Origin of the sequence: Pseudomonas sp. C11 (assembly GCF_034683865.1) — a bacterium.
Taxonomy (GTDB): Bacteria; Pseudomonadota; Gammaproteobacteria; order Pseudomonadales; family Pseudomonadaceae; genus Aquipseudomonas.
Map to the genome: position 1 here is coordinate 292,719 of NZ_JAWIIP010000004.1, position 42,145 is coordinate 334,863.

General features: G+C 62.9%; 43 protein-coding genes and 1 pseudogene (1 of these 44 running past the window's edge). 19 read left to right on the forward strand and 25 right to left on the reverse strand.

Annotated elements, in window-relative coordinates:
* The 5 genes from VC352_RS09315 to VC352_RS09335 form a co-directional block, all read left to right on the forward strand.
* A protein-coding gene (locus VC352_RS09315; RefSeq protein ID WP_322979290.1) for a tetratricopeptide repeat protein crosses the window boundary here: on the forward strand, window positions 1–300 show its 3' portion. Its footprint begins 453 nt before the window's first position; the window shows 300 of its 753 coding nt (coding positions 454–753); its start codon lies off the left edge, out of view; the stop codon is at window positions 298–300.
* 145 nt (window positions 301–445) lie between these two features.
* Window positions 446–1,840, forward strand: coding sequence for a hypothetical protein (locus VC352_RS09320; RefSeq protein WP_322979291.1), 1,395 nt, complete (start codon window positions 446–448; stop codon window positions 1,838–1,840).
* 2 nt (window positions 1,841–1,842) lie between these two features.
* Complete coding sequence (locus tag VC352_RS09325; protein WP_322979292.1) at window positions 1,843–2,319, forward strand: DUF2247 family protein; 477 nt, start codon at window positions 1,843–1,845, stop codon at window positions 2,317–2,319.
* Between the two features lie 56 nt (window positions 2,320–2,375).
* Window positions 2,376–2,828: a hypothetical protein gene (locus VC352_RS09330; RefSeq protein ID WP_322979293.1), complete on the forward strand. Its 453-nt coding sequence runs from the start codon at window positions 2,376–2,378 to the stop codon at window positions 2,826–2,828.
* 13 nt (window positions 2,829–2,841) lie between these two features.
* Window positions 2,842–3,246 (forward strand): hypothetical protein, encoded by a 405-nt coding sequence (locus VC352_RS09335; RefSeq protein WP_322979294.1) that lies wholly within the window; start codon window positions 2,842–2,844, stop codon window positions 3,244–3,246.
* Between the two features lie 7 nt (window positions 3,247–3,253).
* On the opposite strand, the gene VC352_RS09340 is transcribed toward VC352_RS09335, so the two are convergent.
* Together VC352_RS09340 and VC352_RS09345 are read right to left on the reverse strand one after the other, a co-directional pair.
* On the reverse strand, window positions 3,254–4,546 hold the full coding sequence (locus VC352_RS09340; protein WP_322979295.1) for an NAD(P)/FAD-dependent oxidoreductase: 1,293 nt from the start codon (window positions 4,544–4,546) through the stop codon (window positions 3,254–3,256).
* Between the two features lie 62 nt (window positions 4,547–4,608).
* Window positions 4,609–5,043, reverse strand: coding sequence for a 3-isopropylmalate dehydratase (locus VC352_RS09345; protein WP_322979296.1), 435 nt, complete (start codon window positions 5,041–5,043; stop codon window positions 4,609–4,611).
* Window positions 5,044–5,234: 191 nt separating this feature from the next.
* Between VC352_RS09345 and VC352_RS09350 the strand changes: the two genes are divergently transcribed.
* On the forward strand, window positions 5,235–5,501 hold the full coding sequence (locus VC352_RS09350; RefSeq protein WP_322979297.1) for a DUF2790 domain-containing protein: 267 nt from the start codon (window positions 5,235–5,237) through the stop codon (window positions 5,499–5,501).
* A 38-nt stretch (window positions 5,502–5,539) separates the two neighbouring features.
* On the opposite strand, the gene VC352_RS09355 is transcribed toward VC352_RS09350, so the two are convergent.
* The gene (locus VC352_RS09355) at window positions 5,540–5,977 is read right to left on the reverse strand and encodes an HIT family protein (RefSeq protein ID WP_322979298.1); all 438 of its coding nucleotides are present in this window, start codon (window positions 5,975–5,977) and stop codon (window positions 5,540–5,542) included.
* A gap of 116 nt (window positions 5,978–6,093) precedes the next feature.
* On the opposite strand from VC352_RS09355, the gene VC352_RS09360 reads away from it, so the two are divergent.
* From VC352_RS09360 to VC352_RS09375, 4 genes are all read left to right on the forward strand, one after another.
* Complete coding sequence (locus VC352_RS09360; RefSeq protein ID WP_322979299.1) at window positions 6,094–6,795, forward strand: glutathione S-transferase N-terminal domain-containing protein; 702 nt, start codon at window positions 6,094–6,096, stop codon at window positions 6,793–6,795.
* 90 nt (window positions 6,796–6,885) lie between these two features.
* Entirely contained in the window at window positions 6,886–8,085 is a 1,200-nt protein-coding gene (locus VC352_RS09365) for an MFS transporter (protein ID WP_322979300.1), read from the forward strand.
* A gap of 65 nt (window positions 8,086–8,150) precedes the next feature.
* A complete protein-coding gene (locus tag VC352_RS09370) occupies window positions 8,151–8,708 on the forward strand; it encodes a hypothetical protein (RefSeq protein ID WP_322979301.1) in 558 nt (185 codons plus the stop codon).
* Window positions 8,709–8,932: 224 nt separating this feature from the next.
* Entirely contained in the window at window positions 8,933–9,391 is a 459-nt protein-coding gene (locus VC352_RS09375) for a DUF2846 domain-containing protein (RefSeq protein WP_322979302.1), read from the forward strand.
* Window positions 9,392–9,443: 52 nt separating this feature from the next.
* On the opposite strand, the gene VC352_RS09380 is transcribed toward VC352_RS09375, so the two are convergent.
* Together VC352_RS09380 and VC352_RS09385 are read right to left on the reverse strand one after the other, a co-directional pair.
* Window positions 9,444–10,745 (reverse strand): SLC13 family permease, encoded by a 1,302-nt coding sequence (locus VC352_RS09380; protein ID WP_322979303.1) that lies wholly within the window; start codon window positions 10,743–10,745, stop codon window positions 9,444–9,446.
* Window positions 10,746–10,791: 46 nt separating this feature from the next.
* Window positions 10,792–11,616 (reverse strand): amidohydrolase family protein, encoded by an 825-nt coding sequence (locus VC352_RS09385; RefSeq protein ID WP_322979304.1) that lies wholly within the window; start codon window positions 11,614–11,616, stop codon window positions 10,792–10,794.
* Window positions 11,617–11,787: 171 nt separating this feature from the next.
* Between VC352_RS09385 and VC352_RS09390 the strand changes: the two genes are divergently transcribed.
* Window positions 11,788–12,525: a GntR family transcriptional regulator gene (locus tag VC352_RS09390; RefSeq protein ID WP_322979305.1), complete on the forward strand. Its 738-nt coding sequence runs from the start codon at window positions 11,788–11,790 to the stop codon at window positions 12,523–12,525.
* A 207-nt stretch (window positions 12,526–12,732) separates the two neighbouring features.
* Here VC352_RS09390 and VC352_RS09395 read toward each other — a convergent pair whose 3' ends face one another.
* The 9 genes from VC352_RS09395 to VC352_RS09435 form a co-directional block, all read right to left on the reverse strand.
* Window positions 12,733–14,043, reverse strand: a complete 1,311-nt coding sequence (locus tag VC352_RS09395; RefSeq protein ID WP_322979306.1) for a citrate:proton symporter — start codon at window positions 14,041–14,043, stop codon at window positions 12,733–12,735.
* A 141-nt stretch (window positions 14,044–14,184) separates the two neighbouring features.
* The gene (locus VC352_RS09400; protein ID WP_322979307.1) at window positions 14,185–15,060 is read right to left on the reverse strand and encodes an AEC family transporter; all 876 of its coding nucleotides are present in this window, start codon (window positions 15,058–15,060) and stop codon (window positions 14,185–14,187) included.
* 28 nt (window positions 15,061–15,088) lie between these two features.
* Window positions 15,089–15,976, reverse strand: a complete 888-nt coding sequence (locus VC352_RS09405; protein ID WP_322979308.1) for an NAD(P)-dependent oxidoreductase — start codon at window positions 15,974–15,976, stop codon at window positions 15,089–15,091.
* A gap of 52 nt (window positions 15,977–16,028) precedes the next feature.
* Complete coding sequence (locus VC352_RS09410) at window positions 16,029–17,288, reverse strand: TRAP transporter large permease (RefSeq protein WP_322979309.1); 1,260 nt, start codon at window positions 17,286–17,288, stop codon at window positions 16,029–16,031.
* On the reverse strand, window positions 17,285–17,845 hold the full coding sequence (locus VC352_RS09415; RefSeq protein ID WP_322979310.1) for a TRAP transporter small permease: 561 nt from the start codon (window positions 17,843–17,845) through the stop codon (window positions 17,285–17,287). The genes VC352_RS09410 and VC352_RS09415 overlap by 4 nt, the downstream gene beginning before the upstream one ends.
* A 2-nt stretch (window positions 17,846–17,847) precedes the next feature.
* Window positions 17,848–18,822 (reverse strand): TRAP transporter substrate-binding protein, encoded by a 975-nt coding sequence (locus tag VC352_RS09420; protein ID WP_322979311.1) that lies wholly within the window; start codon window positions 18,820–18,822, stop codon window positions 17,848–17,850.
* 127 nt (window positions 18,823–18,949) lie between these two features.
* Window positions 18,950–19,714 carry an SDR family NAD(P)-dependent oxidoreductase gene (locus VC352_RS09425; RefSeq protein ID WP_322979312.1) on the reverse strand — a complete coding sequence of 255 codons (765 nt, stop codon included), beginning with the start codon at window positions 19,712–19,714 and terminating at the stop codon, window positions 18,950–18,952.
* Between the two features lie 65 nt (window positions 19,715–19,779).
* Window positions 19,780–20,778, reverse strand: coding sequence for a transketolase family protein (locus tag VC352_RS09430; protein WP_322979313.1), 999 nt, complete (start codon window positions 20,776–20,778; stop codon window positions 19,780–19,782).
* The gene (locus VC352_RS09435; protein ID WP_322979314.1) at window positions 20,775–21,626 is read right to left on the reverse strand and encodes a transketolase; all 852 of its coding nucleotides are present in this window, start codon (window positions 21,624–21,626) and stop codon (window positions 20,775–20,777) included. Before VC352_RS09435 ends, VC352_RS09430 begins: the two co-directional genes overlap by 4 nt.
* 196 nt (window positions 21,627–21,822) lie before the next feature.
* On the opposite strand from VC352_RS09435, the gene gcvA reads away from it, so the two are divergent.
* Complete coding sequence (gene gcvA, locus VC352_RS09440; protein WP_322979315.1) at window positions 21,823–22,746, forward strand: transcriptional regulator GcvA; 924 nt, start codon at window positions 21,823–21,825, stop codon at window positions 22,744–22,746.
* Between the two features lie 29 nt (window positions 22,747–22,775).
* Here the strand turns inward: gcvA and VC352_RS09445 are convergent, their stop codons facing one another.
* Window positions 22,776–23,306 carry a DUF3087 domain-containing protein gene (locus VC352_RS09445; RefSeq protein WP_322979316.1) on the reverse strand — a complete coding sequence of 177 codons (531 nt, stop codon included), beginning with the start codon at window positions 23,304–23,306 and terminating at the stop codon, window positions 22,776–22,778.
* Between the two features lie 109 nt (window positions 23,307–23,415).
* Window positions 23,416–24,243: an AraC family transcriptional regulator gene (locus VC352_RS09450; RefSeq protein WP_322979317.1), complete on the reverse strand. Its 828-nt coding sequence runs from the start codon at window positions 24,241–24,243 to the stop codon at window positions 23,416–23,418.
* A gap of 122 nt (window positions 24,244–24,365) precedes the next feature.
* Here VC352_RS09450 and VC352_RS09455 point away from each other — a divergent pair, with 122 nt between their 5' ends.
* The 4 genes and pseudogenes from VC352_RS09455 to VC352_RS25400 all read left to right on the forward strand — a co-directional run bounded on the left by VC352_RS09455 (window position 24,366) and on the right by VC352_RS25400 (window position 27,063).
* The gene (locus VC352_RS09455) at window positions 24,366–24,884 is read left to right on the forward strand and encodes a carboxymuconolactone decarboxylase family protein (RefSeq protein WP_322979318.1); all 519 of its coding nucleotides are present in this window, start codon (window positions 24,366–24,368) and stop codon (window positions 24,882–24,884) included.
* An 18-nt stretch (window positions 24,885–24,902) separates the two neighbouring features.
* The gene (gene grxC, locus VC352_RS09460; RefSeq protein ID WP_322979319.1) at window positions 24,903–25,157 is read left to right on the forward strand and encodes a glutaredoxin 3; all 255 of its coding nucleotides are present in this window, start codon (window positions 24,903–24,905) and stop codon (window positions 25,155–25,157) included.
* 259 nt (window positions 25,158–25,416) lie between these two features.
* Window positions 25,417–26,205, forward strand: a pseudogene (locus tag VC352_RS25395) (MCP four helix bundle domain-containing protein); the annotation flags it as partial.
* A gap of 57 nt (window positions 26,206–26,262) precedes the next feature.
* Complete coding sequence (locus tag VC352_RS25400; RefSeq protein ID WP_416340131.1) at window positions 26,263–27,063, forward strand: methyl-accepting chemotaxis protein; 801 nt, start codon at window positions 26,263–26,265, stop codon at window positions 27,061–27,063.
* A 3-nt stretch (window positions 27,064–27,066) separates the two neighbouring features.
* On the opposite strand, the gene VC352_RS09470 is transcribed toward VC352_RS25400, so the two are convergent.
* Window positions 27,067–28,515 (reverse strand): alpha/beta hydrolase, encoded by a 1,449-nt coding sequence (locus VC352_RS09470; RefSeq protein WP_322979321.1) that lies wholly within the window; start codon window positions 28,513–28,515, stop codon window positions 27,067–27,069.
* Between the two features lie 297 nt (window positions 28,516–28,812).
* On the opposite strand from VC352_RS09470, the gene VC352_RS09475 reads away from it, so the two are divergent.
* From VC352_RS09475 to VC352_RS09485, 3 genes are read left to right on the forward strand one after another with little or no spacing between them, the layout of a single operon-like run.
* On the forward strand, window positions 28,813–29,169 hold the full coding sequence (locus VC352_RS09475; protein WP_322979322.1) for a metalloregulator ArsR/SmtB family transcription factor: 357 nt from the start codon (window positions 28,813–28,815) through the stop codon (window positions 29,167–29,169).
* Window positions 29,170–29,178: 9 nt separating this feature from the next.
* Entirely contained in the window at window positions 29,179–30,462 is a 1,284-nt protein-coding gene (locus VC352_RS09480) for an arsenic transporter (RefSeq protein ID WP_322979323.1), read from the forward strand.
* Between the two features lie 15 nt (window positions 30,463–30,477).
* Complete coding sequence (locus tag VC352_RS09485; RefSeq protein ID WP_322979324.1) at window positions 30,478–30,948, forward strand: arsenate reductase ArsC; 471 nt, start codon at window positions 30,478–30,480, stop codon at window positions 30,946–30,948.
* A 277-nt stretch (window positions 30,949–31,225) separates the two neighbouring features.
* Here the strand turns inward: VC352_RS09485 and cyoE are convergent, their stop codons facing one another.
* From cyoE to hrpA, 8 genes are all read right to left on the reverse strand, one after another.
* A complete protein-coding gene (cyoE, locus tag VC352_RS09490) occupies window positions 31,226–32,182 on the reverse strand; it encodes a heme o synthase (RefSeq protein ID WP_322979325.1) in 957 nt (318 codons plus the stop codon).
* A complete protein-coding gene (gene cyoD / locus VC352_RS09495; protein WP_143510363.1) occupies window positions 32,182–32,517 on the reverse strand; it encodes a cytochrome o ubiquinol oxidase subunit IV in 336 nt (111 codons plus the stop codon). Before cyoD ends, cyoE begins: the two co-directional genes overlap by 1 nt.
* Window positions 32,518–33,147 carry a cytochrome o ubiquinol oxidase subunit III gene (cyoC, locus tag VC352_RS09500; protein WP_322979326.1) on the reverse strand — a complete coding sequence of 210 codons (630 nt, stop codon included), beginning with the start codon at window positions 33,145–33,147 and terminating at the stop codon, window positions 32,518–32,520.
* A 2-nt stretch (window positions 33,148–33,149) separates the two neighbouring features.
* Window positions 33,150–35,138 carry a cytochrome o ubiquinol oxidase subunit I gene (gene cyoB, locus VC352_RS09505; protein WP_322979335.1) on the reverse strand — a complete coding sequence of 663 codons (1,989 nt, stop codon included), beginning with the start codon at window positions 35,136–35,138 and terminating at the stop codon, window positions 33,150–33,152.
* 2 nt (window positions 35,139–35,140) lie between these two features.
* Window positions 35,141–36,058 carry a ubiquinol oxidase subunit II gene (gene cyoA, locus VC352_RS09510; RefSeq protein ID WP_322979327.1) on the reverse strand — a complete coding sequence of 306 codons (918 nt, stop codon included), beginning with the start codon at window positions 36,056–36,058 and terminating at the stop codon, window positions 35,141–35,143.
* A gap of 899 nt (window positions 36,059–36,957) precedes the next feature.
* A complete protein-coding gene (locus VC352_RS09515) occupies window positions 36,958–37,533 on the reverse strand; it encodes a DUF6436 domain-containing protein (protein WP_322979328.1) in 576 nt (191 codons plus the stop codon).
* The gene (locus VC352_RS09520; RefSeq protein WP_061243263.1) at window positions 37,530–37,799 is read right to left on the reverse strand and encodes a hypothetical protein; all 270 of its coding nucleotides are present in this window, start codon (window positions 37,797–37,799) and stop codon (window positions 37,530–37,532) included. Before VC352_RS09520 ends, VC352_RS09515 begins: the two co-directional genes overlap by 4 nt.
* Before the next feature lie 99 nt (window positions 37,800–37,898).
* Window positions 37,899–41,957 (reverse strand): ATP-dependent RNA helicase HrpA, encoded by a 4,059-nt coding sequence (gene hrpA / locus VC352_RS09525; RefSeq protein WP_322979329.1) that lies wholly within the window; start codon window positions 41,955–41,957, stop codon window positions 37,899–37,901.
* Window positions 41,958–42,145: the final 188 nt, after the last annotated feature.

Below are 42,145 nucleotides of genomic sequence, written 5' to 3' on the forward strand. Positions count from 1 at the left end.
AGGAATCCGGACTTTCGCTCGGCCGAAGGTCACCTGCTCTATGCCCGCGCCCTCGAAGCCGAGGGCAACGACCTCAAGGCCGAAGAGGAATACCAGGCGCTCAGCCGCTACTACGCTGGGCCAGAAGCGAACTACCGCTACGCCCTGCTGCTCAAGCGCTTGGGCCGCCAGCGCGAGGCTGTCGAACTGCTGCAGCAGATCCAGGCCTATGCCCGCCGCTCGGCGCGCCACTACCGCACGCTGCACAAGGAGTGGCTGGATCTGAGCCAGAAAGCACTGCTCGAATTGCAGCGCGGCTGAATGGGCGCCCGTTTTTTGCCATCGTTCACAAAACGGAAAAGCCAAGCCTCGGTGCGCAAGACTTTGCACATAGGTCATTGGTTAGCATCGGACGCTATCGGAGAACCATGCTGGCATTCGCCGGCTGCAGCAGGGATGCAACAAAATGAGCGGCTACGTTCCCAATAACCGCAACGAACGCCCGGCTCCCAAGCCCGAACCCTACAACGGCGAGTTCCACCGCCAGGCCCCGCGCCCGCTCGAAGGTGTGAGCGTGCAAAGATCCAATTGCCTGGTCGGGCTGCGTTTCGTCTGGGACAACGGTGAATGTCTCGGTGCCAACCTGCCCTACAGCCTTATGCCTGCCATCGGCAATGCCTTGCGCGGCAACCTGGATACCCGCGGCAGCCTGACCCAGACCATCCCCAGTGGTGACTACGAGGCGCAATTGCTCCTCGACACGAATGTCGACGCCGATGTGTCCAGTGCTCGCACTGAACTCCAGGGCGTGTTGGATGAAATCCTTGCGGCAGAACGCGCTGAAGCAGCGAGGCTGCAAGCCATTCAGGATCAACGCAGCGCCGCCTCCAACTACCTGCATCGCCAGCTGGCCATGGGCAAGGGCTTCTTTCTCGGCGCCTGGGGGCTACTGAAGACGGCCAAGGAATACAGCGATCTGGTCAACCCGTTCACCGTGTTCAGCAATACCCTGCGGAGTGCCTGGAAGGCTCAAGTCAGCAATGGGGAAAGCTGGCTGCTCACCTTCAGCCGCCAGTTCAACGCCGAGCAACACCGCGAACTGGTCGAAGCGCTGGGTTTCGACCCTAGCAGCATCACCCGTGAACAATTGGCCGAAGCCTACGAGCTGGCCTGCTTCATCTACGAAGACGGCCCCAGCAAGGCCATGCTCGGCCACTTCGCCGTCGACTACGCCAAGGCACAGAACGCCGAGGAAATCGCCGAGTTCAGCGGTGGTGCCCTGTTCGAAATCGTACTTGCAGCCCTGCTGATCGCCTTCACTGGCGGTATCGGCCTGGCCGCACGCGGTGCTGCGTCGGTAAGCTACACCAGCAAGCTGGCCCGCCTGGGGAACGCACTGAAGCGCCTGAGCGCAGCGCTGAAGCGCGCAAGAATCAGGCGTGGTGGCAGAGCGAAAGGGAGCGGGACTGGGGCACGGACGGTAGAGGTGGAACGACCGAAGGACGCCCCTATCTCGACCTTGACTCCACCTGCTGTAGCTTCACGAAAGCCCATTGTGATAGAGAACGACATACTGGGTAAGCAACGAACGGGAAGTGCTAAAAAAACGGATCCCATGCATAGCTTCAACGATTTAATCGATAACTATGCTGGCGACGCCCAAACATTTGAGATACCAACCAAAGGCCCTGGCGGCATCACTATCAGAACTTCTAGGCTTTACCAAATTGAAGGCAGCCTGAATGGCAAAGATGGCATATTCGAATGGATAGTTGATCAAGATCGCGTTACTCATAGACGCTTCATTCCCGGAGGGAAAATAACAGGTTTTCCCAACCAACCTCCAAGACCTAATAGCTAGTTATGAACAATCTATTTTCCGAACTCATTAAGCGCGACCTGCTTGACTGGCCAGCATTGATAATTGGCTTGGATAAGGGCTGGGTAACCAAGAGCGAAATATCCGATTATGCATTCAAGCTTCTATCCGAAGGCCAAGAAGATACGGATATATCCTTGTTGGCTGGCAGCGAATCGCTGACTGACGATGAGGTAAACGTTCTATTGGTAACCCTCTGCAAGAAAGAGGGTGCCGACATCGCAATGAAGCAGACGGATACTCTTGAAAAATGGCGCTTAGCAAGCCTTGCAGCACTACAGCACTCATCGCTACCTGTGCAAGACAAGCTTGAACGCTTGCAAGAACTCTATGCAGAGTTCGGTTATCCAAACGACATGGCTTCGTGCAGTATTTATGCGCAAGACAATATTGACCCTCTTGAAGCATTGCAGGGTGTCGTTAGCAGTCTGGAGCAGCGCTTCGCTAAAGGGAGCCATTGATTCTTCCTCCCGAAAGCCGAAAATTATCAAGACAACCCAAGGTAAGAACAAAACACGTGAGTAGTGACCAGCCGTTCAGCTTTATTGATTTCAAAAAAGACAATAAAGATCCAGCTATTTCTGGCATCGATTACGTGCACGCGGTATACGCTACCACACCACTACACTTCGATTTTCTCGTTCATTACGCACAACTCTTTTCACCCGACATGACGGTGGTGGACGGGCGGGTATTCATCCGTGAGCTGTATGATGAGAACCGTCATCACGCGCTCTTAGAAAGTACAGAGGATGCGGACCATGCCCAATATTGGATGAACCTGCTGGAAATCACAGGTCTGTTTGATGACTTGACGACAGAGCAGGCTATCGCCCTGGCTCGGATAATGTCGCAATCCTGGAACAATAAGCTACTCACGGAATATGGCAGCTCATATGGAGAAGCCCGCTACATTTACGACGCCGATAGCGATGAGGTCTTCGTCACCATTGCCAGACAACCCTTGTAGAAGCGGAAGTGCGATGAATGGATCGATCATCTTTTTCATCGAGAAACGAATCCCAGAAGCGGATCTTCTCGCTCTGTTCAACGAGGAGCTGTTGGCGGGGGTAGAGTCTCTGGAATATCCCAATGAAACGGCTGCCGTTTTCCTTCAGCATCTCGATTACGACGTCGACTTCCAACAGAGCGCAATGCTTAGCTGGGCAGCCCAAGGGGTGGCCATCGATGACATTGGTCTTGCCCAGAGCCTTGCTGCCAGATTCTCCACGAAGATTATTCTTGAGCCCCAGAATATGAGTCTACCCGATGGTTATGACTGGTGCCTGGTGACGGAAGAACGCCAGCTTTATGCCGTTGCTGTGGCCGAGCTGGATGATGGACTCGCTCTGCGCCCAGACGCACCGAGCGTTCCGCTCAACAGCTAACGGTGCACTAGACCCGCGACACCTCTTCCCACGCCACCCGCTCCCCGGTCCACACATGGAGCTCGCGCCTCTGCGCTCCCGACCATAGCCAACCGTTACGCGCACCGACCAAGGTGCTGACCGCGTGTTGGCGGCCGAAACGGTTGTGCCGGGCGAGCAGCAGAGCAATATCGCGCATGACCGCCAATAGGTTGCTGTTGGACTGGAACAATGGCGTCAGCAAGCGGCTGGCCTGACGGTAGTAACGCAGGTGATCACGGCGCATATCGCCGTAATGAGCGAAGCGCGCATCCCAATCGAGAGACTGCGGCTCGGCGGCATCGCCGAGGGCATCGGCCAGCGCTGCCGCATCGACCAGCGCCATATTGGCGCCCTGCCCCAGCTGCGGACTCATGGCGTGGGCGCAGTCGCCGATGGCCAGGACGCGGCCCTCGTGCCAACGCTGCATGCGTACATCGGCATAGGCGGCCAGAGTCAGTTGCGCCGGGTCGTGCAGTTGCTGCAGATAAGGCTCGGCAGCCTCACCGGCGAGCGCTCTTACGCGCGCCTTCCAGGCCTCGAGTCCCGCTTCGCGGCAAGCGTCATGCTCACTCAGCGGCAGACTCCAGAACAGGCTGGTCAGGGCAGTATCACGGGCCTGGTGGGTGCTGCCGGTGGGCATCAGGCCGAACATTTCACGGCAGCCGCGATACCACTGGCGCAAATCGCGAGACTCAGCGCCAGGCGGGGTCGGCAACATGCTCCACAGCGCACCCCAGGGATAAGGCCGCGCCCATTGCCTGACCTGCATCTGCGCGCGCAGGGTCGAACGTGTGCCGTCGGCCAGAATCAGCGCGGCGAAATCCCCGACAGGCTGTTCATCGCCGCTCGGGTCTTCGCGCCACAGGCGGATATGCGTGGCGCCCTGTTCGAAGCGCTTCACCGTCACGCCGGTTTCTACCCGCACCCCAGCTCGTTGCGCCGCCTGCAACAGGGCAGTCATGAGTACGCCACGGTGAATGCCCAGACCAAAGCTGCCTGGCTGCCAATGGTGATAACGGGTGTCGAGGATGACGCGGCCCTGGCAACTGGTGCCGTACAGACGGCTGACCGGTGCCCCCAAGGCCGTGCATTCGGCCAGCAGGCCAAGACGCTGCAGCACTGCCAGGCCGGATGGCTGCAGAAGAATCCCGGCGCCGACGGGCTGCAACTGCTCGACGCGTTCCAGCACACGAACGTTGTAGCCCTGGCGGGAGAGTAAAATGGCGCTGGCCAGCCCTGCAGTCCCTGCGCCCACGATTGCTATCGGTAATCCCTGCATCGTCCTACTCCTTTTCGATGCCGGGGATTCTATGCGAGGCGCGGGGCAGCATGCAGTAGGTGTCAACGCTTGCCGGATTCATCCAGCAGGATATCGAAGCCACCCTTGTTCTGGCTGACGATGCGCAGTTGCTGGGTCTCCCCGGCCTTGATCGGCACGGCGACCTCGCGCAGCAGGCGCCCCATGCCACACAGGGTGTCATCCATGCGATCCGGGGTGATACCGACGATGCGCGTCCCGGGTGGCACCTCGAAGCGTGCCTCCTCGCCCACGCCAATACGTGCAGCGACCTTGCGATCCACCTCGATAGCCACATAGCAGCCACCGCCCATCAAGCCGAAATCTCGGGTGACCACGATGTGCGCGCCCCCTGTCTCGGCAGTCTGGAAGGCCAGCAAGCGATCCTCCGGCACCGGACGCACGTGCTCGGGATCGGCGCGAAACGAGGAACAACCCGCCAGCAACAACAGCGGTACAGCGAGAAGGAACGAACGCATGCAGCCCTCCGTGGGCATATCGGGTGTGCCCTGAGTATTAGCGCGAGTAATGCGTTGAGCAAGCGCCATCGATAGCAATGATGCCAACTAGCAGGCGCTTCGATTTCTGCCAGGCGCCAGGCGGTGGTTTCATCACTCCTGTCCCCCGCCGCACCACCTCAACCGCGGCTCAACCGATTGGAGCAACACAGATGAAAATCGCAACCCTGGTTTCCGCCGTCATTTCCAGCCTGGCACCCATGGCCTTCGCCGATGACACCGGCAAGGTCGGCCACGGCATCCCCGTGGAGAACTACCACTACGGCATGCAGCTGGATGTCGCCAGCGTGCTCGAACGCACCGACAACTCCGGCAAGAGTGGCGTGGTACCGAGCATCATGGTGTACCGCGACAGCCAGGGTGAGCTGCACAAAGTGCGTTTCCTCGAATGGGGCGGCAAGGCCAGCCAGAACGGCTGAGCCGAATGCAGCGGGCGCCCTGAGGGCGCCCGCTACGTTCAACCTTGAAGTCGCTTGCTCAGGCGCGCCTGAAGCTTCTCCAGCTCCGCCGGATCGGCCTTGTTGGCGGCGTGAATGCCGAGCCCCTCACCTTCGAAACGCGGAATCACGTGCATGTGGATGTGGAACACCGTCTGCCCGGCCGGCGCGCCGTTGAACTGCGCCACCTGCACACCCGCTGGTTGCAGCTCGTCGACCAACGCCTGGGCGACCTTCTGTACCGTCGCCATGACCTTGGCCAGGTTGTCCGTATCGATCTCGAGAATATTGCGCGCAGCCGCGCGCTTGGGGATCACCAAGCTGTGACCGTAGGACTGCGGAAACAGGTCGAGGAACGCCAGAACGTCTTCGTCCTCATAGATCTTGAAGCAGGGCAGTTCGCCACGAATGATCTTGGCGAAGATGTTGTCGGAATCGTATTGGCCGATCAGGCTCATGAAGGCGCTACCTCTGCGTGGTTCGAGGCAGGCAACATACCCTGGCCCAGCCCTTCATGGAAACCGGCACGACAGCTCGTTTCGTTCGCTCACCGAAAGACCACCGAGGAAATTCAATGACCGATCTCACCCGCTACCCCATCACCCACAAATGGCCGGCAACCGATCCCGAGCGCCTGCAGCTCTATTCACTGCCAACACCCAATGGGGTCAAGGTTTCGATCATGCTCGAGGAAACCGGCCTGGCCTACGAGCCGCATCTGGTCAGCTTCGAGCGCAACGAGCAGTTCAGCCCGGAATTTCTCTCGCTGACGCCGAACAACAAGATTCCCGCCATCCTTGACCCGAACGGGCCAGGCGGCCAGCCGCTGGCACTGTTCGAGTCCGGCGCCATCCTCGTCTACCTGGCGGAAAAGACTGGCCAGTTGCTCGCCCAAGATCCGGCGCAGCGCTACGAAACCCTGCAGTGGCTGATGTGGCAGATGGGCGGGGTCGGGCCGATGTTCGGCCAGCTCGGTTTCTTCCACAAGTTCGCCGGCGCCGAATACGAGGACAAGCGCCCGCGTGACCGCTACGTCGCCGAATCGGCGCGCCTGCTCGGCGTGCTCGATCAGCGCCTGCAAGGCCGCGACTGGATCATGGGCGACTACAGCATCGCCGACATCGCCGTGCTGCCCTGGGTGCGTTGCCTGGTGGACTTCTACAAGGCGGACGAATTGGTGCAGTTCGAGCGTTTCGGTAACGTGCGCCGTGTACTCAACGCCTTCCTCGCTCGCCCGGCGGTGCAGCGCGGCCTGAACATTCCGGCTCGCGACTGAAGCCCCCGAGATAGAGCCTCTGCCAATCCCCCAGCGAGGCGCTAGGAGAATATAATCCGGCGCCCCGCTCGCCCCAATCCAAGGTTATTCATGAGTCATCCCGCTTCCAGCGCCGCGCCAAGTCTGTCGCCTGGCGCGATCCTGCTTATTCAACTCGCCCTGGCCCTCGGCGGCTTCGCCATCGGCACCGGCGAGTTCGCCATCATGGGCCTGATGCCCAACGTCGCCGCCGACCTTGGCGTCAGCGAGCCGCAAGTCGGCCACGTGATCAGTGCCTACGCCCTCGGCGTAGTGGTCGGTGCACCGGTGCTGGCCCTGCTCGGTGCCCGCTTGCCACGGCGCATCCTGCTTCTGCTGCTGATGGGCTGCTTCGCCCTCGGCAATTTCGCCAGTGCCCTGGCGCCGAGCTACGAACCGCTGCTGATCTTCCGCTTCATCGCCGGCCTGCCGCACGGTGCATACTTCGGCATCGCCATGCTGGTGGCGGCGTCGATGGCCCCGCCGCACAAGCGCGCCAAGGCGGTGAGCCGGGTACTGGCCGGCCTGACCGTGGCCATCCTGATCGGCAACCCGCTGGCGACCTGGCTCGGCCAGTTCATGAGTTGGCGCTACGCCTTCGCCCTGGTCGGCGTGATCGCCATCACTACCATCGCCATGGTGGCGATCTTCCTGCCAGCCGACCCCAACGAGGAGCGCAGCAGCCCCTCGGGCGAGCTGCGCGCCTTCAACCGCGCACCGATCTGGCTGGCCCTGGGCATCGGCTCGATTGGTTTTGCCGGGATGTTCTGCGTGTTCAGCTATATGGCGCCGACCCTGCTGCACGTCACCCAGGTCGGCCCCGGCTGGATCCCGCTGGCCATGGGCGTGTTCGGCGCCGGCTGCATCGTCGGTAACAGCGCCGGCGGCTGGCTGTTCGACCGCCTGCGCCTGCGTGCGGTGGCCTGGATCCTGGCCTGGAGCACGCTGGTGCTGCTGGTCTTCCCCTTCGCCGCGCACAGCCTGTGGACGATCCTCCCGGCGATCTTCGCCCTCGGCACCATGATCGCCCTCGGCCCGGCGCTGCAGACCCATCTGATGGACGTCGCCACCGGCGCGCAAACCCTCGCGGCCGCCTCCAACCACGCTGCGTTCAACGTCGCCAACGCGCTTGGCCCCTGGCTCGGCGGCCTGGCGATCAGCGCTGGCATGGGCTGGACGGTGACCGGCTTTATCGGCGCGGCCACTGCAATCTGCGGCCTGGCGCTGTTCGCCTGGGCCTGGAGCGTACAGAAGAAAAACGGGCACATTTGAGGGATGCGAGACGGTGCGCGTGCAGGTATCTTCTGCCTCCCGAACCACCGTCATGAATCCCATCGATGATCGCCCGACTGCTGCGCTGCGCCCTGCTCGCTACTGCCCTGCTCACCTCCATCGACGTCCTGGCCAAGGTGGAGGTCGAAGCCCACGATGGCCTGCTGGCGGCGAAGGTGTCCGAGGAAATCGTGCCGGGCGATTACGAGGCACTGCTCAAGGCGCTGCGAGCCCACCCAGGCAAGTTCACGCGCAAGATCATGCTGCTCGACAGCATCGGCGGCAGTGTTCCCGAAGCCATGCGCATGGGCCGTCTGCTGCGTGAAACCGGCTTCGAGGCACTGGTGCCGTCCAACGGCCTGTGCCAGGGCAGCTGCATCTATCTGCTGGCAGCCGGCAGCACGCGCACGGTGAAAGGCGCCGTGGCGCTGCGTCGCCCGCCCTTCGCCAATGGCGACTCGGCATTGGCTCAGGCAGCCAGCACCCGCCTCGCGCTCAGCCCGGCCAACTACTTTCGCGAAATGGGGGTCGACGTCAGCCTGGCCGAGGCTATCTACCGCGTGCCGGAAGGCCGCCTGCAGTTGCTGAGTCAGGACGATCTGGCGCGTTATCACTTGAAGTGAGGCGGCACTCTTGCCCGGCACCAGACAACGCGATATTGTCCGCCCCCAGCATGGCAATGAGCCATCAGTGAAACGGAATTCGAGCATACGCAGCGACGCGTAAAGGCAACCGCCTGACCTTCATGCAACGTCTCCTCCGTGACCTGATCACTCGCTACGGCTGGCAATCCAGACCAGTCTTTGCGCCGTGCCTGTTCACCACCCCCTCGATACTCGGAGTCATCATGCTGAAGAAACTGGCCCTGGCCGCCTTTGCCTCGTCGCTGCTCGTCGGCTGCGCCTCGGTTCCCATGGAAGACAAGGAAGCCTCCACCGAAGCCAAGCGCTTTGCATCCCCCGCAGCGGGCAATGCAGGCCTGTACATCTACCGCAACATGGGCGCCGGCAGTGCCCTGAAGAAAGACATCTGGGTCGACGATAAATGCATCGGCGAATCCGCACCGAAGATCTTCTTCTACGAGCAGGTCAAAGGCGACATGGAGCACAAGATCTCCACCGAATCCGAGTTCTCGCCCAACGATCTGCTGGTCAAGACCGAAAGCGGCAAGAACTACTTCATCAAGCAGTACATCAAGATGGGCGTATTCGTCGGAGGCGCCAACCTGGAGCTGGTCGACGAGAAGGAAGGCAAAGAAGACATTGCGAAGCTGGAACTGGCGCGCAAAGGCACTTGCTCCAAATAAGCCGGAGCGGCCAGGCTGAGCCCCGACATCGAAAGATGCCGGGGCTTTTTCATTAGAAGAGGAAAGTCAGCGCCAGGTTGAACAGCATGGCGGCGACGAAGCCGATAGGCGCGGCGCGCAGCAGCAGTTGCGAGAACAGCGAGGCACGGGCCTTATCTTCCGTGCAGGAGCCCAGCAGCAGGCTGCCACCGGAGGAGAACGGCGAAATCGAGGTGGCTTGAGCACCCACCACGATGGCGACGAAGATGATCATCGGGTCGATCGACATCGAACTCGCCAGCGGCAACACCATCGGGAACAGCGCCGGCGTCACCACACCCAGGGTACTGGCGAAGATCGACATCAGTGCCGCGACCACACCGAAGGCCACCGGGATCATCACGGGCGGGATGTTGCCGCTGATCCAGGACGCCAGGGCATCGATGGTGCCGGCCTTGATCGCGACGGTAATCAGCATGCCGACCCCGCAGATCATGATCAGCGTGGCCCAGGGCACGGAGGCAATGGCCTTACGCTCGTCACCCAGCTTGAGCAGCAGCGCGATCACCGAGAACACACTGGCGATCAGCCCGATATCCACCTTGGCGTTGATGAACCTGACCGTGGCGTTGTCCGGGAAGGCCAGCAGCGCCAGCGGCGCGGCCAGTACCAGCAGCATCATCAGCACGGTCAGCAGCAGGGTGAGCTTCTGTTCGCGGTTGAAGGCTTCCGGCAGGTCGGCGTTGAGCACCGCATTCTTCAGATTGCGACCATGGCCGCCGAGGAAGACGAACGCGGAAATCACCAGTACCGGGATGATCGCGGTACTGGCGAAGATTGCCAGCGCATTGACGAAGGCTTCGCTCTCGGGCATGCCGGCGCTGGTCATCAGGCCACGGAAGATGATGCCGCTCTGGCTGGAGACGAAGTTGGCTCCGGCCAGCGCGCCGTAGTTCACCGCCATGCCACCGAGGATCAGGCTCATGCCGGTGCGCTGGCACAGCAGCAAGGTCAGCGGCGCCATGAAGGCCAGCACGGTGTAGTAACCGGCGCCCATGCCGGCGATCACACTGGCAGTGAAGAAGATCGCGTAGGGCAGCAGATGCGGCACGCCCCGGCAGCGATACAGCAGATGGCCGGCGAGTTTCTCCAGGGTGCCGTTGACGGTGGCGAAGCTGTAGAACAGGCAGACCGAGAAGATCACGAAGAAGATCTTCAACGGCCACATGCCGATGATGTCACCCGGGCTCAGACCCATGCCGAAACAGCCCAGCAGGTAGGCGAAGGCGATGGCGAACAGACCGATGTTGATCTTGGTGGTGTAGCCCAAGGCAACCGCAAGAACGATCGCGCTGACGACGAGCAAGCTCATCATGATGGTTTGACTCCTTTTGTTGTTCTGATGTGAGCGACGGCCTCGCTTACGCGAAACCGAACAGGGTTGCGGGGTTGTCCACCAGAACGCGGCGGCGCTCCTCGGGGTTGGGCAGCAGGGCCTCGAGCAGCGCGAACTGCTGATCGTAGCGGGTCTGCGACTCGAACTGGGTATTGGGCCAATCGCTGCCCCAAACGAACCGCCCGACTCCACCGCAGGCTTCGCGCAGGCGCGCTTCGATGGCTTGGGCGCGAGCCAGGTCGGATTGGCTGCGGTAGGCGGCGGACAGCTTGATCCACACCGGCGCCTGGCCGAGCAGATCGAAGAAGGCCGCATGCTGTGGGTCGTCCAGCTGCATGCTGGCAGCCGGCAGACCGAAGTGATCGATCACCACGCTGACACCGGACTCGAGAATCGTCGGCACGATCAGCGCCAGGTCGTCGAAGCCACGCTGGATCTCCACCTGCCAGCCACGTCGGGCCAGGCGCCGAAACAGGCTGTTCCAGGCGGGGCTGGCGTAATCCTCCAGCGCCTTGCCGATCAGGTTCAGGCGCACGCCCACCACACCGGCAGCCGCCAACTCGTCCAGTTCGCCGTCGCTCACCTGCGCATCGACCACCGCCACGCCGCGCAGGCGCTGCGGGAAGCGACGCAGCGCCTCGATCATGTAGTGGTTGTCGGTGCCGAGAAAGCTCGGCTGGATCAGCACGCCGTGAGATAGGCCGCAACCGTCCAGATGAGCCAGGTACTGCTCCACCGTGGCGTCGTAGTCAGGGCTATAGCGGCGACCAGGCGCCATCGGCAAGTCCTGCCGGAAGATGTGCGCATGGGTGTCGATGCCGGTGATAGCGGCATAAGGCAGGGACGTCACGAAGCGGTACCTCTGTCGATTATTGTTCGAACCAGCCTGGAAAGCTGATCGACTCGCCAGGACATATAGTCATATATATGAATAGATGATATCTAACGACAGACACCGACTGCTGTCAACGCACGGCTCGGTGGTAAAGTGACGGCCGGTCGAAATCGGGATTGATGCGCTATGAGCCCCACACCTCTGGGACAGGACGAGCGCCTGCCGCTGTATCAGCGGCTGCGCGATGAAATGCTGGCGAAAATTGCGGCAGGCGAATGGCTGCCAGGCGAGGCCATTCCCACCGAAGCGGAGCTGACGCGCCAGTACGGCGTTGCCGTCGGCACCGTACGCAAGGCGGTGGAGACCCTGGTCGCGGAAGGCCTTCTGCTGCGTGCCCAGGGCCGTGGCACCTTCGTGCGCCGGCCCAATTTCGATGGCTCGCTGTTTCGCTTCTTTCGTCAGGTCAGCGCCAGCGGCCAGTCGCAGATTCCACAGAGCCGTATTCTGGTCAGCCGTCTCGAACCTGCGGAGGAAGCCGCACGCGTAGCCCTGCAACTGCAGCCCGGCGAGCACTGCCTGTATCTGGAGCGGCTGCGGCTGATCGAAGGACGACCGATGTTTCACGAGCGCATCTGGTTGCCGGCCTCGCGCTTCAGCGCCCTGCAGAGCATTGCGCCCGGTGACTTCCCGCCGCTGCTCTATCCCTTCTACGAACAGCAATGCGGCCAGCGCATCGCCTCGGCGCAGGAAACCCTGACTGTCGCCAGCGCCGATGAAACCCTGGCTGCGACCCTTGGCGTGGCCCTCGGCAGCCCGGTGGTGGTGATCGCCCGCACCGCGCTGGGCTACGACCGCACGCCACTGGAATACCGGATGTCGCGCGCCGCTGCGGAGAACTTCCGCTACCAGGTGGAAATCAGCTAGCCAACGCATCGCCCAGACGCAAAACGCCCGGGCAAGCCCGGGCGTTCTGTGCTGCGAGATGTGGCTAGGGTTTGTACGAAAAGTCGTCGAGCGAAGGTCAGGCGAGGCAAAAACGGGTGAGGAAGCGGAGTTTACGAGCTGTAAATGAGCATTCCGAACCCGTTTTTAACGAAGCATCACCGAGCGCAGGCACTTTTCTTACAGAGCCTAGAACAGCCCCAGCCCCCAGGCCGCACCAAACAACACCAGCGAGAAGCCCCACATCCACCACAGCGAGTAGCGGATATGGCGGCCCAGATCCAGCCCGGCCAGGCCCAGCGCCAGCCACAGCGCAGGCGAGAACGGGCTGATGAAGGTGCCGATGATGTTGCCGATGGTCAGCGCATAGACCACGCTGGCCGGCTCCACACCCTGGCCGCTGACCACTTCCAGCGTCACTGGCAGCAGGCCGAAGTAATAGGCATCGGTGCTCAGCATCAGCTCCATCGGCAGGCCGAACAGGCCGAGCACGATATGCATCTGCCCCACCAGCGATGCCGGCAGCACGCCGGCCAGATCCTTGGCGATGGAAGTGAGCATGCCAGTGCCGGTAAAGATGCCGAGCATCGAACCCGCAGCCAGGATGATCATGCCCATGCTCAGCGCCGCCGGCGCATGCGCCGAGATACGCTGCATCTGCACCTTGCCGCCCGGATAGTTGAGCAGCAGCACCAGGCACAGGCCGATCATGAAGATGTAGCCCGCCGGCAATACGCCCGAGAACAACGACACCAGCACCGCCAGGAACAGCGCAGCGTTGGCCCACAACAGGCGCGGACGCGCCAGCTCACGTTCCTCTGCGCTCAGCTCATGCAGGTCGCTGCTGGTTTCCACCAGCACACCCTCATCACCCGTCCTGCCCGCAGCGATGCGACGCTGCTCCCGCCAGCCCAGCAGCGCGGCCAGGGCGATCAGCAGCACCACACCGATGCCTTGAATGGTGATCAGCGGTCGCCACAGTTCGGTGACCTCGATACCGGTCACCGCCGACGCCCGGCCCAGCGGCCCGGCCCAGGGCAGCATGTTGAAGATACCGGCGCCGAGGGCCAGCAACAGCAGCATCAGATAGGGGCTCATGCGCAGCTGCTTGTACAGCGGCAACAGCGCGGGAACGGTGAGCAGGAAGGTGGTGGCGCCGGCACCGTCGAGGTGCGCAAGCATGCCAATTATGGCGGTCGCCACGGTCACCGCGATCACGTTGCCGCGCGTCAGCCGTACCATGCCGCCGATCAGCGGGCGGAACAGCCCGGTGTCCTGCAGAACGCCGAAAAAGGTGATGGCGAACACGAACATGGTGGCAATCGCCGTCACCCGGCCAATGCCATCGGTGAAGAAACCGGAAATCGCCTCCGGGCCAAAGCCCGCGGCCAAAGCGCCCAAGAGCGGCACCACGATCAACGGCAGAACAGGCGACATGCGCCCGACGAGCAACAGCACAACCAGGCAGCAGATGGTCAACAGACCGATCAGGGTCAACAAACCGCTTTCTCCTCTTTTTCTTGTGGGGCGCAACGAGCGCGTCCGGAAGCTAAGAGGCGAACCTTTCAAAAACCTTTAAGCGGCGGATATCAGCCATGGCAAATGTCAGGGGATATGTCACACGCAGCAACTGCAAAACCTTCAGGCCAGTCGCAGCGCCAAGGCTAGGGAAATCGAGAACAGGGCCACCAGATTGCCGAGGATGACGATGGAAGCCACCTTCTCCGGCTCCTGGGCATAACGCTCGGCAAACATGAAGTTGAGCACCGCAGGCGGCAAGGCACCGAAGATCAGCAGGATGTCGGTCTCGCGCGACGACAGGCCGAAAGCCAGACAAAACAGGTAAGCGAGCAGCATCCCGCTCAGTGGCGTCGCCACCGCGCCCACCAGGCCGATGCGCCATTGCGCGAAAGGTGCCGTATTCAGCCGCACGCCGAGCGAGAACAGCATCAGCCCCGTGGAAACATCGGCAATGAGCTTGATCGCTGACAGGAATGGCGGCCAGAGCGCTATACCCGAGAGGCTGACCAGCACGCCGGCGACGCCGGCGATGATCACCGGCTCACGCAGCAGCCCCCAGAGTTTCACATTACGCCCGAGCCACCAGGTGGCGATGGCGAAGTGCAGGACATTTTCCACCAGAAACAGCACCACCGCTGCCGGCAGCACCTGCTCGCCAAAGGCGAACAGCAGCAGCGGCAAGCCCATGTTGCCAGCATTGGTGAACATCATCGGCGGCAGCAGCGTCTTCGCCTCATAGCCCAGCCAGCGCGCGAGCGGCCAACCGATCAGGCCTGAACCGAGCACGATGACCAAACCACCGAGCGCGATCATCTGCACATCGGCCAGCGCCACCGACTTGCTCGCCAGCGCGGAAAAGATCAGCGCCGGCACGAAGATGCCCATGTTCACCTGGTTGGTGGCGATCATGTCCGGGCGGTGCCGACGACCATACAGGTAGCCGATCGCGATCACCGTGAACACGGGGAATACGATGCTCACGATCTGCACGAGCATGGAGGATCCTTTATGCGTTAAGCAGTTCTCAGCCCTGCTGTGGTTTGCCGTTCAGAGCGTAGTAACTGCGGATGACCTGGCTGTCGTCGGCCCGTCCTTCGCCACGCCCGGAGGTGGCGAGAAACATCTGGTGCGCCACCGCCGCAATCGGCAAGGCGGCCTGGGCATCACGTCCGGCCTCGAGCACGATACCCAGATCCTTGACGAAGATGTCGACCGCACTGCTGACCTCCGGCTCCTCCTGCAACATGCGCGGGCCACGATCCTTGAGCATCCAGCTCGCTGCGGCCGAGCCGCTCATGATCTCCAGCAGCACGTCGAGGTCGACGCCGGTCTTGGCGGCCAGCGCGAAGGCCTCGGCGACCACGGCAATATGCACACCGCACAGCAACTGGTTGACGGTCTTGACCGTGGCGCCCTGACCGGCACGCTCTCCGACATGGAAAATGCGCTGCCCAAGCCCCTCGAACACTGGCCTGACCGCCTCGAAGGTCGAGCGCTCGCAGGCCGCCATGACGGTCAGCGAGGCAGCGCTGGCACCGGCAGTACCGCCGGAAACCGGCGCATCGACGAAACGTCGCCCGGTGGCCATGACCCGAGTGGCAATGCGCTCGACCGCAGCCGGTGGACAGGTGGCCATCAGGCAGACGATGCCATCGTCCGGCATGGCTGCCAGCGCCCCACTGTCAAACAGCACCTGCTCGGCCTGGGCCGCGTTGACCACCATCAGAATCATGACGTCGGCGCCCTGAGCGGCGGCGACAGCGTCACTCGACGCCTCGCCTCCTGCGCTGGCGAGCGCTGTCAGCGCCACGGGGTTGAGATCGAAGCCGCGCACGCGGTGGCCGGCGACAAGTAGATTTTTCGCCATCGGCAGGCCCATGGCGCCCAGCCCGGCAAATGCAATCGTATGCATGGGATGTCCTCTTCGCGATGACGCCCCCGCCGCGCGCAGGGGCGTCGTCGACTCAATAGATGGTGAAGTCCGGCACGAAGGAGACCAGGGCCAGAACGGTGATTGCCACCAGATAGAAGGGCCACAACTCGCGCACCACCGCCCCCACCTTCTCGTGGGAAATCGCCGAGGCAATGAACAGCGTGGTGCCAACCGGCGGGGTGAACAGGCCGATGCTGAGATTGATCGCCATCATGATGCCGAGCTGCGTCAGATCCAGACCGATGGCATTGCCGATGGCGACGAAGGTGGGGCCGAGCAGCAGGATCGCGGCCGGCAGGTCGAGGAACATCCCCACCATCACCATGATCAGGTTCAGCATCAGAATGACCATCCACGGCGAATGCAGGGTCTGCGCCGTCCACTCGGCGACGGCAGTGGGGATGGCTTCGACGGTCAGCACGTAGCCGACCAGGTTCGAGGCGGCGATCACCAGCATGACCACGCCGGTGGTCACCGCGGTATGCACCAGTGCGTCGTAGAGCCGGCGCCAGGTCAGATCGCGGTACACCAGCAAGCTCACCATCAGGCCGTAGAACACCGCCAGCACGCTGACCTCGGTTGGCGTGGCGATGCCAGCCCGCAGCAGCACCACGATGAAGGCGGGCATCGCCAGCGCCGGGGCAGCCGCAACGGTGGCCTTGAGTACCCCCTTGAGGGTGATCTCGTCAGTCAGCCGTTTGAAGCCGCGCAGGCGCCCGGACAGGTAGCACGTCAGCATGAAGCCGGCGCACAGCAGCAACCCCGGCAATACCCCGGCGAGAAACAGCGAGGCAATCGACTGGTTGGACACGGCGGCATAGAGAATCAGCGGGATCGACGGCGGGATCAGCCCCGCGATGGTCGCCGAGGACGCCGTGGCCGCCGCAGCGAAGGCGCCCGGATAGCCTTCGCGCTTCTGCCAGGGAATCAGCATCGAGCCCAATGCCGAGGCCTCCGCCACTGCCGAACCGGAGACGCCGCCGAACACCGTGGAGCCGACCACGGTGACCTGGCCCAGGCCGCCATGAAAGCGGCCCACGAGCATGGTGGCGAAGTGAATCAGCCGCTTGCCCAGGGTGCCGCCCATCATCAGGCTGCCCGAGAGCATGAAGAACGGGATCGCCAGCAAGGGAAAGCTCTGCGTCGGCTGGAAGATCTTCACGATCGCCGCCACGCTGGGCACGCCGCCGACGGTCACGGCAGCCACTCCCGAGCTGATCAGCAGCGCATAACCGACCGGCAACGCCAGCGCCAGCAGAGCGGCGAAGATGAGAATCATGACGAGGGTCATACGTCCTCCTCGATGTGATGGGCGCGAACGGCAAGCGGATCGTCAGCCTGAATAAGACAGGCCAGGGTGGTCAGCGCAGTCAGACCGAGACCGATGAAGCCGACGATCATGGCCAGGTAAGCCCACTTGGCCGAGAGTCCGGTGACGGGATAGACCTCGCTGCCGGTGATCTCGACGACGTCGAGACCGACCCAGGCCAGATAGAAGAAGGTGAAGGCGATCAGCAGGCTATGTAGCACCAGCAACAGCTTGTTCCCAGTGCGACCGAGCACCGCCTGCAGGGCGGTGACAGCGATGTGCTGGCCGCGCTGGGCAGCGAGCACGATGCCGCCCATCACCAGCCAGGGGAACAGGATGTTGGGCATTTCGGTCGGCCAGCCCATGCCCTGGTTGGTGAGGTAGCGCACCACCACCTCGGCCATCAGCGATACGAACATGGCCGTCAGCGCCGTGATCACCACCACCACGCTCGCCGCCACGATGATCGTGTCCGCCCAGTGCGCCACTCTGCTCAGTGTCGCATCACGCTGCGCCGCATTGCTGGAGGTCTCGGCCATCATCATTGCTTGCCCGCTTCGGAGACGATCAGCTTGACCAGATCCGGGTACTGCGCCGCCCACTTGTCGTAGACGGACTGGGTCTTGGCAGCGAACGCCGCTTGATCGACTTCATTGATCTGCACCCCTGCCTCGGCGAGTTTGACGCGCAGATCCTTGTCGGCGGCGAGGGACATCTCACGATTGAGCTGGCCAGCTTCGACAGCGGCCTCCTTGATCGCCTGCTGGTCTTCCTTGGACAGGGTCGCCCAGATCATCTTGCTGGCCAGCAGCGGCGTGGTCTCGTACTTGTGCCCGGTCAGCGAGATGTACTTCTGCACCTCGTAGAGCTTGGACGAATAGACGTTCATCAGAGGATTTTCCTGGCCGTCGAACACACCCTGCTGCAGGGCGATGTACAGTTCGGAGAACGCCAGCGGAGCCGGGTTGGCGCCCAGGGCCTTGAAGATGTCCAGGGTCATGGCATCCGGCGGCGTGCGCACCTTGATCCCCTGCAGGTCTTCCGGTTTCACGATCGGACGCTTGTTGTTGCTGGTGTGGCGAATGCCGTTGTCCCACAACGCCAGCACCACCAGGCCCTTGGTATTGGCGGCTTCATTGAGTTTGGCGCCAACCGGGCCGTCGACCACCTTGTAGGCATGCTCGAGGTCACGGAACAGGAAAGGCAGGCCGACCACATTGAATTCCGGCACCACGCCGGCGGTACTGCCCTGGGAGTTGGTGCTGAAGGCCAGTGTGCCCAGGCGCATGTTGGTCAGCGACTCGACGTCGTCGCCGAACTGAGCGCTGCCACCGACCTCGACCTTGACGCGGCCTTGGGTCTTTTGCTCGACCAGTTCGGCAAATTTTTCCGAGGCCACTGCTTTGGGGTTGCCCGGCGCGGCGTTATGCGAGAGGCGCAGAACCTGCTGGGCCCAGCTAGTGGAGGCAGTCGCGAGGGTGAGGGTCGCGGCAACGGCGATGAGTATCTTCTTCATGAGCTTCACCTTGCTTTCTTATTGATATTTTTGCGTTTCTTATTGGTATGCATGCACATACGAAGCGTCAGTTCAATCATGCGGGCGGTATTGAGGCCGCCCGCAAATACCCGGCGAGATGCCGGGCTCATCCATGAATGAGCATGCCTCCGTTGACATCGATCACCGCACCAGTGATGTAGGCAGACAGGCTGGACGCCAGGAACAGGTAGGCACCGGCCACCTCTTCGGCATTGCCCAGGCGATTGAGCGGGATGCTGGCGGCAATCTCGGCCTTCTGCTCGTCACTGAGCTTGCCGGAGCTGATATCGGTCTGGATCAGGCCGGGCGTCACGCAGTTGACGCGAATGTTGCTCGGCCCGAACTCACGCGCCATGGCCTTGGCCAGCCCCAGAACGCCGGCCTTGGCGGCCGAATAATGCGGGCCACCGAGAATGCCGCCACCGCGCTGAGCCGATACCGACGACATGCAGGCAATCGAGCCGCCGCCCTGCTCTTTCATGTGCGGAATCACGGCCTGGGACAGATAGAGCACGCCACGCAGGTTCACATCCAGGATGCGATCCCAACTGGCCGGATCGATCTCCAGGGTCTTCACCGGCTGGGTGATACCGGCGTTGTTGATCAGCACGTCGATGCGGCCGAAATCGGCGATGGCACGTTCGGCAGCATTGAGGCAGGCGTCCTTGTCCGCCACGTTGCAGGCATAGCCACGGTGTTCGGAGCCGATGGCAGCGGCAGCCTCGGCGGCGGCAGCCTCATCGAGATCGAGGATCACCACCTTGGCGCCATGGCTGGCGAACAGCCGGGCAGTGGCCAGGCCAATGCCGCGCGCCGAGGCCGCGCCGGAAATCATGGCGACCTTGCCGTCGAGAAGAAGAGCGTTGTTCATGCAGAAATTCCTTGCAGGTGCGCCTGTGAGCGGCGCGTGAATGAGTGCGGCGACACGCGGCCGCCTTAACCGAGCCAGCCCTTGATGGTCGCGGACATCGCCTCGGTGGAAATCCCATAGCGGTCGTGCAGCGTCGGTAGCGCACCCGCGTCGAGGAAGGCATCGGGCAATGCGATCTGACGAAACTGCGGCGTCACGCCTGCCGTCAGCAGCGCGGTGGCCACGGCCTCGCCAAGGCCACCAATCGAGGTGTGGTTCTCTGCCACCACCACCAGGCGGCCCGAACGACCGGCCTCCCGCAGGATGGTCGTGACATCCAGCGGTTTGATGGTCGGCACGTGCAGCACGCCCACATCGACCTTGTCGGCCTCCAGCGCCTTGGCCACCTCGAGCGCACGCATGGTCAGAATGCCGGAGGAGATCACCAGCACGTCACGGCCGTCGCGCAGCATCTTGGCCTTGCCCAGTTCGAAGCTGTAGTCGTACTCGTCGAGCACCAGCGGCACGTTGCCGCGCAGCAGGCGCATGTACACCGGGCCATTGTGCGCAGCGATCTGCGGCACGGCCTGCTCGGTGTCGAGCGCATCGCACGGGTCGATGATGGTCATGCCGGGGATGCCACGCATCAGCGCGATATCCTCGGTGGCCTGGTGGCTGGGGCCGTAGCCGGTGGTCAGGCCAGGCAGCGCGCAACACAGCTTGACGTTGAGGTTTTCCTCGGCGATCACCTGATGCACGAAGTCGAATGCACGGCGGGTGCCGAACACCGCATAGGTGGTGGCGAACGGCACGAAGCCTTCCTTGGCCATGCCGCCGGCCGATGCCATCAGCAACTGCTCGGCCATGCCCATCTGGAAGAAACGTTCCGGGTAGGCCTGGGCGAACAGGTGCAGGTCGGTGTACTTGGCCAGGTCGGCGGTCAGGCCAACGATTTCCGGGCGATTGGCCGCCAGCTCGACCAGGGCTTTGCCGAAGGGCGCAGCCTTGACGCGCTGCCCCTCGGAGGCGATGGACGCGATCATCGCCGAGGTGGTCAGACGCGGTTTCTTGGCAGTGGTGCTCATCGGGCAGCTCCCTGAGTTTGATCGAGGATATCGAGGGCCTGCTGCCACTCGGAGGCGTCGACGCGAATGAAGTGGTTCTTCTCGCGTTGTTCGAGGAAAGGCACGCCCTTGCCCATCAGGGTGTCGAAGAGGATCACGCGCGGCTTGGCTTCGCTCAGGTTGCGCGCGGCATCGAAAGCGGCGATCACGGCCGCCTGATCGTTGCCATCGACGCGCTGCACATGCCAGCCGAAGGCCGCCCATTTGTCGGCCAGTGGCTCGAAGCCCAGCACCTTGGTCGAGGGGCCATCGGCCTGCTGGTTGTTGATGTCGACCAGGCAGATCAGGTTGCCCAGGCCATGGTGGGCCGCGCTCATGGCTGCTTCCCAGGTCGAGCCTTCGTCCAGCTCGCCATCGGACATCGAGTTGTAAACGAAGGCCGGATTGCCCTTCAGGCGCAGGCCCAGCGCCATGCCCACGGCGATCGGCAGGCCCTGACCGAGCGAGCCGCCAGACATTTCCATGCCGGGGGTGTAGGTGGCCATACCCGACATTGGCAGGCGGCTGTCGTCACTGCCGTAGGTTTCCAGCTCGTCCTCGGGAATGATCTTCGCTTCGATGAGCGCGGCGTAGAACGCAATCGCGTAATGACCGTGGGACAGCAGGAAGCGGTCGCGCCCTTCCCAGTTCGGATCCTCGGGGCGCAGGTTCATGGCATGACAGTAGGCGGTCGCCAGGACATCGGCATAGCCCAGCGCCTGGCCGACATAACCCTGGCCTTGCACTTCGCCCATCTGCAGCGCGAAGCGGCGGATGCGATAGGCGCTCTCGGCGACTCTGGCGTGGGCGGGTGAATTATTGTTCTGCACGCGGTTCTCCTTGATCTGGCCCGGCGGCTGATTGCCGCCGCAGCCTCGTTCGTCTCTCTTGGAGGGGTGAGCTCCAGGCCTGCCGGATACCCTCAAAGGCGCATCCGGCGAGTGAGAGAAAGCCTATGCCCTTGATTTTTTGAGCTCAAACGAATAATCAAGGCAGATAGATGAATTGAACTAACGTGAAAAGACCATGCAGAACCGGGTATCGCTCAAGGCCATTCAGGCATTCGAAGCCGCCGCGCGGCTGTCATCCTTCGCCCTCGCCGCCGAAGAACTGTTCGTCACGCCCTCGGCGGTGAGCCATCAGATCAAGCTTCTGGAGGAGCAATTCGGCGTGCGCCTGTTCCACCGCGTGCATCGCGCGGTGGTGCTGACCGATGCCGGGCGGGTCTATGCCGAGGAGGTGTCGGCGGCCTTCAGCAGGATCGAACTGGCGACACGCGAGCTGGGCCGCACGGCGAAGAGCGACATCCTCACGGTGCACTCGACGCCCAGTTTCGCGACCCAGTGGCTGATGCCCCGACTGGCGCGCTTCAGCGCCTTGCAGCCCGATATCGACGTGCGCCTGAACGCCTCCTACCCGGCGCCTGCCGACCTGCTGACGCAAGGCGTGGACATCGACATTCGCTATGGCATGCGGCGCCTGCAGCCGGCCGGCACCATGGTGCTGCCCTTTCCGCCGGAAACCATCGTGCCGCTCTGCGCACCCTCATTGGCCGATGGCGCGCAGGCGATCCGCGCACCGGAGGATTTACGTCATCACACCCTGATCCACAGCGAGGTGTGCCTGGTCAGTTGGCGCGACTGGATGCGCCAGCACCGCAAGGTGCCACTGGATATCTCGCGCGGACCGCGCTTCGACCGTTCGTTCATGGCGATCAGCGCCGCCGTCGACGGCCTGGGGGTTTGCCTCGAAAGCGTGCTGCTGGCACAGCGTGAACTCGACAGCGGCCGCCTGGTCGCCCCATTCGGGTTGGAGGGGCCGAAAGTACAGGGTTATACCTTCAACCTGCTGCGCTCACGCGCGGAGCTGCCGAAGATTCGCAGCTTTCAGGACTGGATGTTTGGCGAACTCGAGGGACGCTCTCCTGTCGACCGTCCGGCACGCACATAGACTCGGGCGTGTCAGACAGCTCGCCCCGATCAGGACGTCTTGAACGTCTTCACCCGCTCCAGCCAATCCGGATCCAGGCAAGTCTGCTCCACGTCCAGCCCACGCTGCTCCATCGCCTCACGGTGGGCATTGATTTCGCCCACCATCTGGCTCAGCTCGCTGGAGTTGCCGTCGAGCTGGTGCATCTGCGTCACCCCCTGGTGATAGAAGCGCAGCAGCTTCATCGCACTTTCATCGCCCTGCTCCACACCCGCCTTGACGTGATGCATGACGTTGGTGATGCGCATCAGGCTGCGCTTGAGGCGCCAGCCATAGACGGCAGGCGCCATGAACGGCCGCGACCAGAGTTGCTGGCGTACCAGGGCGATGCTCAACCCGAGGCCCGCCGCCACACCCAGCAGATTCCACTTGAAGTTGTCGCCACCGGGCGTGCCGAACAGCTGTGTGCTCAGCGTGGCGCAGAGCATGGCCAGCGCCAGGAAGATGACCGCGATCAGTGCCGTGCTGCGACGGGTTTGCTGGCGGTAATAGGCCGGATCGATGGCTTGAATCTCGAACATGGAGGCTACTCTCGGAACGGACAGCGGGGGCGCCACCATGCACCATCACGGCACGGCGGTCGAGCCCGAGCACCAGCCCGATTGCCGCAGGTCAAGCCTTCCGCCAGGTTCAACCACTCTGCTTCAGCCATTCGCTGGGGCTCGCCCCCACCTTGCGGCGAAACGCGCGCGCCAGGGCCGAGGGGCTTTCGTAGCCGACCTCATCGGCGATCAACGCCATGGGCCGGCCTTCACGCAGGCGTTTCTGCGCCAGGCTGACACGCCAGCCCACCAGATAGTCGGCCGGCGTAGCGCCCACCACCTGGTGAAAGTGCGCAGCGAAACTGGCCCGTGACATGCCGGCCAACGCCGCCAGTTCGGCCACCGACCAGCCGTGCTGCGGCTTCTCGTGCAGTTGATTGAGCGCTCGCGCCAGGCGAGGCTCGGCCAGACCCGCCATCATCCCTGAAGCCAGCTCGCGGCTGTTCATCAGGTGACGCAGCAGTTGGATCACCATCAGCTCGAACAGGCGGTTGAGCACCAGCTCACGCCCGCAATCCTCCCCTGCCGCCTCGGCGAACAGCCAGTCCAGGCAGCCGCTCAGGCTCGGCAACTCGCGCAGCGGTTTGACGATGGCACCCGGCAGTGACCGCGACAGCGGATTGTCGATGCCGCCGTCGAAAGCCAGGGTGGCGCAGACCAGCTCGGCACCATCGGCCTCGCTGGCGGTCATCTCATGCAGACGCGGTCTGGCCACCAGCATCAGGCTTGGCTCTTCCAGGCGCAGCTCGCGGCCATTGCCCTCGCGAAAGCGCATGCGTCCGGCACGTAGCAGGTGAATGTAGCCGTGCGGCTCATGCTCGCCATGGCTGCTGGTGCCGCAAAAACCACCGCGGTGGAAGGTGCTGGCGTGCAGGTTGAAGTGGTGCAGCAGGCTGGACAGGCGATCCATGGTCATTTCGCACTCTTGGACGATCTGTCGCATAAAATCGACGATCTGAATCCGAAAAGCCAGATGGATTCCCTAATCTGGCTCCAGGCTTGAACGACAAGCTCCCCACCCAAGACTGGAGAATCACCATGACCCGCATCGCCGCACTGCCCTTCGAACAAACCGCTGCCAGCGCCCAGGCGCAACTGGAAGGCATCCGCAAGGGCCTCGGTTTCATCCCTAACACCTTCGCTACCCTGGCCAATGCCCCGGCCGCGCTGAGCGGCTACCTGGCGCTGTCCCAGGCGCTCGGCAAGGGCACGCTGAATGCCAAGGCGCGCGAAGTGGTGGCGCTGGCCAGCTCGCAGGTCAACGGCTGCGAATACTGCCTGGCCGCACACACGCTGTTCGCCGGCAAGGCCGGTTTGAGCGAGACGGACATTCGCAGCGCCCGCGATGGCGAGTTCGATGCCGTGGCGCGTCTGACCCGGCAGATCCTCGACAGCAGCGGCCGCATCAGCGATGCGCAGTTGCAGGCTGCACGCGAGGCCGGGCTGAGTGACGCCGCCATCGTCGAAGTGGTAGCCAACGTCGCCTTGATGACGCTGACCAATTACCTCAACAACCTGGCTGAAACCGTTGTCGACTTTCCGCCCGTAGCCGTCTGACGAGACAGGAGGTGCACCATGCAAGCCGTCACTCTTTACACAACCGGCCACTGCCCCTACTGCGTAAACGCCAAGGCGCTGTTGTCCCGCAAGGGCGTGGCCTACGAGGAAATCGACGTGGGCAGTTCGCCACAGCGCCTGGCGGAAATGCTACAGCGCAGCAACCGCCGTAGCGTGCCGCAGATCTTCATCGGCGCGCAGCATGTCGGTGGTTTCGATGATCTCGCCGCGCTGGAGCGTGGCGGCAAGCTGGATGCGCTGCTGCAAGCCTGAGCCCGAATGCGCCGCACGCCTTCGCTTGCGGCGCATGGCTTATCGATCATCGCGCCACGCGCCTGGATCATTTGCGCGTTCATGACAGATCCGCTGCACGGGTCACCTGCTCGAGCACCGAACTCGACAAGCCCCAGCCCATGCACCAGATTTAAGCGAAGTCGCCCCTCATGCTCTGGGCCGGTGCTGCCGATATAGCAAAGGCGGCGCCAAACCGGCATGCTGCGCGCCGCTTATGCCCTCGAACCGGAGCCTTTCCATGAGCCTCGATGCCCTGTCCCTGAAGTCCCGCCTGATCATCGCAGTGGCCATCCCCTGCATTGCCCTGTTGCTGGTAGCGCTGACCAGCCTGAGCAGCATGTCCAGCATGCACCGGGATACGGAAGTGCTCTACCTCAATACCGCCGCGCCGATGCGCGCCATGGCTGAAGCCGCCTCGCGCATCCCGCGTATGCGCGTGGGTATCGACATGATGCTGCTGCAGGACACCCCGCTGCGCGACGAGCGCGGCGTCAAATCCCGCGTGCAGGACGCCCGCAACGAAGACATCCCCGGCATGCGCGAGGCCATGCGCCAGGCCGTAGCCGCCCAGGTCAATCCGGAACGCAAGGCGCAGGCGCAGCAACTGCTCGATCAGTTCGAGACCATGGTCAGCAACGAGCTGAATCCGATGCTCGCCGCCTTCGACGCGGGCGACATGGCCAAGGCGCAACAGATCTATCGCGACCAGTACGCCAAGACCTACGGCGTGATGCGTCAGGGCGCCAACGACCTGCTCGATGCCCTGCTCAAACAGGCCGAGCAACAGAACGAACACAGCGGCAAGAGCTATGACGACGGCCTGACTCGCCAGATCGCCATCATCGCCACCGGCCTGCTGGTGTCGATCATCATTTCCTGGATGATCGTCATCCAGCTGCGCCGTCGCGTCGCCGTGCTGCAGAACAGCCTGGGCCAGGCCGCCGACAACCTGGCACTGGACACCCGCATCGACCTGCCCGGCCAGGACGAGCTGGCGGAGATCGCCCGCAGCTTCAACCAGTTCATCGACAAGGTGCACGGCGCCATGCGCCAGCTCGCCGACAACTCGCGCCAGTTATCCGGTATGGCCCGCGACGTGGCCGAGCGCGCGCGTCTGACCCAGAGCAACTGCACGGCGCAGAGCGACCGCACGGTGCAGGTGGCCACTGCGATCAACGAACTGGGCTCGACCGTCAACGAGATCGCGCGCAACGCCGAGAATGCTGCCGATGTCGCACGCGAAGCGACCCAGCATGCCCGTGACGGCGGCGCGGTGGTCAGCCAGGCGCAGCAGCAGGTCGATGCGCTCAACGGTGAGCTGGAGCAGGCCGCCAGGGTCATCGGCGCGCTGGCGGCGCAGACCGACGCCATCAGCACCACGCTCAACACCATTCGCAGCATTTCCGAACAGACCAACCTGCTCGCCCTCAACGCCGCCATCGAGGCGGCGCGTGCCGGTGAACAGGGCCGTGGCTTTGCCGTGGTGGCCGATGAGGTGCGCACCCTGGCCAGCCGTTCTGGCGCGTCCACCGAGGAAATCCAGCAGGTCATCGACCGCCTGCAGAACGAATCACGCTCGGCCGTCGAAGCCATGGCCAAGGGGCAGCGGCAGAGCGCGCTGGTGGTGGAGTACGCGAGCAAGGCATCGGTGGCGCTGGAACAGATCAACAGCCATATCGGCCAGATCAGCGATCAGAACATTCAGGTCGCCACCGCCACCGAGGAACAGTCCAGCGTGGTCGAGGACATCAACCGCAATATCGTCGACATCAACGAGCTGACCGTCGGCACCACCCATATCGCCGACCAGCTCAACCAGGCCAGCAGCGACCTGCAGGCGCTGTCGAGCCAACTGGACGGGCTGGTAGGCCGCTTCCGCCTGTAAGGCTCAGCGCAGATCCTCGTCGATACGCTGCAGCAGATAATCGTAGAAAGGGTTGGACGTCGCCCGCTGCAGGCTGTCCAGCCCCACCACCAGCACGCCGTGCTCACCGCGCGGCGCCAGCGTCCCCAGCGCCACGCCGTAGTCCTCGCCCGCTACCGGATCACTGCCATACAGCGGATCACTGGGCGGAAACGGCAAGGCCACGTGCGACAGCGAAAACAGCTGACTCGGGTAGTCCACCCCCAGCGACACGCGCTGCATCTGCTGGCTGCCTGCGGCGATACGACGAGCCTCCACCGCACGCCCCTGCTCCGGCGCCACGCCAACCACGGTCAGATCAAAGTCACGCGCGGCCGGTGGCAGCAATTGCTCCAGCAACCCGCTCATATCCGTGCGCAGCAGCGAACTGGCCGCCTGCGAGCGATTGATATCGAACACCACCAACTCGCTGCCGTTGGCCGGCAAGCGTTCGAACAGCTGGTGGACCACCGCTGGCGTACTTACGGTGTTATCGGCCAGTGATTGCAGGGCCAGCACCGGCGGCAGTCGAGCCAGACGGCCATCGGCCTCGGCGGCGTCGAAGGCACTCTGCACCTCGCGGGTCAGCTCGTAGGTCTGCCGCGCCGCGTGCACCGGGAAGGAGTTGTACTTGAACGGATTGAACTCCGGCAGCACGTTCATCCACGCCGACTTGGCGAAGGCCGGCAGGACCGCCGGCAAGGCCGCCAGTCCGGCATAGCGGGCGTAGCTGGTGACGCCGATCATCGGCGAGATCAGCACCAGGCGTTGCGGCATGGCCAAGCGCTCGTCCTCCAGTGCCGCCAGGCTGTAGCGCAGCGCCAATGCCCCGCCATTGGAATAACCGACCAGATACAGCGGCCCGTCCGGCACCTGGCGCCGCGCTTCGCGTACAGCCAGGCGCGTGGTGGCCAGCCATTGCTCCCAATGCGCAGCGGTCAGTGCCGCCGGCACCGTGCCATGGCCAGGCATGCGCGGTACCACGGCAAGCAGGCCCTGCTCGCTCAGATGCTGGGCGATGTGGCGCAGGCTATAGGGCGAGTCGGTCAGGCCATGCAGCAACACCACCACCCCGCGTGCCGGGCCCTGCGGCGGCAGGATGAAGGAGCGGTTCCAGTCACGCGACAGCTTGCCGGGGTAGACCGGGCTATCACTGGCGTAACGGCTGTAGCGCGCCGAACCGGAAGCCGTGACCGGCTCGATCAGCTCACGCTGCAGGCGCTCGAACAGGGCCGCCTCGGCAGCCACGTAGGTCTGCCAGTCGCTCGCGTCCAGCTCGTCTGCTTCCAGCTCCTGCGGCACCAGGCGGTGCCAGGGTTCCAGTTCGGGCAACGACGATAGCCCGGCGATACGAATGCCGAGCAAGGCCACCACGATCAACAACAGCACCACCAGCGTCCAGGCCATCACGTTGCGCATGCGCGGTAAACGCATCCAGCGCCTCCCTTGAAAATCTCTGGCCGGGAAAAATCCGTCCCGGCGACCGGCGGGCGCCTCTAAAAACGTAGGCGAGGCAGCCAGCGCAAGGCAAAAACAGGCGAAAAAGCGCAGTTTACGAGTTGTAAATGAGCATTTTGAGCCTGTTTTTAACGCAGCGATGGCAACGCAGGTAGTTTTTAGAGGTGCCCTGACTCGGGGACTGTAGTGCAAAGCCGCCCACAACCACCACCGGGTTGCTCAATACATATGGATTTCCGTATATTCGCAAACCCGCATATAGGGACTTACCCAATGTCCGAGCACCTCTCCCCGCCCGCGCTGTTCAAATCCCTCGCCGACGAAACCCGCGCCCGCGCCGTACTGCTGATCGCCGATCAGGGCGAGCTGTGCGTCTGCGAGCTGGTCTGCGCACTGGGCGACAGCCAGCCGAAGATCTCCCGCCACCTGGCACAACTGCGCAACAGCGGCCTGCTACAGGATCGCCGCCAGGGCCAGTGGGTGTACTACCGCCTAGCACCAGACCTGCCGCAATGGGTGCGCGACGTGCTGACCAGCACCCTGTCCGCCAACCGCACCTGGCTGGAACAGGACGCCAGCCGCCTCGCCAACATGGGCGACCGCCCTGCCCGCCTCGCCACCTGCTGCTGAGAACACCCCATGCTGATCGCCGTCGCCATCTTCCTGTTCACCCTGATTCTGGTCATCTGGCAGCCGCGAGGCCTGGGCGTCGGCTGGAGCGCCTCGCTCGGCGCCGTGCTGGCCTTGGTCGCCGGCGTGGTCAGCCTGGCCGACATCCCCACCGTGTGGAATATCGTGTGGAATGCCACGGCGACCTTCATCGCCGTAATCATCATCAGCTTGCTGCTCGATGAGGCCGGCTTCTTCGAATGGGCGGCGCTGCACGTGGCGCGCTGGGCCAATGGCAGCGGCGCGCGCCTGTTCGCCTTCAGCATTCTGCTTGGCGCTGCCGTGTCGGCGTTGTTCGCCAACGACGGCGCGGCGCTGATCCTTACCCCCATCGTGATTTCCATGCTGCTGGCGCTGCGCTTCTCGCCGGCCTCGACCCTGGCTTTCGTCATGGCCGCCGGCTTTATCGCCGATACCGCCAGCCTGCCGCTGGTGGTGTCGAATCTGGTCAACATCGTTTCGGCCGACTACTTCAGCATCGGCTTCGGTGCCTACGCCGCGGTGATGGTGCCGGTGAATCTGGTCAGCGTCGCCGCCACCCTCCTAGTGCTGTGGCTGTTCTTCCGCCGCGACATTCCGGCGCGCTACGAGGTGACGGCGTTGCAGGCGCCGAGCCAGGCGATCCGTGACCTCAGCACCTTCAAGGTCGGTTGGGCGGTGCTGTTGACGCTGCTGGTCGGGCTGTTCGCCCTGGAGCCGCTGGGCATCCCCATCAGCGCCGTGGCGGCAGCCTGCGCCGCGTTGCTGTTCGCGGTCGCCGCGCGTGGCAAACGCATCGCCACCGGCAAGGTACTGCGCGAAGCGCCCTGGCAGGTGGTGATCTTCTCCCTCGGCATGTACCTGGTGGTCTACGGCCTGAGCAATGCCGGCCTGACCGCCGAGCTGACCGGCCTGCTCGACGCCTTCGCCGGGTACGGCATCTGGGGCGCGGCACTGGGCACCGGCCTACTCAGCGCGTTGCTGTCGTCGCTGATGAACAACATGCCCAGCGTGCTGATCGGGGCCCTGGCCATCGACGCCAGCCAGGCCAGCGGCGCGGTGCGCGAGGCGATGATCTACGCCAACGTGATCGGCTGCGACCTGGGGCCGAAGATCACCCCCATCGGCAGCCTGGCCACCCTGCTCTGGCTGCATGTACTGGCGCGCAAGGGCATCCGCGTGACCTGGGGTTACTACTTCAAGGTCGGCATCGTGCTTACCCTGCCGGTGCTGCTGCTCACCCTTTCGGCCCTGGCCCTGCGCCTGAGCCTCTGACCTGGAGTCTTGACGATGAAAGTCCTGTTCATGTGCACGGCCAACAGCTGCCGCAGCATCCTCTCCGAAGCCCTGTTCAACCACCTGGCGCCGAGCGAACATCAGGCGGTGAGCTCCGGCAGCTTCCCGCGCGGCGAGGTACTGCCACGCACCCTGGTGACCCTGCGTGAAGCCGGCATTGCCACCGAGGGCCTGAGCAGCAAGGGCAACGATGCCTTCGTCGATTGCCCACCGGATATCGTCATCACCGTCTGCGACAAGGCAGCCGGCGAGGCCTGCCCGGTGTACTTCGGCCCGGCGCTGAAAGCCCACTGGGGCCTGGCCGACCCGTCCGATGCCAGCGGCAGCGAAGCCGAGATCAGCGCCGCCTTCCACGCCACCCTGGCGAAGATCGAAGCGCGCTGCCGCGCCTTCCTCGCCTTGCCCCTGGCGGACATGAACCGCAACGAGCTACAGCAGGCGCTGAATGAAATCGGCCAAGCGTGAAAGCACTCCCGTAAAGCGCCCCCGCCCAGTGGGAGGCGCTTTAGCGGCGACAATCGCGGCTGCGACTGCATGGATGCAGGAGGTAGAGCGAAGCAGGATGCCAGAGCCGAAAGCCGCTCCTACGAAGTTGACGTAGTCTGGCTAGAGCGGAGCGAAACCCAGGCTATATGTCCACCGGCAGGGGGATGTGAAGAGCGCACCCAACCTACGACAAAACCCCGTGAGAAGGACTTCAGCCACGACAATCGCAGCTGAAGCCCCTCCCACAGCGCCGAGGTCAGATACCGGCGACCACCGCGCAGATGCCCTGCGCGCTGCCGGCGAACTGGCTGCACAGGTGATTGATGGAGGTCACCAATACCTGTTCGGGCGAGGAGATGAAATCCACCGACATCATCACGCTGAGCATGGTGATGGTGACGATGGAGAAGGTGAACAGCTTGCGCGCCCACACTCGATCATCGGCGGCTTTGTAGCCCGACACGCCCATCCACAGCCAGTAGGCGCCGCTCAGCGCGGCGACCACGAAGTAGCTGTAGCCGGCGTAGCCGCTGAGCGTCAGCATCAGGGTCGCGACCACGAAGGCGGCGATGTACAGCACGATCTGCCGCTTGGCAGCCGAGATCCCCTTGATGACGGGCAGCACCGGGATGTTCGCGGCCTGGTAGTCATTGAAACGGAAGATGGCGATGGCATAGGAATGCGGCATCTGCCACAGGCTGAAGATCAACAACAGGATGGCGGCGCCAGCGTCGAACTCGTTGCTCACCGCGCAGTAGCCGACCACGGGCGGAGCCGCCCCGGACAGGCTGCCGACCAGGGTGCCGTACACCGAGCCACGCTTGAGCCACAGGCTGTAGAGGCCGACGTAGACCACGAAGCCCATGAGCACCAGCATCACCGCCAGGGTGTTGGTGGCGGCATACAGCAGTGCCACCCCCGCCACCCCGAGCACGCAGGCATAGACGATGGCGTGCACAGGGGACACCAGCCCCTGCGCCAGCACCCGGTTACGGGTGCGTTCCATCTTCTGGTCGATGTCCCTATCGATGTAGTTGTTGAACACGCAGCCTGAGGCGATCACCAACGAAACCCCGAGCGCCGTCGCAAGGTACAGCGCCAGGTTCGCATCGCCACGCGAAGCCAGGAAAAAACCACCCGTCACGGAAATCAGATTCCCGAAGACGATGCCCGGCTTGGCGAGGTTGAGGTACTGCTTCAGGAGCGCCAGCATCAGTTGATCATCATGTGATAGTGCATGCTCCACATGATCCAGACCGACAGGCCCACCACGAACGCGATGATCAACACGGTGAAGATCATCGAAATCACGTTCCAGCGGCCTTCCTCGTCCGTTTTCAAGTGCAGGAAATACACGAGGTGAACAAGAACCTGTACCAGACCGAACAGCACCACGGTGATCAGGGTCGCGCCACGGCTCAGACCCAGCACTTCAGGGTGCATGACCAGGGCGAAGGGAATCACGGTGAGGATCACCGACAGGATGAAACCGGTCAGGTAGTCCTTGAAGCCCACGGCGTGAGCGGCGTGATTGTCTTGGTGAGCCATTTACAGCACCCCCATCAGGTAGACGACGGTAAACACGCAGATCCACACCACGTCGAGGAAGTGCCAGAACAGGCTGAGCAGCCCCACGCGGGTCTTGTTGGTGTCGGTCAGGCCACGGCTGCCAACCTGGAACATCAGCACCAGCATCCACAGCAGGCCGGCACTGACGTGCAGACCGTGGGTGCCCACCAGAGTGAAGAACGCCGACCAGTAAGCGCTGGTCTGCGGACCGGCACCTTCATGGATCAGGTGGCGGAACTCATACAGCTCGATGCTGATGAAGGCCACGCCGAACAGGAAGGTGATGCCCAACCAGCGCAGTACGGCGCCCTTGTCGCCACGGTAAGTGGCGAGCATGGCCATGCCATAGGTGATACTGGAAAACAGCAGGGCAAAGGTTTCCACCAGCACCAGATGCAGGCCGCCGCCGAGCATTTCCTTCGCGGTGGGACCACCGGCGAAGGAGTTGCTCAGCACCGCGAAGGTGGCGAACACCGTGGCGAAGATCAGCAGGTCGGTCATCAGGTAAACCCAGAAGCCGAACAGCTTGATTCCACTGGTGTCGTGGTGGTGCTCATGGCCATCGTGGCCATGAGCGTCATGTGAATAGTGGGGTTCGTAAGCGGTCATGGTTAGGCCTGTACGACTGCGTTGGCTTTGGTTTGATGGTGCGCCTGCTCGATCCGCGCGATCTCTTCAGGCTGCACGTAGTAGTCGATGTCTTCGTCGTAGGAACGCACGATGAAGCTGGCGACAGCGCCGACCAGGCCAACGATGGCAAGCCACCAGATGTGCCAGATCATGGCGAAACCGAACGCGATGATGAAACCTGCCACCACCAGACCATTGCCGGTGTTCTTCGGCATGTGGATCGGCTCGTAGTGCTCAGGCGCAGGCATCAGCTCGACACCGTTCTTCTTCGCCTCGTAGAAGGCGTCGATCTTGTCCGCCGTCGGGATGACCGCGAAGTTGTAGAACGGAGGCGGCGAGGAAGTCGCCCATTCCAGGGTGCGGCCATCCCACGGGTCGCCGGTCACGTCGCGGTTTTCCTTGCGCTTGACGTAGCTGGTGAGGAACTGCACCACGGTGAAGACGATGCCGATACCGATCAGCACGGCGCCGACCACGGCCACCTGAATCCACGGCACCCAGGCCGGGTTGTCGAAGTGGTTCAGACGACGGGTCATGCCCATAAAGCCCAGCACGTACAGCGGCATGAAGGCGAAGTAGAAGCCCAGCAGCCAGCACCAGAAGGAGTAACGACCGAAGCGGTCGATCAGCTTGTAACCGAAGGCTTTCGGGAACCAGTAGATGATGCCGGCCAGGTAGCCGAACACCGCACCACCGATGATCACGTTATGGAAGTGGGCGATCAGGAACAGGCTGTTGTGCAGCACGAAGTCAGCAGCCGGTACCGCCATCAGCACACCGGTCATACCACCGATGGAGAAGGTCACGAGGAAGCCCAGGGTCATCCAGGTCATGGCGTTCAGTTGCAGACGGCCACGGAAGATGGTGAACAGCCAGGTGAAGATCTTCACCCCGGTCGGGATCGCGATGATCGAGGTCATGATGCCGAAGAAGGCGTTGACGCTGGCACCGGAACCCATGGTGAAGAAGTGGTGCAGCCACACCACGAACGACAGCACGCCAATGGCCGCGGTCGCCCACACCATCGAGGCATAGCCGAACAGGGTCTTGCGCGAGAAGGTCGCGACCACTTCGGAGAACACACCGAACGCCGGCAGAATCAGGATGTACACCTCGGGGTGACCCCAGACCCAGAACAGGTTGGCGTACATCATCGGGTTGCCGCCCAGTTCATTGGTGAAGAAGTGGAAATCCAGGTAGCGGTCGAGCGACAGCATCGCCAGGGTAGCGGTCAGCGGAGGGAAGGCGCCGCAGATCAGCACGCAGGTGACCAGAATGGTCCAGGTGAAGATCGGCATCTTCATCAGGCTCATGCCCGGTGCACGCATCTTGAGGATGGTGGCGATGAAGTTGACCCCGGTCAGGGTCGTACCCAAGCCCGATAGCTGCATGCTCCAGATGTAGTAATCCATCCCCACGCCTGGACTGTACTGAATCCCTGATAACGGCGGATAAGCCACCCAGCCGGTCTTGGCGAACTCGCCCAGACCCAGCGACAGGTTGATCAGCAGCGCGCCACCGACGAACAGCCAGAAGCTCAGCGAGTTCAGGTAGGGGAAGGCCACGTCACGTGCGCCGATCTGCAGCGGCACGACGATGTTCATCAGGCCGGTGACCAGTGGCATGGCCACGAAGATCAGCATGATGATGCCGTGCGCGGTGAAGATCTGGTCGTAGTGCTCGGGCGGCAGGTAGCCCTGGCCGTCACCGTGCGCCATCGCCAGGTGGGTACGCATCATGATGGCGTCGGCGAAACCACGCACCAGCATGACCAGGCCGACGAGGATGTACATCACGCCGATTTTCTTGTGGTCCACCGAGGTGAGCCACTCTTTCCACAGGTAGCCCCACTTCTTGAAGTAGGTCAGCGCCGCGAACAGACCCAGACCACCCAGCGCCACAATGGCCAGGGTGATCATGATGATCGGCTCGTGATACGGCACCGCATCCAGAGTCAGTTTTCCAAACATATTCATTCCTGCACCTCCGCTGCTTCGCGCATGGCCGTGCTATGCGAATCTTTCAGGGTCACGTACTGGCCGATCACCTTGTTGAACAGGTTCGGTTCAACCTGGCCGAAGTAACGGATCGGATAGATCGGGTAGCGATGGTTGACCATCTCGCCCGGCTCACCCACCTGCTTGAAGGTGGCGAAGTCCATGACTTCAGGCGATTGCTTGACCTTGTCGACCCACTGCGCGAAGCCTTCGTCGCTGACCGAGTGAGTGGTGAAGCGCATAGCCGAGAAGCCTTCGCCGCTGAAGTTGCCGGACTGGCCGAAGAACTCACCCTGCTCGTTGGCGATCAGGTTGAGCTGGGTACGCTGGCCGCCCATGGCGTAGATCATGCCGCCCAGTTGCGGGATCGACAGCGCGTTCATCACCGTGTCGGAGGTGATGTGGAAGGTCACCGGGGTCTTCTCCGGGATGACCAGTTCATTGACCACGGCCACGCCTTGATCCGGGTAGATGAACAGCCATTTCCAGTCGAGCGAGACGACTTCGATGTTCAGCGCGGGTTTGTCCGATTCGATCGGGCGATAGGGATCGAGCGAATGCGAGGTTTCCCAGATGATGACCGCCAGAACCGCGACGATGATCAGCGGGACGCCCCAGACGACCAGTTCGATCTTGTGCGAGTGTGCCCAGTCGGGCATGTAGGTGGCCTTCTCGTTCGACTCGCGATAACGCCAGCCAAACCAGAAGGTCATGATGATCACGGGGATGACCACGATCAGCATGAGACCAATGGAGATCAGGATGAGGTTGCCCTGCTCGACACCGATCTGCCCTTTCGAGTTGAACAGTGCCCAGTCACATCCACCGAGCGCTGAGAAGGCAATTGCCATCACCAGCCAGCGCACCAAACGATGGTACTTCTCTTCTTTCATGTCACGACCTTCAACTGAGTGATTTCCCACATTCAGGCTTCGGTCGCCGAGCAGCCCACAAGAAGACTGCCCGCAGGTACTCGTAGCTTGAGCATCCATGCAAGCGAAGCGACAGAACAGTGGGATTGCGCGATGTTGAAGGCTACAAGCGCCTCGCACAATTAATTAGCAGCCTATTCATAAGCCCGCTGCGCACCCCTCAGACACATATTTCGCAACATATGCGCAAAGTTTTGAAACACTTGCCGACACGTACCCAGCAAAGAAGCCAAAGGTGCGACAAATGATCACACCCCCGTTTTAGAGCTGTTTGACAGCTAATTGACAGGAATCATTGACTCGTTTTTTTGCCTGAGCAGGAAGGGGGCCATTTCTTGACATTGGCCAGAAATCGACTAGCGGCGTTCGATGATGACGTTGCGGGTTAACCATGCGAGCAACGGCAGGAGCCGCGCCCTGCAGTGTGCAACCCGTAGCCCGGATGCAATCCGGGGGCAATGGTGCGCCCCAAAGCATCGCGGCTAAAGCGGAATGCCGCCCAGCCGCTCCCACAGGTGTACACCCGTCCCGTAGGAGCGGCTTTAGCCGCGATAGCTCTACCTACCCGAACGATTCGATAGGCGCCCAGATCGCACCCGTTTCGCGCAATTGCCGCCAGCTGGGACATCCGTGGGAAGGGCTGTTGTGGGAACTGTGGGAGGGGCTTCAGCCGCGACAAGCATCGCGGCTAAAGCCCCTCCCACAGGCAACCGCGTAGCCCGGATGCAATCCGGGGGTAATGGTGCGCCCAAAAACATCGCGACTGAAATACGGGCCTTGAGTAAACCTGTAGGAGCGGCTGGGCGGCATTCCGTTTCAGCCGCGATCGCTCTATCCAGCCCCGTAACAGGCCTAAGCCACTACTTCCACGCGCAATAACAACCCACCGCCAACCCACTGGCCAGGGACACCTGGCGCCCCTGGGTCAGTGCATCGAGCACCGGCTCGACGAAGCTGTTGCTGGAGTTGCACACCAACCCCTCGCTGTAAGGCCCGGCATAAGCCAGCTTGCCGTCGCGATCCCAGATCGCCAGGGCCGGGCTGGCCGGCAGTGACTCCATGCCCTCGATGCCCGGCAAAGGCTTCATTCGCCCACGCAGAAACGGCGCAATCTCACCCTTGCTGCCCGGCTTCTGCACGCTATAGAACTCGACATCGGCATTGCGGTGCAGGCCGATCAGGTAGCGCAGATGCGCGTCGGTTTCCGCGTTGCAGGGGCAGTCCGGATCCCAGAAGTGCACCACGCGAATCGGGCCGGGGCCGGCCAGTTCCGGCGGCAGCTTCAACTCGCCCTGGCCGAAGATCACCGTCTGTTCGGCGTAGGGCCGCAGATAGGCCGCGCCGCTGAACCACCAGATCAACACGATTGCCGCCAAGACCACGGCAAAGAAGCCCAGCACAAAGTGCTTGAGCGTCAGGCGGCTGAACACACTCATGGTTTTTCGCCGAACTTACGCAAGAACTGCTTTTCCATTTCCTGGCAGCTTTCCACAGTGAAGGCACGTTCACTGTCGGCGCCCTTGGTGCGCTCCCAGCAGGCGGCGATGGCCGCGCGCTCACCCGCTTCGATCTCGCCACCCTGCGGGCGGGTGACGAAGTAGATAAAACCGGCAACCAACGAAATGACAAACAACAGCCCCAACACAAACAGCCCCAGGCAGCCACTGCGGCTCAGCCCAGCGTTTTCATCTTTTGCGCTCATGTCTCACTTCAACCTTCACAGTGGAACCCACTTCGAATCGGGCGCCAGGCGCCCTACCCTGCCGCGCCGGCCCGGGCAGTGAAGCCCAGGCCACGCCGATCATGCTTCAACCAGCGTCCACTGCTTGCTCAGGCGTTTGTCCGATACCGCCATCTTGGTACCCAGTTGCTGGGCGAACAGCGACACGCGGTACTCCTCCAGCATCCAGCGATACAGCGTGAGTTGCGCATCACGCTTGCCTTCCTGGGCATGTTTGGCAGCACGCGCCTTGTACTGTTCCCAGTAGCCGGTGATTTCGCCCGTCCATACGCGGTCACGCTGTACCTGCGCGCCAACCTTGTCCAGGCGCTGCTCGATGGCCTTCAGATAACGCGGGATTTCCTTGAGCCACTCGCCCGGCGTCTCGCGCACGAAGCCGGCATAGACCAGATTGGCCAGTTGCAGCTTGATGTCGTTGAGCGCCATGGCCTGGGCCAGGTCGATCTTGCCCTTGAAGCGCTTCTGCAGACCATGGTGCAGCTTGAGAACCTCCAGCACCAAACGGGCAATGCGCTCGGCATGCGCCGTCCAGTCGCCGCGCTTGCGTTCAGCCAGTTGCGCCAACGCCGCGCCGTCGCGCGGTAACGTCGCTTCGCCTTCGAGGATGCAGGCATCCAGGCTGGCCAGCAAAATGTCCTCGACCAGCGCCTCGACGCGGCCAATGTCGCGATACAGCAGACCCAGCTCGGTCAGCCCCGGCAGCTTGCCGCGCAGGAATTTGGCCTGCTCGGCCAGTTGTTGCAACAGCAGACGTTGCAGGGCACGGCGATGCTGGAAGTCGGCTTCGGCCTGGGTCGGGAAGCGCCCTTCCTTGACCACCCCCGGCTCTCTATCAGAACCGCTCCCGGCAGCTTCCACCAACGCCGGATAAACCGTCATGGAGAGGCCGGCGATCTTCTGCTGGGCCTTCTCGGCCACCTCGGCGAAGGCCTTGGCCTCCACCGCTTTCGGCTTGTCGCTCTGCTGCGGGATGGCCAACGCAGCCTGGCTGGCCTCGGCGAAACGTGCGGTCAGCTCGGCCAGGTCGCGGCCTTCACCGAGGAACTTGCCGCGCGCATCCACCACCTCGATATTCATCTTCAGGTGGTTTTCCAGGCTTTCAGCCGCTTCCGCCCAGGCCTCCTCGGATACCCGCGCGCCGGTCATGCGCAGCAGCTCGGTGCCAAGTGCCTGAGGCAGCGAACCCTGGCCGAACACCAGCTTGTCCAACGCGGCACCGACGAAGTCCGGCACCGGCACGAAGTTCTTGCGCAACGCCTTGGGCAGGCCGCGTACCAGGGCGATGCACTTGGCCTCCAGCAGCCCCGGCACCAGCCATTCCAGGCGCTCGGGCTGCAGTTGCGGCAACAGCGGCGCCGGCACGCGCAGGGTCACGCCGTCACGCGGGTGATTGGGCTCGAAGTGATAGCTCAGCGGCAGTTGCAGCTCGCCGATGCGCAGAGTGTCCGGGTACTGCGCGGCGGTGACTTCCTTGGCATCGCGGGCCAGGGCGTCTTCCTCGCGCATGATCAGCAGTTGCGCGTCGGCAGCGCTACCTTTCTTGTACCAGCTCTCGAAACTCGCGGCCTGGTAGATGTCCTGCGGGATGCGCGCCTCGTAGTAGCCGAACAGGGTTTCCTCGTCGGCGAGAATGTCGCGGCGGCGCGACTTGGCCTCCAGCTCGTCGAGGCGTTCGAGCAACTGGCGGTTGGCGGTCAGACAGCGCACGCGGCTGTTGATCTCGCCACGCACCAACCCTTCACGAATGAACATCTCGCGCGCCACCGGCGGGTCGATGGGGCCGTAATGCACAGGGCGGCGGCCGACGATGATCATGCCGTACAGGGTGACCTGCTCGTACGCCACCACCTGGCCGCGCTTCTTCTCCCAGTGCGGTTCCAGATGGTTCTTCTTCACCAGATGCGCGGCCAGCGGCTCGATCCAGTCCGGCTCGATCTTCGCCACCATACGGGCGAACAGCTTGGTGGTTTCCACCAGCTCGGCGGCCATGATCCAGTTGGGCTTCTTGCGCCCGATCACGCTGGACGGGTGAATCCAGAAGCGTCGCTGGCGCGCGCCGAGGTAGTCGCCCTCCTCGGTCTTCTGGCCGATCTGGCTGAGTAGACCGGCGAGAATCGCCTTGTGCACGGCGGCGTAGTTCTTCGCCCGCACCGCCGCCTCGCTGGCCTCGGCCTGTTGGCGGGCGATGGCGTTGACGCGGGTGTCCTTGGTCGGTTGCGGCGTGTTCGCCGTTTGCTCGCTCTGCGCGTCTGAGCGGTTCTGCCCGCCCTTGCCCATCAACTGCAGATCACGGGCGATCAGCACCAGTTGCCGGTGCGCATCGCGCCACTCGCGCAGGCGCATGTAGTTGAGGAAGTTCTTCTTGCACCAGGTGCGCAGCGGGTTGCTGCCCAGCTCCTGGCGCTTCTCCTCGAAGCCGCGCCACAGGTTGATCAGCGCGGCGAAGTCTGAATCCACATCCTTCCACTGCGCATGCGCCTGGTCGGCGGCCTGCTGGCGATCCATCGGTCGCTCACGCGGGTCCTGCACCGACAGCGCAGCGGCGACGATCAGGATTTCCTCCAGGCTACCCTGCTTGGCGCCTTCGAGCACCATGCGCCCCAGGCGCGGGTCGATGGGCAGGCGCGCCAGTTGCCGGCCGATGGGCGTGAGCTGGCTTTCGCGGTTGACCGCCGACAGCTCCTGCAACAGGTTGAAGCCGTCGCTGATGGCCTTGCCGTCTGGCGGCTCGATAAAGGGGAAGTCCTCGATGCTGCCCAGGCGCAGGTGCAGCATCTGCAGGATCACCGCCGCCAGGTTGGTGCGCAGAATCTCCGGGTCGGTAAATTCCGGGCGCCCGAGAAAATCCTCCTCGCTGTACAAACGAATGCAGATACCCGGCTCGACCCGCCCGCAGCGGCCCTTGCGCTGGTTGGCGCTGGCCTGCGACACCGGCTCGATGGGCAGGCGCTGTACCTTGGCGCGGTAACTGTAGCGGCTGATGCGTGCCGTGCCGCTGTCGATCACGTAGCGGATGCCAGGCACGGTCAGCGAGGTTTCCGCGACGTTGGTGGCCAGCACGATCTTGCGCCCGGCCATAGGCGCGAAAATCTTCTGCTGCTCGGCCGGCGTCAACCGTGCATACAGCGGCAGCACCTCGGTAAACCGCAGGTTGGCCTTGCGCAGCACCTCGGCGGCCTCGCGGATTTCGCGCTCGCCGGGCAGGAACACCAGCACGTCGCCAGGGCGCTGGCCCACGCTGCGCTCGTGCTCGGCGATCTCTTCCAGCGCGGCGAGAATACCCTGGTCGATGGACAAGTCATCGAGCAGACGCTCGCCCTCCTCGCCCTCCTCGTCCACCTCGGCCGCCTCGGCCGCCAGCGGGCGATACCAGGTTTCCACCGGGTAGGTGCGACCGGACACCTCGATGATCGGCGCGTCGTTGAAGTGCTTGGAAAAGCGCTCCAGATCGATGGTCGCCGAGGTGATGATCAGCTTCAGATCCGGGCGGCGCGGCAGCAGGGTCTTCAGGTAGCCGAGCAGGAAGTCGATATTGAGGCTACGTTCGTGTGCCTCGTCGACGATGATGGTGTCGTACTTTTCCAGAAAGCGGTCGTGCTGGGTCTCGGCGAGCAGGATGCCGTCGGTCATCAGCTTGATCAGCGTGCCGTCCTTGCTCTGATCCTCGAAACGCACCTGATAACCGACCAGCTCACCCAGCGGCGTGCCGATCTCTTCCGCTACCCGAGTCGCCACACTGCGCGCCGCCAGCCGACGCGGCTGGGTATGACCGATCAGGCCATGCACGCCCCGACCGATCTCCAGGCAGATCTTCGGCAACTGCGTGGTCTTGCCCGAACCGGTCTCACCGGCAATCACCACCACCTGGCTCTTCTCCAGCGCGGCCTTGATCTCGTCGCGCTTGGCAGCAATCGGCAACGCATCGTCGTAGCGCATCGCCGGAATGCTGCTGCGCCGCGCCGCCACCTTGTCGCTGGACGCCTGAAAACGCTCCAGCCACTGCGCCAGCTTGGCCTCATCGGGCTGCTTCTGCAGCTCATGCAACTGCCGGCGCAAGCGATGGCGCTCGGCGATCATGACGTGGTCGAGTTTCTTCTGCAGCGTGGCGAGGTCAGTCATCTGGATCGGGGCAATCAGGGCAAAGGCGGGATTGTCGCAGATTACGCCTCAAGGCGGGCAGGTCATCCCGCGTAGGAAGAACGAGAGATCAAGGCGTAAGGGAACGGCGGGTTTCGGCCCAGACCGTGTAAAAACGCAGCAAGTGATGGCAATCAACTGCCGGTGGATTTTCTCAGCGTCCAGAAGGC

Coding starts and splice junctions, on each gene's coding strand:
- VC352_RS09375 (WP_322979302.1), top strand. CDS start 8,933: ATGCTGAAGAAACTGGCCCTGGCCGCCTTTGCCTCGTCGCTGCTCGTC.
- VC352_RS09325 (WP_322979292.1), top strand. CDS start 1,843: ATGAACAATCTATTTTCCGAACTCATTAAGCGCGACCTGCTTGACTGG.
- VC352_RS09485 (WP_322979324.1), top strand. CDS start 30,478: ATGAAAGTCCTGTTCATGTGCACGGCCAACAGCTGCCGCAGCATCCTC.
- VC352_RS09335 (WP_322979294.1), top strand. CDS start 2,842: ATGAATGGATCGATCATCTTTTTCATCGAGAAACGAATCCCAGAAGCG.
- cyoB (WP_322979335.1), bottom strand. CDS start 35,138: ATGTTTGGAAAACTGACTCTGGATGCGGTGCCGTATCACGAGCCGATC.
- VC352_RS09420 (WP_322979311.1), bottom strand. CDS start 18,822: ATGAAGAAGATACTCATCGCCGTTGCCGCGACCCTCACCCTCGCGACT.
- VC352_RS09320 (WP_322979291.1), top strand. CDS start 446: ATGAGCGGCTACGTTCCCAATAACCGCAACGAACGCCCGGCTCCCAAG.
- VC352_RS25400 (WP_416340131.1), top strand. CDS start 26,263: ATGGCCCGCGACGTGGCCGAGCGCGCGCGTCTGACCCAGAGCAACTGC.
- VC352_RS09520 (WP_061243263.1), bottom strand. CDS start 37,799: ATGAGCGCAAAAGATGAAAACGCTGGGCTGAGCCGCAGTGGCTGCCTG.
- VC352_RS09400 (WP_322979307.1), bottom strand. CDS start 15,060: ATGCTCGTGCAGATCGTGAGCATCGTATTCCCCGTGTTCACGGTGATC.
- VC352_RS09445 (WP_322979316.1), bottom strand. CDS start 23,306: ATGTTCGAGATTCAAGCCATCGATCCGGCCTATTACCGCCAGCAAACC.
- VC352_RS09470 (WP_322979321.1), bottom strand. CDS start 28,515: ATGCGTTTACCGCGCATGCGCAACGTGATGGCCTGGACGCTGGTGGTG.
- grxC (WP_322979319.1), top strand. CDS start 24,903: ATGCAAGCCGTCACTCTTTACACAACCGGCCACTGCCCCTACTGCGTA.
- cyoC (WP_322979326.1), bottom strand. CDS start 33,147: ATGACCGCTTACGAACCCCACTATTCACATGACGCTCATGGCCACGAT.
- VC352_RS09455 (WP_322979318.1), top strand. CDS start 24,366: ATGACCCGCATCGCCGCACTGCCCTTCGAACAAACCGCTGCCAGCGCC.
- VC352_RS09480 (WP_322979323.1), top strand. CDS start 29,179: ATGCTGATCGCCGTCGCCATCTTCCTGTTCACCCTGATTCTGGTCATC.
- cyoE (WP_322979325.1), bottom strand. CDS start 32,182: ATGCTGGCGCTCCTGAAGCAGTACCTCAACCTCGCCAAGCCGGGCATC.
- cyoD (WP_143510363.1), bottom strand. CDS start 32,517: ATGGCTCACCAAGACAATCACGCCGCTCACGCCGTGGGCTTCAAGGAC.
- VC352_RS09355 (WP_322979298.1), bottom strand. CDS start 5,977: ATGAGCCTGATCGGCCAATACGATTCCGACAACATCTTCGCCAAGATC.
- VC352_RS09515 (WP_322979328.1), bottom strand. CDS start 37,533: ATGAGTGTGTTCAGCCGCCTGACGCTCAAGCACTTTGTGCTGGGCTTC.
- VC352_RS09380 (WP_322979303.1), bottom strand. CDS start 10,745: ATGATGAGCTTGCTCGTCGTCAGCGCGATCGTTCTTGCGGTTGCCTTG.
- gcvA (WP_322979315.1), top strand. CDS start 21,823: ATGCAGAACCGGGTATCGCTCAAGGCCATTCAGGCATTCGAAGCCGCC.
- VC352_RS09430 (WP_322979313.1), bottom strand. CDS start 20,778: ATGAGCACCACTGCCAAGAAACCGCGTCTGACCACCTCGGCGATGATC.
- VC352_RS09360 (WP_322979299.1), top strand. CDS start 6,094: ATGACCGATCTCACCCGCTACCCCATCACCCACAAATGGCCGGCAACC.
- VC352_RS09390 (WP_322979305.1), top strand. CDS start 11,788: ATGAGCCCCACACCTCTGGGACAGGACGAGCGCCTGCCGCTGTATCAG.
- cyoA (WP_322979327.1), bottom strand. CDS start 36,058: ATGAAAGAAGAGAAGTACCATCGTTTGGTGCGCTGGCTGGTGATGGCA.
- VC352_RS09345 (WP_322979296.1), bottom strand. CDS start 5,043: ATGCGTTCGTTCCTTCTCGCTGTACCGCTGTTGTTGCTGGCGGGTTGT.
- VC352_RS09405 (WP_322979308.1), bottom strand. CDS start 15,976: ATGCATACGATTGCATTTGCCGGGCTGGGCGCCATGGGCCTGCCGATG.
- hrpA (WP_322979329.1), bottom strand. CDS start 41,957: ATGACTGACCTCGCCACGCTGCAGAAGAAACTCGACCACGTCATGATC.
- VC352_RS09370 (WP_322979301.1), top strand. CDS start 8,151: ATGATCGCCCGACTGCTGCGCTGCGCCCTGCTCGCTACTGCCCTGCTC.
- VC352_RS09410 (WP_322979309.1), bottom strand. CDS start 17,288: ATGACCCTCGTCATGATTCTCATCTTCGCCGCTCTGCTGGCGCTGGCG.
- VC352_RS09415 (WP_322979310.1), bottom strand. CDS start 17,845: ATGGCCGAGACCTCCAGCAATGCGGCGCAGCGTGATGCGACACTGAGC.
- VC352_RS09350 (WP_322979297.1), top strand. CDS start 5,235: ATGAAAATCGCAACCCTGGTTTCCGCCGTCATTTCCAGCCTGGCACCC.
- VC352_RS09425 (WP_322979312.1), bottom strand. CDS start 19,714: ATGAACAACGCTCTTCTTCTCGACGGCAAGGTCGCCATGATTTCCGGC.
- VC352_RS09450 (WP_322979317.1), bottom strand. CDS start 24,243: ATGACCATGGATCGCCTGTCCAGCCTGCTGCACCACTTCAACCTGCAC.
- VC352_RS09475 (WP_322979322.1), top strand. CDS start 28,813: ATGTCCGAGCACCTCTCCCCGCCCGCGCTGTTCAAATCCCTCGCCGAC.
- VC352_RS09365 (WP_322979300.1), top strand. CDS start 6,886: ATGAGTCATCCCGCTTCCAGCGCCGCGCCAAGTCTGTCGCCTGGCGCG.
- VC352_RS09340 (WP_322979295.1), bottom strand. CDS start 4,546: ATGCAGGGATTACCGATAGCAATCGTGGGCGCAGGGACTGCAGGGCTG.